Below are 44,906 nucleotides of genomic sequence, written 5' to 3' on the forward strand. Positions count from 1 at the left end.
CATCGGTCAAGACCGTCCAAAGGGTCATCATCAAACGCCTCCCATCAAATTTTAAAAAACAACTTTTGCAATTCCGGACTTGCTCCCTTTTAAGAGAGAAAAAGGTATCGGCAAACTTGCCAAAAATTTTTTTGTTCTCTCCCTTTTTCATGCACTATCATATCATTCAATTTCCGCAATTTCCTGCACTGTATTTGCATAAAAGTGATATATCTTGCTATTTAACAGTATATTTTCTTTTTTAGAATTATTTTTTACTTTTTTCCCCATATGATAAGGGAACAAATAAAATTTACAGCAAAACATCATTCATTTTTAGATAAAATCACTTTGGATTTCTTTCCTTTTTTCCCCTTTTTTTGTTTGTTAGTTCTGTTTTGGAATAAAACCGTTTCATAATATTCCTTTAATCCCTTAATACCAGCAAAAAGCTACAAAAACAGCACAATAAATGTCTCTTTTCTCTTGCTAACTCATTTGTTTGCTATAAAACTTGCATATCTTGCTCCGCAATTTTTATCGTTTTCAATGAAAAAATCAAACAAAAACTTTCATTTTGGGAAGGAGATCTTTTTTATGATTCGCTACAAATATGAAATCCATTCTAGTCGAAATGATACTTATTCCATGGATCGGCCGCACTTTCACGAAGATGTCGAAATCATGATGTGCACTTCTGGTGAAGGGCTTTTCTTTTTGGAACCGGAAATTTATCCGCTCCACCGAGGACAGTTGTTTCTTTTTGGTGCTTCTATTTTGCACCGAAGCGTCGCAAACGAAGCCTACCGCAGCAGAGTTCTTCATATTGCGCCAAGTCTGCTGCAGTCTCTCTCCACTCCGCATACAAACCTCGCTGCTTGCGCCGAACGGTCAAAAATTCAAGTGACTCTGACGGAAGAAGAAACCGTCGAACTCGAAAAGCTTTATAATCAGCTTCAGACTCCCTGCACCAGTGGGAACTTTGGGGAAGATATGCAGCAGCTGCTGACTCTCTTAACGTTTCTACATAAAACATTCTGTTATTTTACTACAGCAGATTTGAAGGCAACAGAAATCAATCACGATTTGGAAAAGGTTGCACCAATTCTGGAGTATATTCGAGCACATTTATCGGAATCATTAACCGTTGATTCCATTGCTTCACATTTTTTCCTGAGTAAATACTATCTCTGCCATATTTTTAAGCCCGCAACCGGATTTGGCGTTATGGAGTATGTCATTCATTGCCGAATTTTGCGTGCCCGGGAACTTTTACGCAATGGAATGCGCGTGCAGGAGACTGGTGAAACCGTTGGATTTCGCAACAATGAGCATTTTATCCGCACTTTCAAAAAACTGACCGGAACTTCTCCTAAGCGTTATGCCAAAGGATATTTGCTCAGTGATCAAAATAAAAAAGGGGAAAGTCTTTCAGCCTGAATTTGTGCTGAAAACTTTCTCCCTAACTACTTTAAAATAAAGATTTTAAAAATAGCGATAAAAAAGGATCCCAGCCATCTAGGCGGGACCCTTTTCATTTTCTTCTCAGAAAATTATTTCATATTCGCGAGTTTTTCCAGTTGATCGTAATGATCTTTAGCACCCTCTTCTGCTTTCTCAAAGAGCATCTTTGCACGATCCGGGAATGCACGGGTCAAAGAATTGTAACGAACTTCGCCCATGATAAAGTCATGATAGCTTGCAGTTGGCTCTTTAGAGTCAAGCTGCATCGGGTTCTTTCCAATCGCTACAAGGCGCGGATCATAACGGAGCAGATTCCAATATCCGGCATCTACAGCCTTCTTTTCCTCGGTCTGTACAATACTCATGCCGCCCTTGATGCCATGATTGATACAAGGAGCATAAGCGATGATGATGGACGGTCCATGATAGCTCTCAGCCTCCTGGAACGCTTTGACACACTGATTCATATTAGCGCCCATTGCAACCTGTGCCACATAGACATAGCCATAGCTCATTGCAATCGCAGCCATATCCTTTTTCTTGGTTGACTTTCCGGTAGCCGCAAACTGGGCAACTGCGCCGATCGGGGTTGCCTTGGATGCCTGTCCGCCGGTATTGGAATAAACTTCGGTATCAAAGACGAGAATGTTGACGTCTTCTCCAGAAGCCAAAACATGGTCAACTCCGCCGAAGCCGATATCATAGCACCAACCGTCGCCGCCGAAGATCCATGTAGATTTCTTGGAGAGGAATTCTTTTTCTTCCAGAATTCCCTTGGAAGTCGGGCAGCCTTCTGCAGCCGCTTTTTCCAGTTCCGGAATCAGCTTATCAGTTGCAGCACGGTTTGCACCACTGTCTTTTTCGGTATCAAAATAATCACTGCAAGCCTTTTTAAAGGACTCGGAAGCACGCTCATCTTTTGCAAGTTCCTTGATTTCGTCCATAAGACGGTCACGAATTGCAGCCTGACCAAGTGCCATGCCCATGCCATATTCCGCGTTATCTTCAAAGAGGGAGTTTGCCCATGCCGGGCCAAATCCGCGCTGATTGCGGGTATACGGTGTTGAAGGCTCACTGCCGCCCCAAATGGAGGAGCAACCGGTAGCATTCGCAATATACATACGATCGCCGAAAAGCTGGGTCGCAAGTTTTGCATAAGGAGTCTCGCCGCAGCCTGCGCATGCACCAGAGAACTCAAGAAGCGGCTGTTTAAACTGGCTGCCCTTAACGGTAGTCTCCTTAAACTTCGCAATCACTTCCGGTTTCTCCGGCAATTTTACGCCATAGTCAAAGCCTTCCTGAGAAACAGCCTGTGTCTCCATCGACTTCATTGCGAGTGCTTTATTGCCCTTCATTCCTGGGCAAACATTTACGCAGGAACCGCAGCCGGTGCAGTCATAAGCAGAAATTGTCACAGCAAACTTCATGCCGGGCATACCGGTCATATCTTTTGTCTTCTGAGAGGCAGGTGCTGCCTTTGCTTCTGCTTCAGTCATTGCAGCTGGGCGAATGCAGGCATGCGGGCAAACGTAAGAGCAGAAATTACACTGAATACAGTTATCAGGATTCCACTCCGGAACATCTACAGCAATTCCGCGCTTCTCATAAGCAGAAGAACCTGCAGGAGCTGTGCCGTCCGCCATATCTTTAAAGGCAGAAACCGGCAGCTTATTTCCCTGATAGCGGTTGATCGGCTTCAACACGTTGTTTACATAATTTACAGTGTCAGGATTTCCCTCGGTTGCAACAGAGACCTTCTGGTCATCGGTGCAATTCTTCCAGGATTCCGGCACATTTACCTTATGATATTCTTTTGCGCCACGATCAATTGCCGCAAAGTTCATATCAACAATCTTTTGGCCTTTCTTCGCATAGCTATGCTCTGCAGCGGCCTTCATATATTCAGTGGCTTTTTCTGCCGGAATAATTTCTGCGATGCTGAAGAAAGCGGACTGGAGAATGGTATTGATCCGATTGCCGAGTCCAATTTCCTTGCCAAGCTTTACGCCGTTGATGGTGTAGAAGTTAATGTTGTGATCAGCAATGAATTTCTTCATCTTACCGGGCAACTCCTTGTCCAGCTCTTCATCACTCCACTGGCAGTTTAGCAGGAAGTTTCCGCCGTCTTTCAAGTCCTCAACCATATCGTAGTCGGTCACATAGCTGGACTTATGGCAGGCAACAAAATCGGCCTTGCTGATATAATAGGTGGATTTGATTGGACGATCGCCAAAACGCAGATGAGAAACAGTCAATCCACCGGATTTCTTGGAATCGTAGGCAAAATAGCCCTGAGCGTACATATCGGTATGGTCACCAATAATCTTAATGGAGTTTTTGTTCGCACCGACAGTACCGTCTGCGCCGAGTCCCCAGAATTTGCAGGAATGGGTGCCCTTCGGAGTGGTATCCGGGTTTTCCTTAACCGGCAGAGAAAGGTTCGTGACATCATCCACGATGCTGATCGTAAAGCGTTTCTTAGGAGTCTCGCTCTGCATATTGCGATAGACAGCAACAATATCTCCCGGGGTCGTATCCTTGGAACCAAGGCCATAGCGTCCGGTATAAATCGGCACGCAGCCGAACTCAGTGCCGGAAAGGCCGGCCAAAACATCCAGATACAGCGGCTCACCAATGGAACCGGGCTCACGGGTACGGTCAAGAACAGAAATTTTCTTTACCGTCTTGGGCAGAACTTTTGTCAGATATTCCGGTACAAACGGGCGATAGAGGTGAACCTTAACAAGGCCAACTTTTTCGCCGGCAGCATTCAAATAATCAACCACTTCTTCTGCGCATTCGCAAACAGAACCCATGGCGATAATCACCTGCTCTGCATCGGGAGCGCCATAATAGTTGAACGGTTTATAATCGGTACCGATCTTCGCGTTGACCTGATTCATATAATTCTCGACAACTGCGGGCAGCGCATCATAATAGGAATTAGATGCCTCGCTTGCCTGGAAGAAAATATCGTCATTCTGAGCAGTTCCGCGGGTTACAGGATGTTCCGGATTCAGTGCGTTCTTGCGGAACTTTGCAACTGCATCCCAGTCCAGCATATCGCCGAGATCTTTATAATCCCAGTAATGAATCTTCTGAACTTCGTGAGAAGTACGGAATCCGTCAAAGAAATGCAGGAACGGCACACTCCCTTTAATTGCGGCCAAATGTGCAACTGCGCCCAGATCCATAGCCTCTTGCGGGCTGTTGGAGCAAAGCATTGCAAAGCCGGTCTGACGGCATGCATAAATATCGGAATGATCACCAAAAATACAAAGTGCATGCGTTGCAAGAGAACGAGCCGCGCAATGAATAACTCCAGGCAGAAGTTCTCCAGCGATCTTATACATATTTGGGATCATCAGGAGCAGACCTTGAGAAGCAGTGTAAGTGGTCGTAAGCGCGCCGGCTGCCAAAGAACCGTGTACGGCTCCGGAAGCGCCTCCCTCAGACTGCATCTCTGTAATATTCACCTTGCGTCCGAACAGGTTTTTCTGTCCTGCTGCAGCACTCTTGTCCGCTTCATCTGCCATTGGTGAAGACGGAGTAATGGGGTAGATGGCAGCAACATCAGTAAATGCATACGAAACATACGACGCCGCCGTATTGCCATCCATAGTCTTCATTTTTCTGGAATCCATTGGGCAAATCCTCCTTTAATAAACGCATAAGAAGCACCTTATTCGATTTCCGCTTTCTTTTACGTAAAACTGTTTTTATTCTAACATTTTTCTATTCTTCTGTAAAGAAGCTTTTTATTGATTGTATATATTTTAACAATAAGCACCTGCTTTTTTTTGCAACATGCCTAGTTTTTAAAATTTCATGGCATAAAACCCCTTATTTTTCTCTCCAAAACAGTTGCACATTGACATTTCTCCTATTGATAGGATACAATAAGTAAAAATCTATAATTTAGATTATTGCAGAAAAACACCATTTTATGCTTTCCTAACTGAAAGGGGAAATGAACTTTTATGGCTCCTGAACCTGGGCCCACTGATTTTTTATGGACAACAATTATTTTACTGCTTTTACTTCTTTTGCTGACTGCAATTTTGACTACGGCAGAAATCGGAATCATTAATCTTTCCGACAGCCAAATCAAAAAGCTCACTGAAGAAGGGAATCCGCAGGCCGGCACCATTTCGAAACTCACCAAACATTCCGGACGGTTTTTGGGATCCGTACGTTTGGGAATCGGAATCTGCGAATTTCTGGCGGCAGGACTTGCCTCATGGGGAATTGCACCATTTATTGGAAATGCACTGTTCTCTCTAGGTCTTCCTCAAAATGGCGCTTTTATTCTTGGATTTGTTTTGACGATCCTTCTTTTGGTCTTTTTATTTTTGCTTTTCGGAGAAGCAATCCCCAAAAAGTTTGCTCCTCAGCGTATTGAATCCTCTGCTTATCGATATGCAGGCTTTTTAAAAGGTCTTATTATCTTTTTAAAGCCAATGTTTTCGCTGATTTCAAGCTGCACCCATTTTGCGATGCGAATTGGTGGGCTAGATCCCAATCATGAAGAATCGACCGTTACAGAAGAAGAAATTTTAATGATGGTCGATCAGGGCGAAGAAAAAGGGGTCATTGCAGAAGATGCGAAAGACATGATCTCCAACATCTTTGACTTCGATGACAGTACCGTTGCAGAAGTGATGACACACCGTACAGACATTACCGCTGTGGAAGATACCGATACTATTCAGGACGTTGTCGATCTTGCAATTCAGGAAGGTTTTTCCCGGATTCCTGTTTATCACGAAGACCTCGACAACATTCTTGGCATTATCTATGTAAAAGATCTGCTCAAATACGTTGGGGCTCCAGTCGATCAAACGCTGAAACTGACAAAGCTGATGCGTTTGGCTCATTTTGTTCCGGAAACCAACAAGTGCAGCGAGCTTTTCAAAGAAATGACGGAAAACCATTTTCAGATTGCGGTAATTGTTGACGAATACGGCGGAACCGAAGGACTGATTTCTCTGGAAGATCTGCTCGAATCCATCGTCGGCAATATTCAGGATGAATATGACCGTGAAGAGGAAGAAGTCATTGAAGAAGGGCCTAACTGCTGGAATGTTGACGGTTCGATTGCGATCGATGATGTGGAAGACCTCACCGGCATCACCCTGCCCCGCGGCGATTATGATACGCTTGCCGGCCTTTTGGTCGAACTGCTTGGCAGAATCCCCAATCCAGATGAGCAGCCTTGTGTCAAATATGGAATGCTTACTTTTACTGCTCTGCGAGTGGAAGAACGCCGAATCATCCGAATTCGTATCCGAAAAAAAGTTTTTTCACAGGAAGTCACCCAAAAGGGCAGCACAAAATCACAAAATAAAAAACAAAGTTAAAAAATCCTCACCGGAAAATTTTTCGGTGAGGATTTTTATTAGCACAGCTAACAATATAAAAAGCTATTGGTTATCCCTAACCTGTTTATTCATGATCCGGCTTTGGAGCAACCCCCGGAACCGGCATGCAGTTCCAAATATTTGCTGCATACTCGTGAATCGCACGGTCAGCCGCAAATCTTCCCGCATTTGCAATATTTGTCAGGCTCATCTTCTGCCAACTGAGCGAATCCTGATAGATTTTAGCCGATTTTTGCTGCGCTTTTGCATAGCTGTCAAAATCGGCTAAAACCATGTATGGGTCCTGATTGATGAGCGAATCTGCAATTTCCGAAAAATTATTTCCGTTCCAGCCGGTGCGCATCTCGTCGACCGCTCTGTGAATAATCGGATTGTTTTCATAAATCTGCCGCGGATGATACCCCGCTTGTCTTAAACTGTTTACTTCCTGCGTGGTCATTCCGAAAAGGAACATATTATCGTCCCCCACAGAATCATGGATCTCCACATTGGCGCCGTCCAGCGTTCCCAGCGTAACCGCTCCATTAATCATAAATTTCATATTACTGGTGCCGCTCGCCTCGGTGCCTGCTAGGGAAATCTGTTCACTGATATCGGCCGCTGGAATCATCAGTTCTGCCAGCGTGACTCGATAATCCTCGATATAGACAACCTTGAGTTTCTCTTTTACGCGGGGGTCATTGTCAATGGCCTGAGAAAGCTGATAGATAAACCGTATAATCTGCTTCGCAAAATAATAGCCAGGCGCCGCTTTCGCTCCGAAAAGATAGGTGCGCGGCTGAAAATCCGCATTCGGATTTTCCCGCAGCCACTGATAGGTAGAAAGAATGTGCAGCGCATTCAGATGCTGGCGTTTGTACTCGTGCATTCTTTTCACCTGCACGTCAAAAATAGAATCGGGGTCAAGTATGATTCCATTTTCCTGCTTAATATAGTCAGCCAAACGTTCTTTGTTTTCATGTTTGATTTTAGAAAGAGCTTCCAGCGTTGACCCATTGTCTTTAAATTTTTCAAATTTTTTAAGTTGATCGGCAAAATGAATATATCCGTCCCCGATTTTTTCAGTCAGCAGTTTTGAAAGCCCCGGATTCGCCTGGCAAAGCCATCTTCTGTGCGCAATCCCGTTCGTCACATTTGTAAATTTCTGAGGCATTTCCGTATAAAAGTCATGAAAAACCGTATCTTTTAAAATCTGACTGTGCAGACCGGAAACCCCGTTTACATGATGTGCCCCTACGACAGCGAGGTTAGCCATCTTGACAAATCCGTCGTTGAGCGGCGCCATACGGCCGACTTTATATCCATCCACGCCGTGCTCATGCATTTCGGCGCAGAAGCGGCGGTTGATCTCCTCGATAATCTGATAAATTCTTGGCAGGCGCAGACGGAACAAATCCGTATTCCAGCACTCCAATGCTTCTTTCATCACGGTATGGTTTGTATAGGCAAACGTACGAGTGGTAATATCCCATGCGTTTTCCCAGCTGTAACCACACTCGTCCAGCATAATCCGCATCAGTTCGGGAATCGCAAGGACCGGGTGCGTATCATTCAGATGAATTGCCACCAAATCGGGCAGATTGTCGAGCGTAGAATATTGAAAAAGATGATTCCTGACAATATCCTGGATACTGGCGCTCACCAAAAAATACTGCTGGGTAAGCCGCAGACTTTTTCCTTCCATGTGATTATCTTCCGGATAAAGCACCTTCGTAATTACTTCCGCCATTGCATTGCGTTCCATCGCCCGCAGATATTCGCCGGAATTAAAAAGCTTCATATTAAAATCCGGACTCTTGCTCTTCCAGATTCGCAAACAGGAAATTCCTTTGCCATCTGCACCGGAAACATACATATCACATGGAATTGCAATAATATTGGTATAATCTTTATGCGTCGTCATATGATGAGAGCCTGACCACGACTCCTCAATATGCCCATCAAAATGAACTTCTACTGCCTTTTCCGGAATTTCCCGCAGCCAGACTTGCCCACCAGGCAGCCAAAAATCAGGCAGTTCCGTCTGCCAGCCGTCTACCAGCTTTTGACGAAAGACCCCATATTCATAACAAAGACTGTATCCGGTAGCAGGATAGCCATCAGTCGCTAATCCGTCCAAAAAGCAGGCGGCAAGTCTTCCCAATCCGCCGTTCCCAAGACCGGCGTCCGGCTCACAGTCATAAAGACGATCGAGTTTTAAGCCCATTTCCCCTAGGGCCTCCCGAAAAGGCTCTTCTAGCCCTAAATTCCAAAGATTGTTTTTAAGGCTGCGCCCCATCAAAAATTCCATACAAAGATAATACACATGTTTTGTATGGTTTTTTTCTGCTTTTTCTGAAAATTCGCTATATCCTTTTGAAAGAAGATCAATCACAACTTTAGCGACCGCTTTATAGCATTGATCATCTGTCGCATTGTTCAGCGCAACCCCAAAATTCTGCTCCAATTTTGCAAGAACACGATTTTGTATCTCTTTTTCGGATAAATGATAATTCATTTGCGCTCCTCCAATGAAAGCCTCATTCGGATTGCTGCCGGCTTTCTCCAATGTTTCTGTTCGAAAATTCACAATGTGAGATGGTTTCATTATTATAAAATAAATCCCGCTGCGTTGCAACAATCCAAAATAATTTTACATCTAACCCATCAAACATATTCATTCCTTTCTATTTTCCTTTTGCAAAAAGTTGCAATCTAAAATAGAATCTATTAAACTAAAAGTAATTTGCAGCCGAATGATTAGAACCGAGGAACAACTATATGTTTAATTCACGCAGTCTGTCTTATCGCAGTCCTATGGGGGCAGTAGGCGATCATCAGCCCGTTCATTTTCGCGTGACCATGCCGCGCGATTTACGGGTCAGTGCAGTGCGGCTTTTGGTCCTGCGCGACCGAGATCAGAGTCTTTCCACACTGGACCTTTTCTGGTGCGGAATGAATGGGGAAAACTTTGAATGGTGGGAATGTCATTTTATTCCGCAGGAAGAAGGGCTCTATTTCTATCATTTCCAGGTGAATACATGGCGCGGCTGGCAGGATCTTTATCGAGGAACAGACGGCGAAGATTCCGCTTTTCACGGTCCTATCGGGAGGCTCTGGCAGCTGACCGTTTTTGAGCATACCTACCGCACTCCGGATTGGCTTTCCGGCGGTGTGATGTACCAAATTTTTCCCGACCGCTTTTTTGCTTCCGGTAAAGGAAAATCCAATGTTCCAAACGACCGAATGCTTCACAAAAAGTGGGACGAAGAACCGATTTGGCAGTCCGGTGAAAAGGGAGTCGTCAAAAATAACGACTATTTTGGCGGCGATCTCCCTGGAATTACTCAAAAGCTGGATTATTTAAAAGGATTAGGGGTCACCTGCATTTATTTAAACCCAATTTTTGAAGCTCATTCCAATCATCGCTACAACACGGCAAATTATGAAAAAATCGACCCGCTCCTCGGCAATGAGGATGACTTTCGCACCCTTTGCAGAGAAGCCAAAAAGCTCGGGATCCATGTAATCGTTGATGGTGTCTTCAATCATACCGGCAGTGACAGTATTTATTTTAACCGGGAAGGCCGTTATCCGGAGCCCGGAGCCTATCAGAGCAAAGACTCCCCCTATTATTCGTGGTATCGTTTTCATAACTGGCCAAACGATTATGAATGCTGGTGGAATTTTACTACCTTGCCCGATGTAAAGGAAGAAAATCCGGATTACCGTAATTATATCACAGGGAAAAACGGAATTATCCGCAAATGGATTCGGGCCGGAGCTTCCGGCTGGCGTTTAGACGTTGCAGACGAACTGCCCGACAGTTTTCTGGAGGACATCCGCAAAGCTGCACGGGAAGAAAATCCGGATGCAGTTATCCTCGGGGAGGTCTGGGAAGATGCCACCACAAAATACGCTTATGGAAAAAGGCGGCGGTATCTTTTAGGAAATCAACTTGACAGCGTCATGAATTATCCATTTCGCGACGCAATTTTAGACTTTCTCACCGGAGAGGATGCGGCGCAGATCATGGAATCCATTACGGAAATTTTGGAAAATTATCCGCCGCAAACGATTCGGATTTTAATGAATCATATCGGAACGCACGATACCGAGCGGGCTTTGAGTGTATTAGGCGGAGAACCGCTTAACGGGCGTGACCGAAAATGGCAAAGTGAGCAAAAGCTCTCGGAGGAACAGCGAGCTCATGCGGTTGGGCGGCTCAAAGCAGCATCCCTAATCCAATATACGCTGCCGGGGGTTCCATGCCTTTATTATGGGGACGAAGCCGGTATGGAAGGCTATCGAGATCCCTTTAACCGCCGGGTTTATCCATGGGGAAACGAAGACGCCGATCTTTTGGAATGGTACCGTGGTTTAGGTTCTCTTCGTAAAGAATTTTCCTGTTTAAAAGAAGGGGACTTTCAGCCGATTCACGCAAGCGGTCATTTGCTGATCTACACCCGCAGCAATCTGCGCGATCAGCTCCTAATCGCCGTTAACGCGGCAGATTCAAAAGAACCTTTCTATCTTCCCGACGACTGGCGCACCGCACAGATTGAATTTGGGCCGGAACCAGACCGAAACGGCAGTGTAACTCTCGAAGCGCAGGGGATGCTCTTACTCTCACGCAGAAAGATTTCGGGGCCAAATCCTTCTTTAGAAACGCTGCCTACCCCCTCTTCCAATGAAACAATCGAGTCCATCAAAGACCAGATTTTAGAGAGCGAAGAAAAGCCCGTAATCAAAGAACAGCTGATGGATTTTCTTCAAAAAATAGATTCCCAAAAGTCAGATTCCAAAAAAAGCACTTGACTTTTTTTAATAGATTGTCTATAATGAAAAAGCTGTCAAGGTGATAGCTTATGCGCTCATAGCTCAGCTGGATAGAGTGCTTGACTACGAATCAAGAGGTCCTGGGTTCGAATCCCCGTGGGCGCACCAAATAATTTTAAGAAAACCGCATTGGAAAGCCATTTGTTGGCTATCTGGTGCGGTTTTTCTTTTTTCTATTTTTGCATCAAAATCGCTGAAAATCACTGAAAAATTAGGGAAACGTCGGCGGTTGCTACGTGTTTTACAATAATTTTTCTATAGCCGACAGCGGCTTGTTTTTTGCTTTACTGTAGTAACGATCATGAAAGTAAATTTTACGAATGGATTGTTAGGTCTGCCCTATAGGGCAGACCTTTGATTTTTTAGCCTCGTGGCAAAATGAAAAAGTCGGCTAATCAAACTCTTTTCATCGGCTGTAAAACTCTCTTAGATTCACATCCCGTATCTGCTCTTTCAAAAGCTCCATAAAATCTTTCATATAAGAAGGCACGGTAGCTTTTTTTCGAAAAGCAATACTCCACTTGATATTTAACTTTGGGTCCCCCACAAAAAAACATTTCGTCGGTTTTGGATAGCTGAAATAGCGGTAATAGCTTTCCATTGTAAATGCCGCCCCCAGATTTTCCGCCGCAAGCTGGCACCCCAAATCAATGTTACTCACCTCTTGCACATGAGCAGGATGGATTCCCGCATAACGAAACGCACTTTCGGCAATCAGCCGCACAGAATGCGGACGCGGCAAAATATAAAACATATCATCCTGCACCGCTCGCAGGTCCAGATACTGCATATTGCGTTCCCAGTTCCCGTGATGTCCCAGCTTAGCAGCTCTGGCGGAACCCAGAACCATCCCCAGGCGATCCTCATAAATGGGACGCACAGAAAGCGATGGATTTTCCACCGGCTGGTTCGTCAGTATCAGATCTAAATCGCCATCTTTCAGCATTTTCTCCAAATCTGTCGGACTAGAATCGTGCAAAATGACCTGAATTCCTGGATGAACATTCTGAAAATTACGGATGAGACGTGGAAACAGATACAGATTTCGGTGACGCATACTGCCCACATGCAGGACCCCTCGATCTTCCCGCGCAAATTGAGAAAGCTTCTTATCGAAATCCATCTTCATCAGTTCCATCTGATGCGCACAGGCCAAGTACTCACGCCCTGCAGCGGTTGGTACCAGTCTTTTTCCAACCCTTTGAAACAGCTGAACCCCCATGCTTTTTTCCAGACGATTGAGGAAAACGCTCAGCGTCGGCTGGGTAATCCACAGCTCCTGCGCGGCACCTGTCAGGCTGCCGTGGCGGCCCAGCGCCAGCATATATTCCTGCTCTTTTAAATTCATCCTGCTCGTCCCCTCAAAATCATAGTTTTTATCAATGATATTTATAAAAATAATTGTTTTGTTTTTCTTTTTTTACTTTATTATAATTGAGAAAACAGGTGATAGCAAGGCTCAATACAATAAAAAAGGAGTTAGAATCATGTTGGAAAAAGCGGAAAAAGCAAAACCAAAAAAATCTTTTCAAATGCCTCATACCTTTGTCATCCTGCTTATCATCATCTTGGCAGCAGTACTTTTGACTTGGATCATTCCCAGCGGTAAGTACGAACGGTATGATAATGGCAGCGGCATAAAAGTCGTAAACGCGGACAATTTCTCTTATGTGGAGAATACATCGGTCAATCCGCTGTCCATTCCTTTTACCATTGTCAAGTCCTTCGTTGACAATGCAGATCTGATCTTTGTCGTGTTATTTAGTGGTGGTGCGATTTACATGCTTACCAGTGCGGGAGCCTTGCAGGCGCTGGTTGCCAAAGTTGCACGCAAATACAGCCAGCGGGTAGAAATTTTTGTTCCGCTGCTAATGCTCGTATTCGCCCTGATCTGTACCACTCAGGCGGTGAATACATTTATTGGATTTGCCCCCATTATGGTCATGCTCGCCCTCAGTCTTGGGCTGGATAGTATCGTAGGCGTAGGGATTATCCTACTAGGTGGTGCCATCGGTTTTTCCACCGGCACCCTAAATGTCAGCACCACTCTGGTGGCGCAAAAGATTGCCGGACTGCCCCCTTATAGCGGCATTGCTTACCGCTGGGTCTGCTTTGTGGTATTCTATATTATTACTTGCTTCTGGTTGGTTCGTTATGCCAAAAAGATCCAGAAAAATCCTACCCTCAGCCCCATGTACGACCTGGATCAGCAGAGCGAATTTAAAAAGGCAAACCTCGATGACTTCGGCCACATGGACGTTCGTAAGAGCCTTGCTATTGCGGCTCTGATCGTTGCACTGGGAGTCATCGTCTATGGCTGCATCAATCTAAATTGGAGCTTTTCAGAACAGTCGGCCGTGTTTTTGGTACTGGCAGTGGTAATTGGCATTCTGGCTGGATTTAGCGCCAATAAAATCTGCACTGAATTTTTGGCTGGCTGTAAAAAGATGCTCGGTGCAGGCTTTATCATCGGCATGGCCCGCAGCATCGGCGCAATTTTGACCGCCGGCGGCATCACAGATACCATCGTTCACAGCCTGACCGCCATGTTGAGCGGCCTGCCTCCAACACTTTTAAGTGTCGGTATGCTGTTCGCCAATACCCTGATCAACGTGGTCTTGACCAGCGGCAGCGGCCAGGCAGCAGCGGTCATGCCGATCATGGCTCCCCTGTCTGATCTACTGAACGTCACACGGCAGACCTGCATTCTGACTTTCAACTTCGGCGATGGTTTTTGCAACTACATTCTCCCCACCTCCACTGCGTTGATGGGCATTTTAAGTGCCGGCAATGTCCCTTATGACCGGTGGATGAAATTCATGTGGAAGCTGTTCCTTGTATGGTTTGCTACAGGCAGCGTATTGGTCATTATCGCCCAGATGATGAATTATGGTCCAATGTAATTTTCTAAATATTTTATTTAAAGGAAGCCCTATAAAATGAAAGAGACTCTTTATAAACTTATCGATAAACAGCATACCGATCTGTTTGATATGGCTGATTTCATTCATGACAATCCGGAATATGACGGGCATGAAGAAAAAGCCTGTGCACTGCTGACCGATTACCTAAAAAAGCACGGCTTTGAAGTGGAAATTGGTCTGGGCAAATGGTCCACTGCCTTTCGTGCTGTTTATCACCACGGAAACGGCGGCCCGCGTATCGGGCTTTTGTGTGAATATGATGCTCTGCCCGGCATGGGTCACGCCTGCGGCCATCATCTGCAGGGCCCCGGCATCTGCGCCGCCGCCATTGCACTAAAAGAAGCATGTCCAAGTGAAAACTTCTCTCTCGTTGTATATGGCACTCCCGCGGAAGAAACGCGCAGCGCAAAAGTCAGTCTACAGGAAGAAGGATATTTTTCCGACATTGATGTAGCTCTGATGATGCACGGCGGTCCAGATACCTGTGTCGATATAAAAAGTATGGCCTTGACCGATTACACAGTCACCTTCCACGGTATCAGCGCCCACGCGGCGCTTGCTCCGGAACGCGGCCGCAGTGCGTTGGATGCGCTTCTGATGAGTTTTCAGGGCGTAGAATTTTTACGGGAGCATGTAAGGGACGACGTGCGGTTGCATTACACGATCGGGCAGCTTCCGGGCCCCGAAAACGTTGTTCCGGACCATGCGGTCGGCATCTTCTGTGTGCGCAGCTACAGCACCGATGTGATGCAGGAAGTCTGTGGACGGTTTGAAAAGCTGATACAAGGAGCCGCCATGATGGCAGATGTGAGTTGCGAGTTTGTCAAGACCAAGACTTTGATGGGAAAAATTCCAGCTTTGCGGCTGAATGATCTTGTCATGGCCAATGCGGCAGCCTGTCATGCACCGGGGATCGCCCCCGCCCGCGAAAAAACCGGCAGCACCGATTTCGGCAATGTAATGAGCAAAGTCCCCGGCTGTTGTATTCGTGTAAAATTTGTTCCTTCCGGTACCAGCAGCCACACCCAGACCTTTGTAGACTGCGGTAAAAACGAGGACGCTCATTTGGCCATTTTGGTCGGGGCAAAAACCCTCGCCGGAACTGTCTATGACATCCTCACTGCTCCCGGCCTTTTGAAAGAGATTCAAACCGATTTTGAACAAAACCGGTCCAAGGTCTGATTCTCTCCGTTACTGATACAAGATAATTTTCTGGTAGGTCATTTTACCGCTTGCCGATTTTTCCTCTGTTTTTGCAAAACTGCTTTAACGAGCAAAAAAAGAAAGGCCGATTTAAAATCGGTCTTTCTTTTTTGTTTTCTAATTAAAAGCGCTGAAATGCAGAACAGATACAATGTACTTTAAGGTCTTCGTATTAGAATCGCTATCAGTGCAATTCCAAGGCAAATTTTCAAGGACAATATAGAACGTCTGACCCATCTATCCTGTTTAAACTTTTCCCGCTTTTCTTTTGTGTTCTCCGCTGCTGGCGCTCCTCCTATTATGATCCAATATAAAATGACACCAATTATGCCAATTACCGTTCCAATTTTCCCCATTGGGATGGAGACTGAATACATTTTAAGCGTTACAAGGATCGCACTACATGCAAAAATAAGCCCGCAAAGGAAGCAGAGCAGCGCGCATAGGTGCCATAGACTTTTTGTCTTATTTGATTGTTGTTGCATAGGATTCCTTCTCTCTCTATTAAAATCAGATTTTCATAACAGCCTTCTCTATGACAACAATAATTAATGCAGGTATGGGTCTGTTAATAAAATCGCTAAAACAATAAACCCCAAGCTTTCATTCACCAGATCCAAAATTTTTATTGATTTTATGTTTTCTTCTTGTGTCTGTTTTTTCTTCTGTCTCCTTGTTAAAAAAAGCGAAAGTGCAAAATAACCCACAAACGCCGCTGTCACCCACGGATTTCCAAATAATTCCGCCGCGGACGGCCATAAAAGCAAACTAATCAACATAAGGTTCAGGAGAAGCAGACCGATCGGAAAAATAAAATCTGTTATTCTTTTTTCACTCATAGGGACTCCTCTCCTTATTCAATGGTTGATGGTGTAAAAAACATATTTTCCTAAAAGGAAAAACTCGATCGTATAAAGAATCGACAGCACCATCATTGTACTATCTTGCCACAGGTCAAGGGTCCAATAACTGAGCCCTGTTTGATCATGTAACTTTTTATTGGGAAGCAGTGTTGCAAATATCCCAACCATCATCAAAATTCGAAGCCAACGCCGTTCTCTAAAAAAGTCTGTTCCATAAAACCGATCCATCAGAAAAGCAAAAATTCCCAAAGCCGTACACGAAATTACAGAAATTGCGACAGATTTTTTCCATTGCCGCATAAAGCTCGGTTCTAAATCAGATTCCTTCATAAATTCCCACTCCTAAACAAGATATTAAAAAAGGACCATTTTAATACTCAACGGGCTCACCCCTTTTGATGATTAAAAGTTGTACAAAACATTGCAATAATTTTCTAACTTATTATATAGTAATCCATATCTTAGGGACCGTCAATTCCATAATCAATAATATTAGGAAAATATTTCATGTTTTCCTAATTAAATCATCTGCTGCAAAATTCGCAAATCGGTTACCGGTGCCGAGCATTTTCCATCTTTACAAAGATAAAAAGCGAGCCCTTCAGTTGGAATCGGATAACTTTCGGTATAGGGAGCCACCTCCATTAATTCTTTTTGATTTGCGCTTGTCTTGATTATGCTGAACGGAAGTTGTTTTTGATGACGATGCAAAAAGGAGATCAATCTCGAAGGCGCCTGATTCTCTGAGGTAACACAAATCAGTTCTTGAGAGGGATACAGCACTTTGATCAATGCACATAGAGCGGCACAATTTCCGGCAGGAAAGTCAGAAAGATAGCCGGAATAAAATACCGATTGCTTTTCGAAAAGCTGCTGCCACATAACGTCTCCGGTAAGGTTAAAAAGCCAAAGCAAAGTAGCCAAAGCGGCCGAATTTCCCGAAGGGATTGCCCCATCGTATATCTCTTTCGGGCGGCCAATCAAAGATTCACTGTCCTTTGCATACAAATAGAAACCTCCCTCCTCATTATCAAAAAACAGATCGACCATCTGCTTGGAGTATTGGACAGCTTCCTTTAAATAGAGCACCTCAAAAGTGGCCTGATAAAGTTTGAGTAACGCAAAAATATAAAACGCATAGTCGTCTAACTGCGCGGCAATTCCAGCTTCGCCTTTGCGCCACCGACGGTATAAGCGGCCTGTCTGATGATTTACAAGAGACGCTGAAAGAAATTGTTGCGCATCTTGCGCCGCTTTCAGGTAACTAGGCTCTTGTAATATGATAAAGGCATCTGCCAAAGCTGAGATCATAAGCGCATTCCAAGCAGTCAGAACTTTATCATCCTTATGAAGTTTCGTACGTTTTAAGCGATAATCATAAAGGAGTTTGCAATCGGCTTCAATCTGTTGATCCTTTTCTGCACATCTTGAATTTGCAATTAAATTTAGAACACTCTTCCCCTCAAAATTTCCTGTTTCAGTGATTCCAAACCATTCACAAAATTTAGTTGATTTTTCTTTCCCTAATACCGTCTTGATTTCATTCGGTGTAAAAAGATAGTACTTTCCTTCTTCGCCGTCGCTGTCTGCATCCTGCCCGCAATAAAACCCGGACTGCTCATCTGTCAACTCGCGAAGAACATAATCCAGCACCTCTTCCGCAATGCAACGATAAATGGGGCGAGTCGTTTTTTCATATGCTTCAAGATAGACCTGAGAAAGCAATGCGTTATCATAAAGTGTTTTTTCAAAATGGGGGATTAGCCATTTTTCATCTGTAGAGTACCTCGAAAAACCGCCCCCGATATGATCATAAATTCCTCCTCTATACATTTGGTCGAGTGTGTGCTGAACCATTTCTAGCGCATTTTCTTGGGATTCGGCCGCTAAATAGCGCAGTAAAAACAATAAATTAAATGGAGTTGGAAACTTTGGCGCCGCACCAAATCCTCCCCAGTTGGGATCATAAATCTGTTGAAACCATTGAAAAGCACGCGTAAACACTTCCGCATTAAGTTCAGAAACAGGGCGCTTTTTTGTTTCCTGCTGTTGCAACTGCTGGACCGCATTTTCCCCCGATTCAATCAGTTTTGCTCGATCTGTTTTCCATAATTGCGAGATAGAGGTTAAAAGGTCCAACAACCCCATATGCCCATACTGTGAAGTTTTAGGCAAATAAGTTCCAACCCAAAAAGGCTTTTGCTCCGGCGTCATGATAACGGTCAACGGCCATCCTCCGGCTCCATGAAACGCCACGCATACAGACATGTACACTGCGTCTACATCGGGGCGTTCTTCGCGGTCTACCTTAATACAGATATAGTCTCGATTTAAGAGTTCTGCCACTTGTAAAGATTCAAAAGACTCATGAGCCATCACATGGCACCAATGACAAGTAGAATAGCCTATGCTTAAAAAAATAGGCTTATTTTCCTCTTTTGCCTTTTGAAATGCTGCCTTTCCCCACGGGAACCAATTTACAGGGTTGTGGGCATGCTGTAACAAATAAGGCGATTTCTCGTGAATTAACTCATTTGTATATTCTTTGATTCCCATAAATTGTCACTCCTAATAATCATAATCTTATGAGTATTAACATGCCCACTTATTTAAAGTATCATGATAAAAAGTTCTATGAAAAAATCCAAAAAAGGGCCTCACAGAAATTCTTCTGTGAGGCCCTTGATCTGATTAATTTAAAACTTTTCATCTTTTCTCAGTGGAATCTTTTGTTCTTCCGTGTTATCGTCGAGAAGCGTTTCGATCTTAAAGCGCGGACGTCCCTTCACTTCGCTGTAAATTTTGCCGACATAAGTGCCGACTACACCCAAGCACAGCATCTGAATTCCTCCCAGCAGCCAGATAGAACACACAATCGCCGTCCAGCCGGAAACAGCATTTCCTGTAAAGTGGGAGATCAGTGCATAAAGCAGTCCAAAAATGCTCAAAATTGAAACCAAGATTCCCAAATTTGAAATGATTTTCAGTGGTTTTACACTAAAAGAGGTGATTCCATCCACCGCGAATGAAATCATCTTTTTCAGCGGATATTTACTCTCCCCTGCAAACCGCTCATGGCGATCGTAGTAGACATAATCACTCTTATAACCGATCAGAGGCACAATTCCTCGCAGAAAAAGATTGACCTCTTTGTATTCGGAAAGCGCTTCCAGTGCCCGGCGGCTCATCAAGCGGTAATCCGCATGGTTAAACACAATATCTACGCCCAACTTCTGCATCACCTTATAGAAACCTTCGGCCGTCGTCCTTTTAAAGAAAGTATCCGTCTCGCGCTTATTGCGCACACCGTAAACCACATCGCAGCCTTCCAGATACTTTTGCACAAACTGCGGCAAAACGTTTACATCGTCCTGCAAATCGGCATCAAGACTGATTGCACAGTCTGCTACTTCTTTTGCCGTCATTAATCCAGAGAGCAGCGCATTCTGATGCCCACGATTATGAGAAAGCTTCAGCCCGCTCACCCAATGATTTTCCTCATGATATTTAGAAATCAGCTCCCACGTTTGATCACGGCTGCCATCATCGACAAAGAGCATTCGGCTCTTTTGGTCTGCTAAGCCATGCTTTTCCATTCCTTCTAAAACTTTTGTCAGCTCTTTCACCGTCTCCGGCAAAACTGCCTCTTCGTTATAACATGGAATTACAAAATAAACCGTTGGCATTTTTAAACTCCTTTATTTAATTTCTTTGCTGTTGGATCAATCTTTTTCTTTGACGACCGCGAAAGACATAAGCCCCTAAGATTAAAAATCCCGCAATTGAAATCAAAATACCAATTTTTAAGCCGGGTGTTTCATAATTAAATCGAATCTGTGCTTCACCGGCCGGTACTTTAACCGCCATAAATCCAACATTGACTTTTTCAATTTCAGCCGGTTGACCGTTTACGGTCGCACTCCATCCGCTCTCATAGGGAACGCTAAAGAAAATTAACCGGTCAGCGCTCGACTCAGCAACCGCTGAAAATCCATTGTTATCGGTCGTAAACGATGTACAGGCTCCTGCCGCACGCTCGACGCAGTCTTTAAAATAGCTCTGCTGAGAAAAATCCGCCAGCTGAGGGGAATCCAAATGTGTAAGCCCGCTCTGCTGGGCGATGGCCGCCGCCTTATCATTTGGCAGGACGACCGCCTTTAAGAGGACCAAACAACGCTGTGATTCTGAAAGTTCATTATATTCCGCGCGTGTGATGAATTTTTGATAACTGAACCCCATCGGAATAAAATATTCATTTTCATAAATATTGCTGCCGTTTTCGTTCGTAATATAAGTCCAGCCCGGCATGCGAGTCTGATTTGTCGCAGGATCTACAAAACTTTGTCCGCGGGTAGTCGGATCAAACAGCCATCGGCAGCTGGTAAAGCTGCGCAGCGCATAAACTTTCGTATCCGGACGGCTGGCAACATCGCGCTTGACGCCGATCGTGGGATAAAAGTCCATCACACTGCCCGGCACAATGCTGTGAAAAGCCTGTATGGTCGGCATCTGCCAATACATCGGCAGATTGTCCATTCCATCATAGACATCGATCCGAGAAAAAATATCCGAATAGGGAAGATCAATATCTTTTCCGCCATTTAAAGCATAGGGAATCAGTTCATTATGAGTATCATCGCCCTGTGTTTTCCCGGTTGTAATAAAGAACCAGCCATAAACGACCGAAATACAAGCGGTTCCAAAAATCGCCATTCTCATAAAGCCACGGCGGTTTTTCTGATATTCATGGAAAATGAGGAGCAGCAAAAGCAGGCTCAAAAGCGCAATGGCTACATACGGCCAGAACCGACTCGGATATTTTTCGAGGCCATAGCTCCAAGTGGTTTCTTCCCCGCTGGTAACTTTCTTCACCATAAATCCAATCGGCAGTGAAATCCCCAGCGTGATGCCGATTGTCCATTTGATTGCCCTGAGCCAATCCACATCGGAAAACTCCAGACTGCGCACAGTCGCAAGACTCATCATCAGGGTAATCATGTAGAACCAACGGGCATAATAACTGCTGTTAAAAAGTTGAAATGCATTGTTGAGCACTGGCACCATTGTCATGAAAAAGAGGATAAAGAGCAGCGTTTTAAGCCAATTTTTCTTTTTTCTCTGTAAAAATGCGATAACCCCGGTCATGCTAAACAGCGGAAGCCACGCGCCGAGCGAAGCCCATTGGCTGTTGGAATCCGGTGTAAAGTTAGCGCGGGCAGGAAGATCCGGTGGGAAGAAAAAGCAGGAAAGGATATGCAGATACCGCTGTTCATTATCATAAAGCAATGCATACCACCCCTGCGAAGGGCTATTGACACGCGGATTCTGAACAATACAAAGGATAGTGGGCAAAAGGATCGCACAGGCACAAAGGACGCCCAAGACCGCTTCCAGCGCCAAAAATCCAAAATCTCTTGCAGAAATCCGCCAATCTTTTTGAAAGAATCGGAGCAGCCAATAAATCAAAAGAAAAACGACCATTCCCACAAAGAAATAATAATTAATAAAAGCCGTGACAAAAACGAAAAACGCAAAAACGCCGCGCCGACGGCGGTACATATACTCGTCCAAAGACCACAGAAGCAGTGGGAAAAAGACGATCGCCTCATGAAAATGGTTAAAGAACACATTATAAATGGCAAAGCCGGAAAAAGCATACAGCATTCCGCCGAGGATCGCGCCTTCTGAAGAATGGACATACCGGCGTATGTAAATAGAACCGGTCATTGTGGCACAGCCAAACTTTAGAATATAAAGGGGCCCCATCAAATATGGAACCGCTTCGCTTGGGAATGGAATGGTCAGCCAAAAGAAGGGACTCCCCAAAAGATAGAAACTATAGGAACCAACAAAATTAGCTCCAAGATCGGTTGTCCAACTCCATTTAACATTTCCGCTGCGGATTGCATCGTGGCACATCTGATAAAACGGCACCTGCTGTACATTAAAATCACCGTAAAATAAAAAATATCCTTTATCATAAATGATAAATGGAAGAAAAAGCACTGCCGCCGTTAATATCCCATAGAGCAGCGCACGCAGAAGATAGGGCTTCTGTTCTAAACTCAAGCGCTTCAAAGGCTTAATCCTCCTTAAACGAATGATTGATACTGGAATATTATAACACATTCTGAAGGAAAAAAAAGCGTTGTTTCCGGGAAGCTTTTATAGAAATCCACATCCTTTTTCCTCTGCCTTTTTAGGCCGAAAGCATTGCCAAATTGGTTCCGTTGGTGGTACCATAAAAGAGCCCGCTTTAAGCGGAATTTTTTCGACAGGAGGAATCCTTTTGTTCCATTTTTTTGCGATGCTTTCCCGTATGAAATATATTCACCGCTGGGGTTTAATGCGTAACTCCCGCCCCGAAAATCTCTGCGAACACAGTTATGAAACTGCTGTTCTGGCCCATGCGCTTTGTCTTCTGCGCAATCGGCGCTTCGGCGGTCATGTCAATGCGGAGCGAGCTGCTGCACTGGCTCTTTTTCACGACTGCACCGAAATTTTAACTGGTGATCTTCCGACGCCGGTAAAATATGGCAACCAGAAAATTCAATCTGCTTATAAAGAAGTCGAGCATGACGCCGCCGGAAGACTTGTCTCTCTTCTTCCAAAAGAACTGCAGGGGGACTACCGCACACTCTTTTTGCAGGACGCCCCTGGTGATGAGGAACTGCGTCCGCTGGTAAAAGCTGCGGACAAGCTCAGCGCGCTCATCAAATGCACGGAGGAAACAGGAACCGGCAGTCTGGAATTCAGCAAAGCAAAAGAGACTCTGCTGTCTTCGATCCACGCCATGCATTTGCCGGAAGCCGAAGCCTTTTTGGAGGAATTTTTGCCGAGCTACCGGCTCACACTGGACGAATTAGAATCCCCGGCAGCGGGCAATCCTCAAAACTAATTTTTAGAATCCCCTGCTTTATTTCGAAAGGAGCTTTAAGAATGGCTGATTCTCCCCTTTATAACGCATTACGCCATCATCTTTCCCTAGGACGGTCGTCTTTTCATACGCCCGGCCACAAAAATGCTTTTCTTCCCAAAGACCTGCTTTCTCTGGATTTAACGGAGCTGCCGGATACCGACAGTCTCTATGACGCCTGCGGCCCTATTTTGAAAGCTGAACAAAACGCTGCCCAGCTCTTTGGTGCAAAGCGCACGCTTTTTTCGAGTGACGGCTGCACGCTTTGTATTCAGACGATGCTTCACCTCGCCTGCCCAGAAAAAGGCAGGGTCCTTTGTTCCCGCAAGATTCACCGCTCCGCGGTAAACGCTATGGCTCTTTTAGGGCTGGAACCCGTATGGGTAAAGCCCCAAGAGTTGCTGCTCTATCTGCATTCTCCGGTACAGGTAAACGCCTGCTATGTGACCAGCCCGGATTATTATGGCAGGGTACTCGATATTCCGGCTCTCGCAAAAGCCTGCAAAGAAAAAGGGATCCCACTCCTGGTGGATAATGCCCACGGCTCTCATCTGGCCTTCACCAAGCCCGACCTGCACCCTCTTCATCTGGGCGCTTCGATGACGGCTGATTCCGTCCACAAGACGCTTGGCGTTTTAACCGGCGGTGCTCTGCTCCAAATTGGAGATGAGCAATTTTTAAAGAACGCCAAGAGTGCTATGGCGCTTTTCGGCTCTACCAGCCCTTCTTATCCGATTATGGCAAGTATCGACCTCACTGTAAAATGGCTCTCTGAGCACCCGGACGCTTTTGGGCCGGTAGAAGAAGCCATCTTTAAGCTAAAAGAAAAAGCTGCTTCTCTTTCGATTCCTTCGATCAGCGACGATCCCACCCGACTGACACTGGATGCTTCTTCCCACGGTTATTCCGGCGAAGAGCTTGCCGAGTTTCTGCGGAAAAATGGGGTCGAACCCGAAATGGCAGACAGCCGCTACTGTGTGCTGATCGCAACCCCGTGGAATCAACCGGAAGATTTTGAGCGAGTCGAAAAAGCCCTTGAGACATTTTCAGAACTTCCTCAAAAAGAGGCGCTCCCTTCTGATTCGGATCTGCCGGAATTAGAAGAGCTACCGCCGGTCGTGCTGCCGCTTCGCGAAGCAGTCTTATCCGAAAATCATGAACTCCCGGTAGAAGAATCGGTCGGCGCTATCTGTGCCGAGGCAGCTTGTCCCTGTCCGCCTGGAATTCCGGTCGTTATGCCCGGTGAATTAATTCTTCCGGAAGCTGCTTCTCTTTTAAAGGACTATGGCTTTTCTACTGTAAAAGTGTTATAATATTACTAGGTTTTTTATGATAAATTTTCAGAGAGATACGGAGGGTATTTTAAATGAAACTGATTCTGGCTATTGTGAGCAACGACGACGCCCCTGCAGTAAACCGCAGTCTAAACAAAGAGCGCTTTCAGGTGACAAAACTCTCGACAACCGGCGGATTTTTAAAAGCGGGAAATACCACTCTTATGATTGGTACAGACGACGATAAGGTTGATCACGCGATCAAGCTGATTGCTTCCCAGAGCAGCCGCCGCACGCAGCTTGTTCCCAGCGCCACCACAATGGACGTTGGCATGTACTCTTCCTTCCCCATCGAGGTTACAGTTGGCGGTGCGACCGTCTTTGTACTCGATGTAGACCGTTTCCAAAAGGTCTGAGCAGCCTCTATGAAGCTGCTTCTTCCGGAAAGCATCGGTTTCCAAAGGTTTCGGCAGGATTTAGAAGGTGCTTTTGAAAACGGCAGATTCCCTCACGCGGTTCTTTTAGAGGGAACCTCGGATTCTACCCTGCCGATTGCAAAGCTGCTCGCTGCTGCCTGTGTCTGCACGGATGATGCTGCACGTCCGTGCGGCCACTGTGCCGGATGCAAAAAGGCACTTTTGGACTGTCACCCCGACATTTCCCTGCTCTCAGGGGAAGGCGGTGCGCGGTCCTTTCACAAAGAATCCATTACATTCCTGCGCTCCGATGCTGCAATTCGTCCTAACGAGGCTGCCTGCAAAGTTTATATTTTGGCAGACGCCCAAAATCTCAGCGAGCAAGCACAGAATGCGCTTTTAAAAACGCTGGAAGAACCGTTTTCTGCGGTTCAGTTCTTTCTAACTGCGGAAAATGCTTCTGCACTTTTGCCCACCATTCGTTCCCGCGTACAGACTTTCCGTCTGGAAGCAAAAATCTCCCAGCCGGATCCACTCTGCAAAACGCTCTGTGAAAAAATCTGTCATGGCGATGAGTTTGGATTTTTGTGCGAATGTGCGCTGCTTTTTCGTGATAAATCCCATACAGATACTATTTTTCATGATATGATCCTGCTTTTTCGGGATGCTTTGATCCTAAGATGCGGCGGAAAACCGCTCTGCGATCCGGAAAGTGCAAAGCTTCTCTCTAAAGGTTTGACAAAGGCAAAACTGTTCTCTCTTGTTCGCATTGCACAGGAAGAACAGAATGCACTGCACCGCAATGCAAATGTTCCTCTGCTGTTGACTCATTTTGCCTCTTTGATTTTTTCTGGGGAAGAATGAATTTAAGCAAGTCAGTAGAAAACAATTTTTAAAAATTGATTCCGGTGATATTCGGAAAAAGGAGAATTTATGGCCGAAGTAATTGGCATTCGCTTTAAAAATCAGGGGAAAATTTATTATTTTGATCCGGATGGGCAAATCGTTCATCTTGGAGACATGGCCATTGTAGAGACTACCCGCTGCATCGAATGCGGTGAAGTCGCCATGGAAAATCGGCATATAGAAGATTCCCATGTGGTTCAGCCGCTTAAAAAGCTGATTCGTATCGCCACAAAAGAGGATCTTGAGCATCAGGAAGAAAACCATCAAAAAGAAAAGGTTGCTTTCGGAATTTGTGAAAAGAAAATTGCTGCTCATAATCTTGAAATGAAATTGGTTGATGTTGAATATACTTTTGATAACAGCAAAATTCTTTTCTATTTTACTGCAGACGGCCGGGTGGATTTTCGGGAACTTGTCAAAGACCTAGCAAGTGTTTTCCGCACGCGGATCGAATTGAGACAGATCGGCGTACGCGACGAAGCTAAGATGTTAGGCGGCCTCGGAATCTGCGGCAGACCATTCTGCTGCAGCCAGTTTCTCGATGGATTTCAGCCGGTTTCCATTAAAATGGCAAAAGAACAGGGCCTTTCTTTAAACCCCACCAAAATCAGCGGGACCTGCGGCAGACTGATGTGCTGCTTAAAGTATGAACAGGAAGCCTATGAGGATCTTCTTCATTCCACCCCCGCTCAGGGAAGCTTGGTCGCAACACCGGACGGACGCGGAATGGTTACCGGAGTAAATCTTCTCTCTGGTATTTTACAGGTTCATCTTGATTCTGCTGCTGCGGACGCCGCTTCGGTGGGATACTCTGTGAAAAATTGTAAAATGCTGCGCCCTCCGCTTCCCCGCCAAAAGCAAAAAAAGGGCCCGCCAAAAGAAGATTCTGCTCCTGCAAAAGACGAATAACAAAAAGGGCGAAAGCTGGTTCTTTTTGTTAATTTTTTGCTAATTTATGTATTGTACCTTGCTTTTTTAGAAATGTATGGTAGAATAAAACTAATTTAGATTTGAATTGGAGGTGGATCCCAATGGCATATAAAATTACGGACGCTTGCATTTCCTGCGGCACCTGCGCTGGTCAGTGCCCGGTCGGAGCGATCTCTGAGGGCGACGGTCAGTTCGTTATTGACGAAGGTACCTGCATTTCCTGTGGTTCCTGCGCTGGCGCATGCCCTGTTGGTGCAATCGAGGAAGGCTGATTTTCCGAGACTTTTCGGGTTAAGTCTTTCAACAGAATTTTTTTGAGGCGGAGCGAAATAAGCCCCGCCTCAAATATTTTATACGGAGGTTTCTTATGGATTCCATCCTGCTGCCCGGCGAAAAGCTGGAACCTTTTGGAAGCGGAAATCAAGTGATTGTGAGCACCATTCATCACTTTAGCACAGATACTATTCTGCTTGCAGATTTTTCCATGCCAAAAAGAGGATCTCGCTGTGCAGAATTCGGCACCGGCTGCGGATTGATTTCTCTTCTCTGGTGTCAAAAAAGTGCTCCCGAAAAAGTCTGGGCAATCGATTTTCAGGAAGATGCCTGTTCACAGGCGAGGCGCAGTGCCGCTCTTAATCATTTTTCAGAAATGAGCGTCCTTTTGCTGGATCTGCGCAAAATTTTGGAACTGCCCGCAAAAGAACTCCCCCTTCCGCTTAATCTTGATCTTGTCGCCTGTAATCCACCTTATCAGCCGACAGATGCGGGACAGCACAATCAAATCCAAGGAAAAACCTCTGCCCGCCATGAGACAGGCTGTACTTTTCGAGAAGTTGCTTCTGCTGCTTCTCGTCTTTTGCGCTGGGGCGGACGTTTTTGCTGCTGTCTTCCACCGCGGCGCCTTGCAGAATCTTTTTTGGTCTTGCAAAGCGTTGGACTAGAGCCAAAAAAGATGCGGCTTGTACAGCATCGTGCCCAAAATCCACCCTTTTTATTTTTGCTGGAATCCCGCCGCGGTGGAAATTCCGGCATGGAAGTTCTCCCTACTCTAATTTTGGAAACAGAAAACGGCAGTTATTCTCCGGAAATGCTTAAAATCTACGGCGATTATAAAAACAAAAGCAGTCTTTCGGAAAATCCGGCAGCATCTTTAAAACAACAAGGAGGTTCCGTATGAGCGGAGTTTTATATATTGTAGGCACCCCAATCGGAAATCTGGGCGATTTTTCCCCGCGCGCAGTAGAAGTCCTTTCGTCCGTTGACTTCATCGCCGCCGAGGATACGCGAGTTACGCTGCATCTGCTCAATCATTTTGGAATCAAAAAGCCTATGATCAGCTATTTTGAGCATAATAAATATGAGCGCGGAGAAGTTATCCTTCATCGAATCGAAGCAGGTGAAAACTGTGCGCTGGTGAGCGACGCCGGCATGCCTGCAATCAGCGATCCCGGTGAGCTTCTGGTAAAACAGGCCGCCGAACATGGGATTGAAGTTTTCGCAGTCCCTGGGCCCAGTGCTGTCGTCACCGCGTTGGCAGTATCCGGCTTTCCAACTGGGCGGTTTACATTTGAAGGTTTTTTAAGCGTCAACAAAAAAAGCCGCCGCGATCACCTGGAAGAAGTGCAAAATGAAACACGGACCATGGTCTTTTACGAAGCGCCGCACAAACTTCTTGCCACTTTGCAGGATATGTACGCCTGTTGGGGCGACCGGCCGATTGCTCTTGTGCGGGAACTGACCAAAATCCATGAAGAAGTATTACGTACAACGCTCAAAGATGCGGTCACTCACTATGAAGAAACGCCGCCCCGCGGAGAATTCGTTTTGGTCATCGGCGGAGCTGCCCCGCAAAAGGAAACAAAAATTACGCTGGATGAAGGAATTCAGATGGCAAGAGCCTTGATGGAAAAAGGAGCTTCTCAAAGTGCGGCAGCAAAAGAGGTTGCACATAAAACCGGCCTTCACCGCAACGAACTTTACGAAAAGCTAACGAAAGAAGTATAAAATCTACTAAAAAATCAAAAACCATTTGCGAAATTACTTTTCGCAAATGGTTTTTTAATCATGGTAAATTATTTTTCATCCGGATAAAAGATAAGTCCTCCGCCCAAAACCAAGCCTTCGGAATCATAAAATACGACTGCTTGTCCCGGAGTCACTGCACGCTGAGGTTCATCAAAATCTACCCGAACGGTATCATTTTCTTCCGGCGTAATCGTAGCTCCCGCAGGACGCGCCTGATAACGAATCTTCACCTGTACGTGAATGGGTCCTTCCGGTTCTTCAATCGAAACCCAATTCACCTCCGATGCATACGTAAACGAACGATACTGGGTGCCCTCCGGCCCTAAAACAACCTGATTTTTAGAGGGAATCAACGCATCGACATACATCGGCTGTCCAAACGAAATCCCCAGCCCCTTGCGCTGTCCTACAGTATAATGAGTCAGTCCAAGGTGATGCCCAAGGACATTTCCCTCTCGGTCGATAAAATCTCCGGGCTGAGAATCATGCCCGCGGTATCGTTTTAAAAATGCGTGATAGTCATTATCCTCTACAAAGCAGATTTCCTGGCTATCCGGCTTATGTGCCACCCGCAGCCCTGCCTCTTCGGCAATCGCCCGGATCTGCGGCTTCGTATAATTTCCCAGCGGCAGAAGCAGATGCTGCAGCTGTCCTTGTTCCAGGCAATAAAGCACATAGCTCTGATCTTTATCTGTCGGTGCCGCTTTCAAATAATAGCGGCCGTTTTCTAGCTCCCCTGTCAGCGCATAATGTCCGGTTGCGATATGGTCGATTCCAAGCTCTCTCGCACGCTGGAGCATTGCGCCCATCTTTAAAAAGCGATTGCAGCGAATACAAGGATTCGGCGTGCGTCCATTTTCATATTCTGAAGCAAAATTTTCGATCACAGATTTTTCAAAAATTTCGGTAAAATTAAAGACCAGATGGTCAATCCCCAGCTGATAGCAAACCATTCTAGCATCCTGCACATCACGAAACGAACAGCACCCGCCTTCGCGTGGGGGTGCGTCCGGCGAATCAGTATGCAGGCGCATGGTACAGCCTATGACTTCCCAGCCTTCTTTTTGCAATAAAAGGGCGGCGACGCTGCTGTCTACGCCGCCGCTCATCCCCAGTAAAACTTTTCGGTTCACGCTTTGGGCTCCTCCGAATCCTTCTGTACTTCGTCTTTGTTTTCTTCTGTTTCTGTAGGAACTTTTTCCGCTTCGGGGGCTTCAGCCGCAACTTCTTCAGCTGCCTCCTCAGCCGCTTCTTCCGACACTTCTGCCGGATCTGCCGGAATATCTTCATTTGCATAATATTCGCAGTCCTGGCACGAATCTTTTTCGCATCCGGCGCAAACATCTTCTTCATCTGCTTTTGCAAATTCTTCGCGCAGCTCATCCAGCTTATCAAAAGCACGTTTTAAGCGAGCCTCGCTCTCTTCTACAGCCCTGCAAAACTGCTCGGTATTTCCGTTTTCCGGATCCCGAAGATGTTCAAAATAATATTTTCCCAGAGCGGCATAAGTGCGTTCGGTATTTTCCCGCTCGTTTCGAATCACAACTCGTATCCGACTGATCATTGCTTTTCGGCGGTTTGTTTCGATCATGGAATCAACTGCACTGGAAATCGTTTTCCCTGCATAGGACAAAGCTTTTCCGAATTCGTTCAATACATCCATTGAAATACCTCCCTGCCGCACTTTTAAGCTTTTGTGCGGGATTTTCTTTTAATACGATTTTCTGGCTTTATTATATCGCATTTTTAATAAAAATAACAGTATTTTTTCTGAAAGTAGGCAAAGCACGGATTTTGTGTTATAATAAACGATAACTTCTGGAAAAAAATCGATTCTTTTCCTTATGGGGGTGTAAAAAGATGTCGACAAAAACAACAAAAGAAATCATCTGCCCTTCCTGCGGAAAATCTGATTCCATTGGAATGTTTCAGAGTATCCGCTCGGATGACGAAGAACTGCGCAAAAAGATTATGGACGAAACGCTTTTCGACTGGAACTGCACTCACTGCGGATGTTCGGCGGAATTTGTATATCCATGCCTCTATCATGATATTTCTCATTATTTAATGGTTTATCTGGTCCCCGAAAAAGAGGAAAAATCTTTAAAAGATGTAAAAGTTGCTTCTGAATTTCCGCAGCTTTCCGAGCTGAGCAAACGGACCGTTACGACTTTACAGCAGATGAAGGAAAAAATTCTGATTTTTGAAAGCGGCCTCGATGACGTCGCCATTGAAGTTGTCAAGGCAGGCATGAAAGCAATTGCAGAGAAAAAATACCAAAAGCCGGTCGAAAAGGGATTATTCTGCTTTTCCGATCCAAAAGATCAGCGGATCGGATTCCAGTTTTTTCTCAAAGGGCAGGAAGAACCATTAAAACGCGCGGTAAGCATGAACACTTATAAAACCGCTCTTCATATCGTTAACTCTTGCTATGAATCAAACAAGGACGATTTTATTCAGGTGGACAACCATCTGGCAGAAAAGATCTTGGAACGTTACCAAAATGAGGAAGCTGCTTCCTCCAATCAGGAACCAACAAACGATTGATAAAATTTCTTTTTAGGAGGATTTTTATTTTATGTGCGGATTGACAGGTTTTACCGGAGAGGTACTTGATTATAACGAAGTCATCGGGAAAATGACCGATGTAATCACCCATCGCGGGCCGGATTCCAGCGGTGTTTATACAGATGACGGCATTTGCATGGGATTTCGCCGCCTCTCCATCATTGATATTGCCGCAACCGGCGACCAGCCGATTTACAACGAAGACAAAAACTTAGTGATCACCTTTAATGGTGAAATTTATAATTATCAGCAGCTGCGCGAGGAGCTGATCGGTCTTGGCCATCAGTTCTACACCCATACCGACACCGAAGTCATTCTGCACGGTTTTGAAGAGTGGCAGGAAAAGGTTTTGGATCGGCTGCGCGGAATGTTCAGCTTTGCAATCTGGAACCGTCAGGAAAAAAGTCTTTTCATCGCTCGTGATTTCTTTGGCATTAAGCCAATGCACTATGCGATGGTAGACGGTCATCTTGTTTACGGCAGCGAAATTAAATCGATTTTGGAATTTCCGGGATTCGAAAAGAAACTGAATCTTAAAGCGCTCGACAGCTACCTTTCCTTTGAATATGTCGTGCCGCCTCAGACCATGTTTGAAGGAATCACCGTGCTTTTGCCCGGTCATTATCTCTGGTATAAAGATGGAGAAGTCACCACGACCCGCTATTGGGAGCCGAAATTCGAAGAAGATGATTCCATCACCGAAGATCAGGCGGTCAAGATGATCGAAGACGTCTTTGAAGACAGTGTACAAGCGCATCGAATTGCCGATGTAGAAGTTGGCTGTTTCCTTTCGAGCGGTGTGGATTCCAGCTATGTTGCCTCCTATTTTGGCGGACAAAAATCCTTTACCGTCGGATTCGGTGAGGATATTCGCTACAATGAAATTAGCTATGCACAGGATCTTTCCAAAGAAGTTGGACTTGAGCATCATTATAAACTGATCAGCCCGGAAGAATACTGGGGCAATATCAAAAAAGTCCAGTATCATATGGATCAGCCCGAGGCGGATGCTTCCTGTATTGCACTGTATTTTGTGAGCAAAATTGCCAGCCAATATGTCAAAGTCGTTCTTTCCGGTGAAGGTGCAGATGAGCTCTTCGGCGGATATAATATTTATCATGAGCCGGACGATATGGCCGGCTATAAAAGAATTCCTCGTCCGATCCGCAGAGCGCTTGCAAAACTCGCAGAAGCAATGCCGTTCCGCTTTAAGGGCAAGAATTTTCTGATTCGCGGCGCGCAGGACATTGAAGAAAGCTTTATCGGAAACTGCAGCATGATCACCATGAAGGAAAAGCGTGCGATTCTCCGCCCCGAGATCCCCGTATACCGTCCGCAGGAGCTCACAAAGCCCATTTATGATCAAGTGAAAGATAAGGACGATGTTACCAAGATGCAGTATCTTGATCTGCACGTCTGGATGGCCGGCGATATTCTTTTAAAAGCAGACCGCATGAGCATGGCAAATTCCCTCGAACTTCGGGTTCCATTCCTTGATAAAGACGTCTGGGAAGTTGCCCGTCATCTGCCCAAAAAGCTGCGGGTAAATTCCCAGAATACAAAATATGCAATGCGCAAGGCTGCTGAGCGTCATCTACCGCAATCCACCGCTCAGAAAAAGAAACTGGGATTTCCGGTGCCGACTCGGGTGTGGCTGCGAGAAGAACCTTATTACACCATTGTAAAAAATGCTTTTCAGAGTGAGACTTCCAAAAAATTCTTTAACCCTGACGCATTGATTAAACTGCTCGATGAGCATAAAGCCGGAAAAGTTGATAATAATCGTAAGATCTGGACCATTTTCGTCTTTTTGATGTGGTACGATGTTTACTTTAACGGTGCTTCTCATGAACCCGGCAGTGAACCTGTGATGTCAAAATAAGATCCCTAAAAAAAGCTAAAAAGTACCGCCTTTAAAATGGCGGCATTTTTTAATTTTATACTATTTTTTTTCGAATTTTGGGAAATTTTCGAAGAAGTTGTCTTTTTTTCTTCTTTTCTTTTTTAGGGGTTGCTTTTTAAGAGCTTTTATCGTATGATAGTCACGCTCTCTTTATAAACACTTTATAAAAGGAGCCCTTTTTGCGGTATTTTACCGTCTCGGTCAGTCGCAATTCCCTGACCTAAATTAAAACACGGAGGGACTATTTCTATGCAAAAACAAAATCGTACCGTCTATTTTCTATGCCAAAGTGCATTGATTGCTGCCGCTTATGCGGTATTGACCCTTGCCGCCGCCGCGCTCGGTTGGGCATACGGTCCTATTCAGTTTCGTTTTAGCGAAGCGCTTACTATACTGCCTGCCCTAACTCCGGCTGCAGTGCCGGGACTCGCTGTCGGATGCTTTCTAGCAAATCTCGGCAGTCCTTTAGGCCCGGTTGATTGGATCTTCGGGACACTTGCTACCCTTTTGGCAGCATTATGGAGCCGCTCCCTGCGCCACATTAAGGTGCGCGGAGTTCCTGTTTTGGCACCACTCCCACCGATCATCTGCAATGCCGTAATCATTGGCCTTGAGATTGCCTGCCTTGGAGATTCCGGCTTTTCAATGAGCGGATTTTCTATCGCAGCATTTTTGCCAAACGCGCTCTATGTTGGTTTGGGAGAACTGGTAATCTGCTATGGTTTGGGACTGCCGCTTCTTTATATTTTAGAACATGTTTTGCAAAAGAACAGTCATTTAAAAACACTTTTCCCTCAAAATTGATTATTTTGAGAAGGGAATCGCTCTGATTGAGGTGTCAATAAAATGTCTTCCAAGATTCACTCCCCGTTCCGCAATATGCCGCCGATCCGGCTGATTGTGCTTAGCTTTATGCTTGTAATTTTAACGGGGACTATTCTGCTGATTTTCCCTTTTTGCAGCCGCGACGGCAGTTTTACTGCTCCGATCGACGCACTTTTTATTGCGACTTCTGCAACATGCGTAACCGGGCTGTCCCCTTTTGATACTTGGACACACTGGAATGAAGTTGGTCAGCTGGTCATTATTCTTTTGATTCAAGTCGGCGGCTTGGGGTTGGTTACTTTTACGACGGGCGTTACCATGCTGCTGCGCCGTAAAATGGGACTTAAGGAACTGCGGCTCGCTGTAGAAAACACCAATGGAGAAAGCGGTTTGATCCGTCATTTAATTCGCATTACGCTCGGCTTTACTTTCTCTTGTGAATTGCTTGGTGCACTTCTGCTCATGATTCGCTTTGTTCCAATTTATGGCTCCTATGGAATTTGGATTTCTGTTTTTACTGCAATTTCTGCTTTTTGTAACGCCGGATTCGATATTTTGGGCCTTTCCAATCCTGGTCAAAGCCTGATTCCTTATGTGGCAGATCCTTTGGTCTGTGTGACTGTTGCGACACTTCTTGTCGTTGGCGGACTTGGATTCGTTGTTGTCAGCGATATTTTCTATGCAAAAATTCGGCCGCGTCTTCTGCATCAAGAACATATGCATCGTCTTTCCCTTCAGTCAAAATTGGTTCTTTACTGCAGTGTCGCTCTTCTTCTGGTCGGTGCCATTTTATTCTTCTTCTTGGAAGATCACAACACCCTTGAGGGACTTTCTCTCGGTGCAAAAATTAACGCTTCTTTCTTTCAGTCCGCCAGCGCAAGAACAGCCGGATTTTCTTCTGTTCCTATCGCGTCTGAATTGGACATCACAAAAATCGTTACGATTCTTTTGATGTTTATCGGTGCCTCACCAGGATCAACCGGAGGCGGTATTAAAACAACCACTTTTGTTGTGCTTGTCTTTACTGTAATTTCCGTACTGCACAACAAATCATATACTGTTATTCAGCACCATCGGGTCAGTCAGCACATTGTTTACCGTTCTCTCGCAATCTGCAGTGTAGCGCTTTTGACCGTCATTTTGACAACTTGCGTCATTACTTTCTGCGATCCCATTAACGGTATCGATGCTTTATTTGAATCTACCAGTGCTTTTGCGACCGTAGGACTTTCGGCAGATGTTACTTCAAGGCTTACATTTTGGCCAAAGCTTGCACTCTCATTTACGATGTATCTCGGCAGAGTTGGTCCGGTCTCTTTGGGACTCTCGATGCTTTTGCATAGGCACCAAGATAAAGATGTCATTCGAACGGACTGCATCCTGCCGGAAGCTAAAATTAGTGTAGGATAATTTGAAAATTCAAAATCATTAGCAAAATAAACTCTTTTCTCTTTGCTGATGATTATAAAAAAGGCTCCGACGTTGTAATAGAACAACGCCGGAGCCTTTTATTTTATGAAATTAAGTTTATTTATAATCTTTTTTCTCTTTTTGCCATTGAAACTTTTTTACAAAGCTCCAGCCATTGACACCCTGGACAAAATTCTTCCAGACGGTCAAGAGCAAGTTCCCTTGTCCGGTTAGAAAATTCTTTCCAGCTCACTTTCTCTCCAGGAGAAAGTTTTATTTCTTTGAGAACCAGTTGATCAAACAACAACGGATGATCGGATTCACAGCGGCTGCCCCTTCGGTTTGGACAATTCTTGCAAAGGTCGTCCGATCCCTCTGTAATCTCGATCTGTGTTTCCGGATGCGCTTTAAGCAGCGCTGCTGTTTGGCTCATATTGTTCGTAAATTCACCGCTGTAGCCTTCCCCGACAAAATTCAGAAGGCACAGCCCATGGTGTGGCCGTAAATACATTTTAAGCCGCCGGATTACAGCGCGGGCTGATTCTTTTAAGCGCTTTTTCCAACTGTGGAACAAGAACTGCTACTGCCGCAATTTTAACAGCGTCACCGGGCAAAAACGGCACCGCACAAAGCATTAAAGCAGAAAGTGGCGTTGTATGGGTAACAACAACAAACCAAGCTGTCCCAAACGCATACAGCACGATCGTCCCTAAAATCATGCTCAGTACCATTCCTATCACTTTTTTTCTGCCTTGTGCATTCTTCCCAAAGTGCTCATAAAGTACCCCGCTCAGTGCAGCCAGTGCAAGATATCCTATCAGGTATCCTCCTGTAGGGCCTACAATCGCCCCTACTCCAGAACTGTATCCCGCAAATACCGGCAATCCGACAGCGCCGAGAATCAAATAAATAAGCTGACTCAAAGTTCCATATTTTGCCCCCAGCAAAACTCCCGCCAACATAACGGAAAAAGTAGCCAGAGAAATCGGTACCCCACTCGGCATCGGAATCGAAAGTGGCGCCAGCACGCAGGTAATTGCCGCACACATCGCGCAGAGAACTAAATTTTTTGTAGACTCTTTCATCATGATTTTCCCCCTCTTTAAAAGCAATTTTATTATAATCCTTCCTATTTTAATTGTCAACAAATATTAAAAATGTGGTTGACAATTAAAATTTCTGTCTTATAATAAAAACCATGATTTCACGAGACAGAAAGGTTGGGCTTAAATGGAACTAATTTGCAATTTAAAAAACCGTATTTTAAATGGTGGGGCAAAAGTCTGCCGCAAAGAGGCATTGGAATTAATAGAAGCCCCTTTAGAGGAACTCACCAGTGCTGCAAGAGAACTGCAACAAAAGCTTTGCGGGACTTCTTTTCACCTTTGCACCATTATCAACGGAAAAAGCGGACGCTGCAGTGAAGACTGCGCTTACTGTGCACAGTCCTGTCGTTTTCATACAGGTGCCGACGTTTACGGCGTTCTTCCTCCGGAGGAAATGGCCAAAAGTGCTCTCAATAATTATCAGCAGGGAATCCGCCGCTTTTCGATCGTCACTTCCGGCCGAGCGCTCACCGATCAAGAAGTAGACGAAGTCTGCGAAGGCTTTTCTGCCATTCGTAAGGCATGCCCCATTGGGCTTTGTTCTTCCAACGGATTGCTCACCCTCCCGCAGCTCAAAAAGCTGAAAGCGGCCGGTGTAACCCGCTATCACTGCAATCTGGAAACTTCGCGCCGCTTTTTCCCGTCTATCTGTTCCACTCACACTTACGATGAAAAATTACAAACCCTGCGCTGGGCAAAAGAAGCCGGTTTGCAACTTTGCAGCGGTGGAATTCTCGGGATGGGAGAAACCATGGAAGACCGCATTGATATGGCATTGACTCTGCGGGAATTGGGCGTTGATTCTGTTCCAATGAACGTATTAAACCCAATTTCAGGGACTCCTTTGGAAAATTGTTCGGCACTGCCTTATGATGAGATTCGCCGTACTGCCGCAATTTTTCGCTTTTTGCTTCCTAAAAAACAAATTCGCATGGCCGGAGGCCGCGCTCTATTTCCCGACAAGGGTCTTGCCCTGATGGAAAGCGGCCTAAATGCCGCTATTTCCGGCGATATGCTGACTACTTACGGAATCAGCCCTAAAGATGACTTTTCCTTGGCCGAAAAAGCGGGCTATCACACAATCCGCTCATAGCCTAATTGTTAACTTATTTTTAAAATATAGTTGACAATTAGGCAAAACGCATCTATACTAAAAATCGTTTGAATAGGAGAATCGACATGAAAATTAAAAATCATACTTACTTGATGGTAGTATCAGGACTTTGCGTCGCTCTAACGGCTGTATGTGCACAGCTGATCGTAATTTTGCCATTCACTCCGGTACAGATCACATTATCTGTCTGCGCCGTTTACATGACCGGCGTTCTTTTGCCAAAGCGCTGGGCTGTTTATTCTCAGCTCGCCTATATTTTGCTCGGTGGAATTGGAATCCCGATTTTTGGAAAATTTTCTGGTGGATTAGGCGTTCTGGCAGGCCCAACCGGAGGTTATATTTTGGTTTATCCGATTATGGCGCTGATTGTCGCGGCAATATTGCAAAAATTCTCAGAGCGCAATCCGCTTCACTATATGTTGGCCATGTTTATTTCTCTGGTCGTCTGTTACATAGGCGGCTCTATCTGGTTCTGCTTTGTAGGCCATGTTGATCTGCTGAAATCATTGAGCCTCACTGTTTTGCCATTTGTTCCGTTTGATTTGGTTAAGATTGTTTTCTGCGGATTTTTGGCACAGGCGTTAATAAAAGCTCTTTCTAAACAAAAACAACTATTTGCTTGATACAAAATTGCAACGGCAAAAAGCCCGGATCTAAAAGATCCGGGCTTTTTGTATCCTGTATTGTTAATTTATTAAAGGGTGCGTCCAATTGCTTCGGCCACTTTTGCAGCATGCTGAAAAAGTGCTGCATACTGTTCAAATGTCAGCTGCTGCGCCGCATCACTCATTGCTTTTTTCGGTTCTGGATGTACTTCTACAATCAGTCCATCCGCTCCCGCAGCAACACCAGCTAAAGCCAAAGGCTCCACATAGCGCTGCTTGCCGGCCGCATGAGAGGGATCTATGATAATCGGCAAGCTGCTACGCTCTTTCACCACCGGCACAGCAGAGACATCCAACGTATTGCGGGTCGCTGTCTCAAACGTACGAATCCCACGCTCACAGAGGACAACATTTGCATTGCCTTCGCTGAGAATATACTCAGCAGCATCCAGCCACTCTTCAATCGTAGAGGCCATTCCACGCTTTAAAAGTACCGGCAGCCCACTGCGTCCAAGTTCCCGCAAAAGGCGAAAATTCTGCATATTCCGGGCACCTACCTGCAGCATATCACAATATTTTCCCGCAATTTCGATTTGCTCGTAATCGGTTACTTCACTGATTACAAGAAGGCCCGTTGCATCTGCCGCTTTGCGAAGAAGGCGATATCCTTCATCTTCCAGCCCCTGAAAAGCATAGGGGCTTGTTCTTGGCTTATATGCACCGCCACGCAGAAATTGTGCGCCGGCTTTTTTAACGCCCTGTGCTGCTGCCATAATTTGCTGCTCACTTTCCACTGCGCAAGGCCCCGCCATCATCACAAGCTCTTTTCCGCCGATGATTACATTTTTTACCTTTACCTTACGCCCTTCCGGAACCATCTCACGACTTGCAAGCTTATAGCTATGCATAATCGGCACGCATTTTTCTACTCCGTCCATCAATTCCAGATTTTCAGTCTCCAAGCGACTTTTATCTCCAAGAACCCCAATGATGGTTGCCTGGCTTCCGGTAGAAAGGTTTGCTCCCAATCCTTTGTTTTTTAAAACTGCAATCACTTTCTGGACTTGATCGTTCGTGCAGTCTTTTTTCATTAAAATAATCATTAAAAATCCCCTCCCTCTTAAAATTTTACAATTTAAAGCTTAGACTCGCTAAAGCATCATTTGTAAAAAAACAACCACCCTATTGGGTGGCTGCTTTAAAGTGTTGGCGTTTACCTATTTTCCCGGGCCGTTACCAGCCAAGTATCTTCGGCGCAAGTGAGCTTAACTTCTGTGTTCGGAATGGGAACAGGTGGACCCTCACCGCTATCTGTACCAACTCGTGTCATTTCCTGACGACTTATTTATAATACCATACCCATTCCGAAAATGCAAGCATTTTTTTAAAGTTTTTAATTTTTTTTGACTTTTTTTAAAGTTCCATCTCTGTATTCTCCAAAATGTTTCTGCAAGCGGCAAAAATTCCAATACTAGCAAGAGCATTCCAAAGGATTGCAGGCAGCCCGCAAACCCAACCTGGGATTTGGGGAAGGAACTGTGATACAAGATATCCGCTGGCAATGACTCCCGGCAAAACAATAATCATCAAGACCAGCAAATAAAAGATCACGATCAAGCCCTTATTTTGTACGCGCCCGAAAAGGCGCTCAGACAAAACAGAAACAGAAATAAAGGCCATTCCCAAGGTGCCGAGGCAAAGCGCACAAGAAATTGCAGTAAGCGGATTGCCCCGAAAAACAGCACACATTACGGTAAAAAGGATCACTGCATCTACAAACGGTTTAATGATCGATGTCAGCACCGCCCAAAGAAGTTTTTTAAACGGTTTTTCCGGCACCAAATAAATGTATGGCTTTACAAGTTCCAAAGTCCAAGGACCGGAAACCTGCATAAAATATTCTACATATCCCGCGATAATCAAGCAGATCATCATTAACATCCCGGACGACATGTCTTCTTCTCCGGCAAAATTTATCTGAATGATTTTGCTGACCACAAGACAAATTGCCAAGCAGGTAACGGTTGATTTCCCGACAAAAGGCAGCCTATCCTTGCGGCGCATTTCTAAAACATGTTTATAAAAAAAGGTGCTTGCTCCCCAACCGCCATTGAGTCCGGTTTTATTGACACGAATTTTTCGGCTGCGCAGAGCAGCATTAGCAGAAGTACGCCCTGATTTTGCTGCACGCTGAATCGCATAATTATGCTCGGTCATATCGAGCACGTCTTCGTAATAATCTGCATCACTTTTAATAAACGCAATAATGATTCCCAGTAAAGCCAGTACAAAAACGCCGATCCAAATCAACGCACGAAAAAAATTCTTTCCAATCAATGCAAAAATTGCGCCTTTGACCCAGCCCGCTATCGGAATCCATTCTATTTGTGGGCCTGCCATTGCTGTGAGCATAGCATCCAGTGAAAATCCACTCTGCCAATAAGCAAAAAGCAGGATCAACGCTGCACAAATCGGAATCATCGTAATAATTCCCCGTGCGACCTGCACCTTACGGTCATCTTGATTGGTCACGCTGTAAAGCAGCAGCGACAGCACCTGCGCACTAAACGCCACTAACATTACACCGAAAATCATCAACAACATGTCAGCTGTGGAAATTGAAAAGTTCTGCATCAGCGTTGCAGAATAGCAAACCAAAAACAGCATTGTAATGATTGTACTGCCCATTTGTTTAATCAACCCATAAATTAAAATCCGCTTTGAACTCAATGGCGAAACAAACAAATAGTTGACATCGCTCATGGAAAAAAAGGTTGCTCCCCGCTGTAAACCAGCATAAAGATTACTGCACAAAAAGAAAATCAAAAGGGCCAGATAGCCAGCCTGCAAATAACGAATATCTATTGCATGCTGACGCTCTGATGCAGAAAATGCCCCCATGACCAACATAACGACAAAGAACGCTGCAATCACTATGTATAAAACCAGTTTTGCTGGCTTATGCAGCAATTCTTTGAAGCCATTTTTGATCTCTTTGCGCATTAGATATCCAATGGCATTCATGCTTTTTCCTCCCCGTCTTCCTGCGGCCCGTGAGGATTTCCTTCCGTAATTTGAAAAAACGTCTCTTCCAAATTTTCTCCGCTCTCTTCGACTTCTTTTCGAGTGCGGATTGCTGCAATTTTTCCATTCATCATAATTAATGCGCGATCCCAAAGCTCTGAAACGCTGTCCAGCATATGCGTAGAGACTAAAATCGTACAACCTGCCTGTTTTAACTCCTGCATCATCATCTTCAGCTCTTTGATTGCATGCGGATCAAGCCCGATAAGCGGTTCATCAAGCAAAATCACTTTGGGGCTCGGCAGCAGCGCACAGGCAATCGAAAGCTTTTGCTGCATGCCTTTCGAAAGTTCCTTGCCTAATTTTTGCCGTTTATCGGAAAGTTCAAGTCGTTCCAACAGATGATCTGCTTTTTCTTTCCAGTTTTCCACCCGATATGCCCTGCCGATAAACTCCATATGCTCCTCTACCGTAAGCATTTCAATAGGGGCAGGTAACTCGGGAATATAGCCAAAACATTTCTTTGCCTCTGTGCTTTTATTCGGATTCCCACAAACAGTAATATTCCCATGGAACCGTAAAAGCCCTGCAATACATTTAATTGCTGTACTTTTTCCTGCGCCGTTTGGCCCGATCAAAACCGCAATTTCCCCCGGATAGACCGTAAATGAAATGTCGTCGTTTGCCTTTAATTTTTTGTATTGTTTCGTCAGATGTGATACTTCCAGCATCTTTTTCCCTCTTCCTTTTTCATTTGCTGTCCATTTCTAAAAATAGAACAGATCCTCAAATTTTACGTCCAATGCAGCACAAAGAACGAGCGCAAGTTTTGCGGTAGGACTAAATTGTCCGGTCTCAATGGAGCTGATCGTTTGTCTGGAAACGCCCACCATCTCGGCAAGTTCGCTCTGAGATAGATTCTTTTCCGCACGCGCTGCTTTCAAATGATTTTTTAAAACAAGTTCTTCTTTCAAAATAGATCCACCTCATTTTTCAAGGTGTCGGTGATATAATTGATAAAATCAGATAGCAAATTGACGCAACGGCAGCAAAAATCGTTACAACTAATTCTGTTTTTAACTTTCCCGTCCGGTATTTACCAAACGCTTCTGCAGCTAAAAATCCCCAAAACAATGTAAAAACCTGATAATTGGTATGTCCGCGAAATAAATTATAAATCATCAAAATTGCTGCTAAAATTACAAAAACAATCTCTCCATAATATCTGCCGCGTCCTTCTATATACTCCTTACCCTCATCGCACTCTTCCGACCGACTCTTTTTTAAAATTTCTTCCCTCTTCATATTTCCTCCAGATTAGGCCATCGTTAAATATTCATAAATGGCGGACCCAAGCGCCAAAAGTGCCAGCGCGCCAAATAAAATCCCATATGCCAGCTCATGCTTTTCTTTTAATTTAATTCCTTTATAAAAATGAATGGAAGCTATGCTAACAAACATGAGACTGTATAAATCATACCAAGGCTGATTGGTGCAAATTTTGACAACCATCAAAATCAATGCAAAAACCAGCATGCAAAAGACTGAAATTCCGCTTCCTTTCTGCATAATCTGCATTTCTCTTTCGTCAGGATGATGCTTTTTCTCATTTTGTACTTTTTCTAAAACTTTATCGCGGTTCATCGTATCCCTCCAATCAAAAATGACAAGTTTACTTGTCTTATATCTTATCATGGACAAGTTTACTTGTCAACAGCAAAAGTAAATTTTTAATAAAAAAAGCACTAAATCATAATCCAGTGCTTTTTTCTTCTTTAATTAGCAGGTTCCACAAACTCCAGCAGAATTTTTGTCATCAAATCCTTTTTCCCTGTTTTATAATATCTCCAGCAAAAAAGTGCAGTCACAAGGCCTCCCAAAGTACAAACAATCATATCCGTCATCGTATCGGTAACACCGGTCGTTTTGACCAGCTGTGGATCGTATGTTCCGCCGCTGACCAAAGAAGCTGTAAACTCATAGATTTCCCAAAGCTGCCCCAATGCCATAGAAGAAAGCAGCGCTGCCCATGAAACGCGGGCTCCATCCGTTCTTTCAAGGCGATGATTCGGTTTTAAGTAATAATAAAAAAGCATTCCGCCTTCAGCAAAAAGGAATCCCGCAATGGTATGTAAAATCTTATCAAAATGTGGAATCAGTGTATATCCATTTAAAAGGCTGGCAAAAGTAACCGCTAAAATCAAAAAGCTATCAAAAATCACATCAATTAAATAAAGGCGAGGCAATCGCAATGCTCGGCAAAAAACACGGGGTAAGAATGGTAAAATCCACGCAGAAAAAATCATCACATAGGAAAGTCCCAACAGTTGTTCTGTCTTTTGAGCAAAAATCTGTGCGGCCAATGTTACTGCTGCGTAAAATACAATAAAAACATAAAAACGTTTTTGCCAAACCATCTGACGCTTTTGAAGAAACAACATAAAATTTCTCCTCTTATTGGAAAATTTCATCTCTACTTTGTCAATTTTCCATTCAAAAATACGCCTATGCCTCTGTAGGATTGTTAAAGCAAGCTCCACCTGCCGTATAAAAATAAGGGCCATCCGTCGGCAACTGATCATTGCCTTCCCAAGCAAGATAAGCCACCCTCACAGATTTTCCTTTTAATGCTGCAATGGTATAATCAGGGCCTCCAGTTCCGGAAGAAATGCGCTGTATTGCGCGATCATAAAGGATTGCATAAGAAATCCATTGTTTTTTTCCACTGGCAGAGGAAAAAGCAACCGTATAAAAAGAGGCATAACGATCTGATTTTCCGGAAGAAGTAAGCTGCAAAGTTCCAGCCTGATAATCAGTCCGATACCCCGAAAAGACCGGATTCGTCAACGCTACTGAAACCGTTCCTGACTGATTTTCATAAAAAGTCAAATTCCCGATTTGTGTAGACGCAGATTTCAAAATCGTTTCTACTTGAAAATCAGAGTTCACTTTACTAGAAGCCTTAAATACTGCAGCTTCCGATGATTTTGGAAGCCGATCATACCAAAAACCAAAGCATACGAGTGCCAATAAAGCCACTGTAACAAAAACGGTTTTCTTTGTATTTTTCATACAAAAGCTTCTCCTTTTATTTATCATCTTATTTAAATAACATTGTAAACTTTCCTACAAAATCTTAATTCATATCATAACAAAAATAATATCTTTTTTCAAGGTAGGCAAAATGAGATCAAAATAAAACATATTTTAAATCAAAAATAAAAAAAGCCGCCCAAATTCAAGGGCGGCTTG

General features: G+C 44.8%; 40 protein-coding genes, 1 tRNA gene and 1 rRNA gene (1 of these 42 only partly in view). 20 read left to right on the forward strand and 22 right to left on the reverse strand.

Going from position 1 to position 44,906, the window contains the following annotated elements:
* A protein-coding gene (locus ACVS9P_RS10975; protein ID WP_452103574.1) for a sodium/glutamate symporter crosses the window boundary here: on the reverse strand, positions 1-31 show its beginning. Its footprint begins 1,388 nt before the window's first position; the window shows 31 of its 1,419 coding nt (coding positions 1-31); the start codon lies at positions 29-31; the stop codon falls past the left edge of the window.
* A gap of 545 nt (positions 32-576) precedes the next feature.
* Between ACVS9P_RS10975 and ACVS9P_RS10980 the strand changes: the two genes are divergently transcribed.
* Complete coding sequence (locus tag ACVS9P_RS10980; protein ID WP_452103575.1) at positions 577-1,419, forward strand: AraC family transcriptional regulator; 843 nt, start codon at positions 577-579, stop codon at positions 1,417-1,419.
* A 113-nt stretch (positions 1,420-1,532) separates the two neighbouring features.
* Here ACVS9P_RS10980 and nifJ read toward each other — a convergent pair whose 3' ends face one another.
* Positions 1,533-5,087, reverse strand: a complete 3,555-nt coding sequence (nifJ, locus tag ACVS9P_RS10985) for a pyruvate:ferredoxin (flavodoxin) oxidoreductase (protein WP_452103576.1) — start codon at positions 5,085-5,087, stop codon at positions 1,533-1,535.
* A gap of 336 nt (positions 5,088-5,423) precedes the next feature.
* Between nifJ and ACVS9P_RS10990 the strand changes: the two genes are divergently transcribed.
* Positions 5,424-6,803, forward strand: coding sequence for a hemolysin family protein (locus ACVS9P_RS10990; RefSeq protein ID WP_452103577.1), 1,380 nt, complete (start codon positions 5,424-5,426; stop codon positions 6,801-6,803).
* Between the two features lie 85 nt (positions 6,804-6,888).
* On the opposite strand, the gene ACVS9P_RS10995 is transcribed toward ACVS9P_RS10990, so the two are convergent.
* Entirely contained in the window at positions 6,889-9,321 is a 2,433-nt protein-coding gene (locus ACVS9P_RS10995) for a glycogen/starch/alpha-glucan phosphorylase (RefSeq protein WP_452103578.1), read from the reverse strand.
* A gap of 263 nt (positions 9,322-9,584) precedes the next feature.
* Here ACVS9P_RS10995 and ACVS9P_RS11000 point away from each other — a divergent pair, with 263 nt between their 5' ends.
* Both ACVS9P_RS11000 and ACVS9P_RS11005 read left to right on the forward strand, forming a co-directional pair.
* Positions 9,585-11,621, forward strand: coding sequence for a glycoside hydrolase family 13 protein (locus ACVS9P_RS11000; protein ID WP_452103579.1), 2,037 nt, complete (start codon positions 9,585-9,587; stop codon positions 11,619-11,621).
* A gap of 52 nt (positions 11,622-11,673) precedes the next feature.
* A tRNA-Arg gene (locus ACVS9P_RS11005) sits at positions 11,674-11,750 on the forward strand.
* A 298-nt stretch (positions 11,751-12,048) separates the two neighbouring features.
* Here ACVS9P_RS11005 and ACVS9P_RS11010 read toward each other — a convergent pair.
* Positions 12,049-12,990, reverse strand: a complete 942-nt coding sequence (locus ACVS9P_RS11010) for a LysR family transcriptional regulator (protein WP_452103580.1) — start codon at positions 12,988-12,990, stop codon at positions 12,049-12,051.
* Between the two features lie 139 nt (positions 12,991-13,129).
* On the opposite strand from ACVS9P_RS11010, the gene ACVS9P_RS11015 reads away from it, so the two are divergent.
* Entirely contained in the window at positions 13,130-14,545 is a 1,416-nt protein-coding gene (locus tag ACVS9P_RS11015; RefSeq protein ID WP_452103581.1) for a YfcC family protein, read from the forward strand.
* Positions 14,546-14,581: 36 nt separating this feature from the next.
* Positions 14,582-15,748: a M20 family metallopeptidase gene (locus ACVS9P_RS11020; RefSeq protein WP_452103582.1), complete on the forward strand. Its 1,167-nt coding sequence runs from the start codon at positions 14,582-14,584 to the stop codon at positions 15,746-15,748.
* Positions 15,749-16,317: 569 nt separating this feature from the next.
* On the opposite strand, the gene ACVS9P_RS11025 is transcribed toward ACVS9P_RS11020, so the two are convergent.
* The 5 genes from ACVS9P_RS11025 to ACVS9P_RS11045 all read right to left on the reverse strand — a co-directional run bounded on the left by ACVS9P_RS11025 (position 16,318) and on the right by ACVS9P_RS11045 (position 22,710).
* Positions 16,318-16,608, reverse strand: a complete 291-nt coding sequence (locus tag ACVS9P_RS11025) for a hypothetical protein (protein WP_452103583.1) — start codon at positions 16,606-16,608, stop codon at positions 16,318-16,320.
* Positions 16,609-16,626: 18 nt separating this feature from the next.
* On the reverse strand, positions 16,627-16,962 hold the full coding sequence (locus ACVS9P_RS11030; protein WP_452103584.1) for a hypothetical protein: 336 nt from the start codon (positions 16,960-16,962) through the stop codon (positions 16,627-16,629).
* 189 nt (positions 16,963-17,151) lie between these two features.
* Positions 17,152-19,188, reverse strand: coding sequence for a thioredoxin domain-containing protein (locus ACVS9P_RS11035; protein WP_452103585.1), 2,037 nt, complete (start codon positions 19,186-19,188; stop codon positions 17,152-17,154).
* Positions 19,189-19,328: 140 nt separating this feature from the next.
* Complete coding sequence (locus ACVS9P_RS11040; RefSeq protein WP_452103586.1) at positions 19,329-20,318, reverse strand: glycosyltransferase family 2 protein; 990 nt, start codon at positions 20,316-20,318, stop codon at positions 19,329-19,331.
* Between the two features lie 16 nt (positions 20,319-20,334).
* A complete protein-coding gene (locus ACVS9P_RS11045) occupies positions 20,335-22,710 on the reverse strand; it encodes a YfhO family protein (RefSeq protein WP_452103587.1) in 2,376 nt (791 codons plus the stop codon).
* 211 nt (positions 22,711-22,921) lie between these two features.
* On the opposite strand from ACVS9P_RS11045, the gene yfbR reads away from it, so the two are divergent.
* From yfbR to rsmI, 8 genes are all read left to right on the forward strand, one after another.
* Positions 22,922-23,530 carry a 5'-deoxynucleotidase gene (gene yfbR / locus ACVS9P_RS11050; protein WP_452103588.1) on the forward strand — a complete coding sequence of 203 codons (609 nt, stop codon included), beginning with the start codon at positions 22,922-22,924 and terminating at the stop codon, positions 23,528-23,530.
* A gap of 41 nt (positions 23,531-23,571) precedes the next feature.
* Entirely contained in the window at positions 23,572-24,861 is a 1,290-nt protein-coding gene (locus tag ACVS9P_RS11055; RefSeq protein ID WP_452103589.1) for an aminotransferase class I/II-fold pyridoxal phosphate-dependent enzyme, read from the forward strand.
* Positions 24,862-24,914: 53 nt separating this feature from the next.
* Positions 24,915-25,238 (forward strand): cyclic-di-AMP receptor, encoded by a 324-nt coding sequence (locus tag ACVS9P_RS11060; RefSeq protein ID WP_452103590.1) that lies wholly within the window; start codon positions 24,915-24,917, stop codon positions 25,236-25,238.
* 9 nt (positions 25,239-25,247) lie between these two features.
* Entirely contained in the window at positions 25,248-26,102 is an 855-nt protein-coding gene (locus ACVS9P_RS11065) for an ATP-binding protein (RefSeq protein ID WP_452103591.1), read from the forward strand.
* Positions 26,103-26,171: 69 nt separating this feature from the next.
* Positions 26,172-27,053, forward strand: a complete 882-nt coding sequence (locus tag ACVS9P_RS11070; RefSeq protein ID WP_452103592.1) for a PSP1 domain-containing protein — start codon at positions 26,172-26,174, stop codon at positions 27,051-27,053.
* 122 nt (positions 27,054-27,175) lie between these two features.
* On the forward strand, positions 27,176-27,346 hold the full coding sequence (locus tag ACVS9P_RS11075; protein ID WP_180341872.1) for a DUF362 domain-containing protein: 171 nt from the start codon (positions 27,176-27,178) through the stop codon (positions 27,344-27,346).
* A gap of 95 nt (positions 27,347-27,441) precedes the next feature.
* Positions 27,442-28,251, forward strand: a complete 810-nt coding sequence (locus ACVS9P_RS11080; protein ID WP_452103593.1) for a tRNA1(Val) (adenine(37)-N6)-methyltransferase — start codon at positions 27,442-27,444, stop codon at positions 28,249-28,251.
* Positions 28,248-29,078: a 16S rRNA (cytidine(1402)-2'-O)-methyltransferase gene (gene rsmI, locus ACVS9P_RS11085; RefSeq protein ID WP_452103594.1), complete on the forward strand. Its 831-nt coding sequence runs from the start codon at positions 28,248-28,250 to the stop codon at positions 29,076-29,078. The genes ACVS9P_RS11080 and rsmI overlap by 4 nt, the downstream gene beginning before the upstream one ends.
* Before the next feature lie 68 nt (positions 29,079-29,146).
* Here the strand turns inward: rsmI and mnmA are convergent, their stop codons facing one another.
* Complete coding sequence (gene mnmA, locus ACVS9P_RS11090) at positions 29,147-30,232, reverse strand: tRNA 2-thiouridine(34) synthase MnmA (protein WP_452103595.1); 1,086 nt, start codon at positions 30,230-30,232, stop codon at positions 29,147-29,149.
* The gene (locus ACVS9P_RS11095) at positions 30,229-30,762 is read right to left on the reverse strand and encodes a hypothetical protein (protein WP_452103596.1); all 534 of its coding nucleotides are present in this window, start codon (positions 30,760-30,762) and stop codon (positions 30,229-30,231) included. Before ACVS9P_RS11095 ends, mnmA begins: the two co-directional genes overlap by 4 nt.
* A 197-nt stretch (positions 30,763-30,959) precedes the next feature.
* Between ACVS9P_RS11095 and ACVS9P_RS11100 the strand changes: the two genes are divergently transcribed.
* The 4 genes from ACVS9P_RS11100 to ACVS9P_RS11115 all read left to right on the forward strand — a co-directional run bounded on the left by ACVS9P_RS11100 (position 30,960) and on the right by ACVS9P_RS11115 (position 35,805).
* Positions 30,960-31,646, forward strand: a complete 687-nt coding sequence (locus ACVS9P_RS11100; protein ID WP_452103597.1) for a CpXC domain-containing protein — start codon at positions 30,960-30,962, stop codon at positions 31,644-31,646.
* 31 nt (positions 31,647-31,677) lie between these two features.
* Positions 31,678-33,549, forward strand: coding sequence for an asparagine synthase (glutamine-hydrolyzing) (gene asnB / locus ACVS9P_RS11105; RefSeq protein WP_452103598.1), 1,872 nt, complete (start codon positions 31,678-31,680; stop codon positions 33,547-33,549).
* Positions 33,550-33,819: 270 nt separating this feature from the next.
* A complete protein-coding gene (locus ACVS9P_RS11110; protein WP_452103599.1) occupies positions 33,820-34,374 on the forward strand; it encodes a QueT transporter family protein in 555 nt (184 codons plus the stop codon).
* Positions 34,375-34,416: 42 nt separating this feature from the next.
* The gene (locus ACVS9P_RS11115; RefSeq protein WP_452103600.1) at positions 34,417-35,805 is read left to right on the forward strand and encodes a TrkH family potassium uptake protein; all 1,389 of its coding nucleotides are present in this window, start codon (positions 34,417-34,419) and stop codon (positions 35,803-35,805) included.
* Between the two features lie 121 nt (positions 35,806-35,926).
* Here ACVS9P_RS11115 and ACVS9P_RS11120 read toward each other — a convergent pair whose 3' ends face one another.
* On the reverse strand, positions 35,927-36,316 hold the full coding sequence (locus tag ACVS9P_RS11120; RefSeq protein WP_452103601.1) for a DUF1284 domain-containing protein: 390 nt from the start codon (positions 36,314-36,316) through the stop codon (positions 35,927-35,929).
* 1 nt (position 36,317) lies between these two features.
* Positions 36,318-36,893: a biotin transporter BioY gene (locus ACVS9P_RS11125; protein WP_452103602.1), complete on the reverse strand. Its 576-nt coding sequence runs from the start codon at positions 36,891-36,893 to the stop codon at positions 36,318-36,320.
* Between the two features lie 142 nt (positions 36,894-37,035).
* On the opposite strand from ACVS9P_RS11125, the gene bioB reads away from it, so the two are divergent.
* A complete protein-coding gene (gene bioB / locus ACVS9P_RS11130) occupies positions 37,036-38,004 on the forward strand; it encodes a biotin synthase BioB (RefSeq protein WP_452103603.1) in 969 nt (322 codons plus the stop codon).
* 86 nt (positions 38,005-38,090) lie between these two features.
* Entirely contained in the window at positions 38,091-38,648 is a 558-nt protein-coding gene (locus ACVS9P_RS11135) for a biotin transporter BioY (protein WP_452103604.1), read from the forward strand.
* 71 nt (positions 38,649-38,719) lie between these two features.
* Here ACVS9P_RS11135 and aroF read toward each other — a convergent pair whose 3' ends face one another.
* The 9 genes from aroF to ACVS9P_RS11180 form a co-directional block, all read right to left on the reverse strand.
* Complete coding sequence (aroF, locus tag ACVS9P_RS11140) at positions 38,720-39,733, reverse strand: 3-deoxy-7-phosphoheptulonate synthase (protein ID WP_452103605.1); 1,014 nt, start codon at positions 39,731-39,733, stop codon at positions 38,720-38,722.
* 101 nt (positions 39,734-39,834) lie between these two features.
* Positions 39,835-39,951: ribosomal RNA gene (gene rrf / locus ACVS9P_RS11145) — 5S ribosomal RNA — on the reverse strand.
* A 92-nt stretch (positions 39,952-40,043) separates the two neighbouring features.
* Positions 40,044-41,654, reverse strand: coding sequence for a putative ABC exporter domain-containing protein (locus tag ACVS9P_RS11150; RefSeq protein WP_452103606.1), 1,611 nt, complete (start codon positions 41,652-41,654; stop codon positions 40,044-40,046).
* Complete coding sequence (locus ACVS9P_RS11155) at positions 41,651-42,385, reverse strand: ABC transporter ATP-binding protein (RefSeq protein WP_452103607.1); 735 nt, start codon at positions 42,383-42,385, stop codon at positions 41,651-41,653. The genes ACVS9P_RS11150 and ACVS9P_RS11155 overlap by 4 nt, the downstream gene beginning before the upstream one ends.
* A 36-nt stretch (positions 42,386-42,421) precedes the next feature.
* Positions 42,422-42,628 (reverse strand): helix-turn-helix transcriptional regulator, encoded by a 207-nt coding sequence (locus ACVS9P_RS11160; RefSeq protein ID WP_452103608.1) that lies wholly within the window; start codon positions 42,626-42,628, stop codon positions 42,422-42,424.
* Positions 42,629-42,647: 19 nt separating this feature from the next.
* On the reverse strand, positions 42,648-42,959 hold the full coding sequence (locus ACVS9P_RS11165) for a DUF6442 family protein (RefSeq protein WP_452103609.1): 312 nt from the start codon (positions 42,957-42,959) through the stop codon (positions 42,648-42,650).
* 12 nt (positions 42,960-42,971) lie between these two features.
* Entirely contained in the window at positions 42,972-43,298 is a 327-nt protein-coding gene (locus ACVS9P_RS11170) for a DUF6442 family protein (RefSeq protein WP_452103610.1), read from the reverse strand.
* Between the two features lie 131 nt (positions 43,299-43,429).
* Positions 43,430-44,095, reverse strand: coding sequence for a hypothetical protein (locus tag ACVS9P_RS11175; RefSeq protein WP_452103611.1), 666 nt, complete (start codon positions 44,093-44,095; stop codon positions 43,430-43,432).
* Between the two features lie 64 nt (positions 44,096-44,159).
* Positions 44,160-44,726, reverse strand: coding sequence for a hypothetical protein (locus ACVS9P_RS11180; RefSeq protein ID WP_452103612.1), 567 nt, complete (start codon positions 44,724-44,726; stop codon positions 44,160-44,162).
* Between the last annotated feature and the right edge of the window lie 180 nt (positions 44,727-44,906).

It is taken from the genome of Caproicibacterium sp. NSD3 (assembly GCF_053613275.1).

Excerpts from the sequence above, each read along its gene's own strand:
- ACVS9P_RS10980 (WP_452103575.1), top strand. The coding sequence starts at position 577 with ATGATTCGCTACAAATATGAAATCCATTCTAGTCGAAATGATACTTAT.
- nifJ (WP_452103576.1), bottom strand. The coding sequence starts at position 5,087 with ATGGATTCCAGAAAAATGAAGACTATGGATGGCAATACGGCGGCGTCG.
- ACVS9P_RS10990 (WP_452103577.1), top strand. The coding sequence starts at position 5,424 with ATGGCTCCTGAACCTGGGCCCACTGATTTTTTATGGACAACAATTATT.
- ACVS9P_RS10995 (WP_452103578.1), bottom strand. The coding sequence starts at position 9,321 with ATGAATTATCATTTATCCGAAAAAGAGATACAAAATCGTGTTCTTGCA.
- ACVS9P_RS11000 (WP_452103579.1), top strand. The coding sequence starts at position 9,585 with ATGTTTAATTCACGCAGTCTGTCTTATCGCAGTCCTATGGGGGCAGTA.
- ACVS9P_RS11010 (WP_452103580.1), bottom strand. The coding sequence starts at position 12,990 with ATGAATTTAAAAGAGCAGGAATATATGCTGGCGCTGGGCCGCCACGGC.
- ACVS9P_RS11015 (WP_452103581.1), top strand. The coding sequence starts at position 13,130 with ATGTTGGAAAAAGCGGAAAAAGCAAAACCAAAAAAATCTTTTCAAATG.
- ACVS9P_RS11020 (WP_452103582.1), top strand. The coding sequence starts at position 14,582 with ATGAAAGAGACTCTTTATAAACTTATCGATAAACAGCATACCGATCTG.
- ACVS9P_RS11025 (WP_452103583.1), bottom strand. The coding sequence starts at position 16,608 with ATGAGTGAAAAAAGAATAACAGATTTTATTTTTCCGATCGGTCTGCTT.
- ACVS9P_RS11030 (WP_452103584.1), bottom strand. The coding sequence starts at position 16,962 with ATGAAGGAATCTGATTTAGAACCGAGCTTTATGCGGCAATGGAAAAAA.
- ACVS9P_RS11035 (WP_452103585.1), bottom strand. The coding sequence starts at position 19,188 with ATGGGAATCAAAGAATATACAAATGAGTTAATTCACGAGAAATCGCCT.
- ACVS9P_RS11040 (WP_452103586.1), bottom strand. The coding sequence starts at position 20,318 with ATGCCAACGGTTTATTTTGTAATTCCATGTTATAACGAAGAGGCAGTT.
- ACVS9P_RS11055 (WP_452103589.1), top strand. The coding sequence starts at position 23,572 with ATGGCTGATTCTCCCCTTTATAACGCATTACGCCATCATCTTTCCCTA.
- ACVS9P_RS11060 (WP_452103590.1), top strand. The coding sequence starts at position 24,915 with ATGAAACTGATTCTGGCTATTGTGAGCAACGACGACGCCCCTGCAGTA.
- ACVS9P_RS11065 (WP_452103591.1), top strand. The coding sequence starts at position 25,248 with ATGAAGCTGCTTCTTCCGGAAAGCATCGGTTTCCAAAGGTTTCGGCAG.
- ACVS9P_RS11070 (WP_452103592.1), top strand. The coding sequence starts at position 26,172 with ATGGCCGAAGTAATTGGCATTCGCTTTAAAAATCAGGGGAAAATTTAT.
- ACVS9P_RS11075 (WP_180341872.1), top strand. The coding sequence starts at position 27,176 with ATGGCATATAAAATTACGGACGCTTGCATTTCCTGCGGCACCTGCGCT.
- ACVS9P_RS11080 (WP_452103593.1), top strand. The coding sequence starts at position 27,442 with ATGGATTCCATCCTGCTGCCCGGCGAAAAGCTGGAACCTTTTGGAAGC.
- rsmI (WP_452103594.1), top strand. The coding sequence starts at position 28,248 with ATGAGCGGAGTTTTATATATTGTAGGCACCCCAATCGGAAATCTGGGC.
- ACVS9P_RS11095 (WP_452103596.1), bottom strand. The coding sequence starts at position 30,762 with ATGGATGTATTGAACGAATTCGGAAAAGCTTTGTCCTATGCAGGGAAA.
- ACVS9P_RS11100 (WP_452103597.1), top strand. The coding sequence starts at position 30,960 with ATGTCGACAAAAACAACAAAAGAAATCATCTGCCCTTCCTGCGGAAAA.
- asnB (WP_452103598.1), top strand. The coding sequence starts at position 31,678 with ATGTGCGGATTGACAGGTTTTACCGGAGAGGTACTTGATTATAACGAA.
- ACVS9P_RS11110 (WP_452103599.1), top strand. The coding sequence starts at position 33,820 with ATGCAAAAACAAAATCGTACCGTCTATTTTCTATGCCAAAGTGCATTG.
- ACVS9P_RS11115 (WP_452103600.1), top strand. The coding sequence starts at position 34,417 with ATGTCTTCCAAGATTCACTCCCCGTTCCGCAATATGCCGCCGATCCGG.
- ACVS9P_RS11120 (WP_452103601.1), bottom strand. The coding sequence starts at position 36,316 with ATGTATTTACGGCCACACCATGGGCTGTGCCTTCTGAATTTTGTCGGG.
- ACVS9P_RS11125 (WP_452103602.1), bottom strand. The coding sequence starts at position 36,893 with ATGATGAAAGAGTCTACAAAAAATTTAGTTCTCTGCGCGATGTGTGCG.
- bioB (WP_452103603.1), top strand. The coding sequence starts at position 37,036 with ATGGAACTAATTTGCAATTTAAAAAACCGTATTTTAAATGGTGGGGCA.
- ACVS9P_RS11135 (WP_452103604.1), top strand. The coding sequence starts at position 38,091 with ATGAAAATTAAAAATCATACTTACTTGATGGTAGTATCAGGACTTTGC.
- aroF (WP_452103605.1), bottom strand. The coding sequence starts at position 39,733 with ATGATTATTTTAATGAAAAAAGACTGCACGAACGATCAAGTCCAGAAA.
- ACVS9P_RS11150 (WP_452103606.1), bottom strand. The coding sequence starts at position 41,654 with ATGAATGCCATTGGATATCTAATGCGCAAAGAGATCAAAAATGGCTTC.
- ACVS9P_RS11155 (WP_452103607.1), bottom strand. The coding sequence starts at position 42,385 with ATGCTGGAAGTATCACATCTGACGAAACAATACAAAAAATTAAAGGCA.
- ACVS9P_RS11165 (WP_452103609.1), bottom strand. The coding sequence starts at position 42,959 with ATGAAGAGGGAAGAAATTTTAAAAAAGAGTCGGTCGGAAGAGTGCGAT.
- ACVS9P_RS11170 (WP_452103610.1), bottom strand. The coding sequence starts at position 43,298 with ATGAACCGCGATAAAGTTTTAGAAAAAGTACAAAATGAGAAAAAGCAT.
- ACVS9P_RS11175 (WP_452103611.1), bottom strand. The coding sequence starts at position 44,095 with ATGTTGTTTCTTCAAAAGCGTCAGATGGTTTGGCAAAAACGTTTTTAT.
- ACVS9P_RS11180 (WP_452103612.1), bottom strand. The coding sequence starts at position 44,726 with ATGAAAAATACAAAGAAAACCGTTTTTGTTACAGTGGCTTTATTGGCA.